General features: G+C 42.8%; 47 protein-coding genes and 2 pseudogenes (2 of these 49 running past the window's edge). 30 read left to right on the top strand and 19 right to left on the bottom strand.

The genetic code is table 11. From position 1 onward, the window contains the following. On the top strand, positions 1 to 13 hold the final stretch of the coding sequence (locus tag V7K46_RS00645) for a homocysteine biosynthesis protein (protein WP_335110094.1). The gene continues 1157 nt to the left of window position 1, outside the view; only the last 13 of its 1170 coding nucleotides appear in the window; the start codon falls outside the window, past its left edge; it ends in the stop codon at positions 11 to 13. 129 nt (positions 14 to 142) lie between these two features. On the opposite strand, the gene V7K46_RS00640 is transcribed toward V7K46_RS00645, so the two are convergent. Further along, positions 143 to 1165 (bottom strand): hypothetical protein, encoded by a 1023-nt coding sequence (locus tag V7K46_RS00640; protein WP_335110092.1) that lies wholly within the window; start codon positions 1163 to 1165, stop codon positions 143 to 145. Positions 1166 to 1543: 378 nt separating this feature from the next. On the opposite strand from V7K46_RS00640, the gene V7K46_RS00635 reads away from it, so the two are divergent. Continuing rightward, the gene (locus V7K46_RS00635; RefSeq protein WP_335110090.1) at positions 1544 to 2437 is read left to right on the top strand and encodes a tetratricopeptide repeat protein; all 894 of its coding nucleotides are present in this window, start codon (positions 1544 to 1546) and stop codon (positions 2435 to 2437) included. Between the two features lie 138 nt (positions 2438 to 2575). Here the strand turns inward: V7K46_RS00635 and V7K46_RS00630 are convergent, their stop codons facing one another. From V7K46_RS00630 to V7K46_RS00615, 4 genes are all read right to left on the bottom strand, one after another. Further along, on the bottom strand, positions 2576 to 3196 hold the full coding sequence (locus tag V7K46_RS00630; RefSeq protein WP_335110087.1) for a TMEM165/GDT1 family protein: 621 nt from the start codon (positions 3194 to 3196) through the stop codon (positions 2576 to 2578). A 473-nt stretch (positions 3197 to 3669) separates the two neighbouring features. Further along, complete coding sequence (locus tag V7K46_RS00625) at positions 3670 to 4632, bottom strand: protochlorophyllide reductase (RefSeq protein WP_335110085.1); 963 nt, start codon at positions 4630 to 4632, stop codon at positions 3670 to 3672. A gap of 447 nt (positions 4633 to 5079) precedes the next feature. Then, positions 5080 to 6354 (bottom strand): methionine adenosyltransferase, encoded by a 1275-nt coding sequence (gene metK / locus V7K46_RS00620; protein WP_335110083.1) that lies wholly within the window; start codon positions 6352 to 6354, stop codon positions 5080 to 5082. Positions 6355 to 6621: 267 nt separating this feature from the next. Next, positions 6622 to 7626, bottom strand: coding sequence for a phosphoribulokinase (locus V7K46_RS00615; RefSeq protein ID WP_298917610.1), 1005 nt, complete (start codon positions 7624 to 7626; stop codon positions 6622 to 6624). Between the two features lie 1132 nt (positions 7627 to 8758). Here V7K46_RS00615 and petH point away from each other — a divergent pair. From petH to V7K46_RS00590, 5 genes and pseudogenes are all read left to right on the top strand, one after another. Continuing rightward, entirely contained in the window at positions 8759 to 10105 is a 1347-nt protein-coding gene (petH, locus tag V7K46_RS00610; protein WP_335110293.1) for a ferredoxin--NADP reductase, read from the top strand. Between the two features lie 219 nt (positions 10106 to 10324). Further along, complete coding sequence (locus V7K46_RS00605) at positions 10325 to 11611, top strand: homoserine dehydrogenase (protein ID WP_335110291.1); 1287 nt, start codon at positions 10325 to 10327, stop codon at positions 11609 to 11611. Positions 11612 to 11741: 130 nt separating this feature from the next. Further along, positions 11742 to 12500: pseudogene (locus V7K46_RS00600) on the top strand (Uma2 family endonuclease). 871 nt (positions 12501 to 13371) lie between these two features. Further along, a complete protein-coding gene (locus V7K46_RS00595; protein ID WP_335110080.1) occupies positions 13372 to 14133 on the top strand; it encodes a DUF4365 domain-containing protein in 762 nt (253 codons plus the stop codon). A gap of 153 nt (positions 14134 to 14286) precedes the next feature. Continuing rightward, on the top strand, positions 14287 to 14988 hold the full coding sequence (locus V7K46_RS00590) for a Uma2 family endonuclease (RefSeq protein ID WP_335110078.1): 702 nt from the start codon (positions 14287 to 14289) through the stop codon (positions 14986 to 14988). A 17-nt stretch (positions 14989 to 15005) separates the two neighbouring features. Here the strand turns inward: V7K46_RS00590 and V7K46_RS00585 are convergent, their stop codons facing one another. From V7K46_RS00585 to V7K46_RS00575, 3 genes are all read right to left on the bottom strand, one after another. Then, entirely contained in the window at positions 15006 to 16136 is a 1131-nt protein-coding gene (locus V7K46_RS00585) for a CO2 hydration protein (RefSeq protein ID WP_335110076.1), read from the bottom strand. A 134-nt stretch (positions 16137 to 16270) separates the two neighbouring features. Beyond that, positions 16271 to 17776 carry an NADH-quinone oxidoreductase subunit M gene (locus V7K46_RS00580; protein ID WP_335110074.1) on the bottom strand — a complete coding sequence of 502 codons (1506 nt, stop codon included), beginning with the start codon at positions 17774 to 17776 and terminating at the stop codon, positions 16271 to 16273. A gap of 88 nt (positions 17777 to 17864) precedes the next feature. Next, entirely contained in the window at positions 17865 to 19721 is a 1857-nt protein-coding gene (locus V7K46_RS00575; RefSeq protein WP_335110072.1) for an NAD(P)H-quinone oxidoreductase subunit F, read from the bottom strand. 657 nt (positions 19722 to 20378) lie between these two features. On the opposite strand from V7K46_RS00575, the gene V7K46_RS00570 reads away from it, so the two are divergent. From V7K46_RS00570 to V7K46_RS00535, 8 genes are all read left to right on the top strand, one after another. Then, the gene (locus V7K46_RS00570) at positions 20379 to 20687 is read left to right on the top strand and encodes a carbon dioxide-concentrating mechanism protein CcmK (protein ID WP_190891121.1); all 309 of its coding nucleotides are present in this window, start codon (positions 20379 to 20381) and stop codon (positions 20685 to 20687) included. A 92-nt stretch (positions 20688 to 20779) separates the two neighbouring features. Further along, positions 20780 to 21124 carry a carbon dioxide-concentrating mechanism protein CcmK gene (locus V7K46_RS00565; protein ID WP_010995041.1) on the top strand — a complete coding sequence of 115 codons (345 nt, stop codon included), beginning with the start codon at positions 20780 to 20782 and terminating at the stop codon, positions 21122 to 21124. Positions 21125 to 21130: 6 nt separating this feature from the next. Next, complete coding sequence (locus tag V7K46_RS00560; RefSeq protein ID WP_335110070.1) at positions 21131 to 21433, top strand: EutN/CcmL family microcompartment protein; 303 nt, start codon at positions 21131 to 21133, stop codon at positions 21431 to 21433. A 94-nt stretch (positions 21434 to 21527) separates the two neighbouring features. After that, positions 21528 to 23522 (top strand): ribulose bisphosphate carboxylase small subunit, encoded by a 1995-nt coding sequence (locus V7K46_RS00555; protein WP_335110068.1) that lies wholly within the window; start codon positions 21528 to 21530, stop codon positions 23520 to 23522. Between the two features lie 156 nt (positions 23523 to 23678). Then, a complete protein-coding gene (locus V7K46_RS00550) occupies positions 23679 to 24449 on the top strand; it encodes a transferase (protein ID WP_335110066.1) in 771 nt (256 codons plus the stop codon). Positions 24450 to 24505: 56 nt separating this feature from the next. Then, the gene (locus V7K46_RS00545; protein WP_335110064.1) at positions 24506 to 25294 is read left to right on the top strand and encodes a BMC domain-containing protein; all 789 of its coding nucleotides are present in this window, start codon (positions 24506 to 24508) and stop codon (positions 25292 to 25294) included. A 253-nt stretch (positions 25295 to 25547) separates the two neighbouring features. Then, on the top strand, positions 25548 to 26489 hold the full coding sequence (locus V7K46_RS00540) for a LysR family transcriptional regulator (RefSeq protein WP_335110062.1): 942 nt from the start codon (positions 25548 to 25550) through the stop codon (positions 26487 to 26489). A 509-nt stretch (positions 26490 to 26998) separates the two neighbouring features. Then, on the top strand, positions 26999 to 28627 hold the full coding sequence (locus tag V7K46_RS00535; protein WP_335110060.1) for a mucoidy inhibitor MuiA family protein: 1629 nt from the start codon (positions 26999 to 27001) through the stop codon (positions 28625 to 28627). 472 nt (positions 28628 to 29099) lie between these two features. Here V7K46_RS00535 and V7K46_RS00530 read toward each other — a convergent pair whose 3' ends face one another. Then, positions 29100 to 29291 (bottom strand): hypothetical protein, encoded by a 192-nt coding sequence (locus tag V7K46_RS00530; protein WP_335110058.1) that lies wholly within the window; start codon positions 29289 to 29291, stop codon positions 29100 to 29102. A 538-nt stretch (positions 29292 to 29829) separates the two neighbouring features. Between V7K46_RS00530 and V7K46_RS00525 the strand changes: the two are divergent. Further along, positions 29830 to 29913 (top strand): annotated as a pseudogene (locus V7K46_RS00525) (Uma2 family endonuclease); the annotation flags it as partial. 38 nt (positions 29914 to 29951) lie between these two features. Here the strand turns inward: V7K46_RS00525 and V7K46_RS00520 are convergent. Next, positions 29952 to 30152, bottom strand: coding sequence for a hypothetical protein (locus V7K46_RS00520; RefSeq protein WP_298917741.1), 201 nt, complete (start codon positions 30150 to 30152; stop codon positions 29952 to 29954). Positions 30153 to 30439: 287 nt separating this feature from the next. Between V7K46_RS00520 and mnmE the strand changes: the two genes are divergently transcribed. The 3 genes from mnmE to V7K46_RS00505 all read left to right on the top strand — a co-directional run bounded on the left by mnmE (position 30440) and on the right by V7K46_RS00505 (position 33108). Then, entirely contained in the window at positions 30440 to 31834 is a 1395-nt protein-coding gene (mnmE, locus tag V7K46_RS00515; protein ID WP_335110055.1) for a tRNA uridine-5-carboxymethylaminomethyl(34) synthesis GTPase MnmE, read from the top strand. A gap of 102 nt (positions 31835 to 31936) precedes the next feature. After that, complete coding sequence (locus tag V7K46_RS00510) at positions 31937 to 32707, top strand: SDR family NAD(P)-dependent oxidoreductase (protein ID WP_335110053.1); 771 nt, start codon at positions 31937 to 31939, stop codon at positions 32705 to 32707. A gap of 50 nt (positions 32708 to 32757) precedes the next feature. Then, positions 32758 to 33108 (top strand): hypothetical protein, encoded by a 351-nt coding sequence (locus V7K46_RS00505; RefSeq protein WP_335110051.1) that lies wholly within the window; start codon positions 32758 to 32760, stop codon positions 33106 to 33108. Between the two features lie 247 nt (positions 33109 to 33355). On the opposite strand, the gene V7K46_RS00500 is transcribed toward V7K46_RS00505, so the two are convergent. Continuing rightward, positions 33356 to 35110: a hypothetical protein gene (locus V7K46_RS00500; RefSeq protein ID WP_335110049.1), complete on the bottom strand. Its 1755-nt coding sequence runs from the start codon at positions 35108 to 35110 to the stop codon at positions 33356 to 33358. 87 nt (positions 35111 to 35197) lie between these two features. Here V7K46_RS00500 and V7K46_RS00495 point away from each other — a divergent pair, with 87 nt between their 5' ends. Next, positions 35198 to 38494, top strand: a complete 3297-nt coding sequence (locus V7K46_RS00495; protein ID WP_335110047.1) for an alpha-mannosidase — start codon at positions 35198 to 35200, stop codon at positions 38492 to 38494. Positions 38495 to 38607: 113 nt separating this feature from the next. Here V7K46_RS00495 and psbN read toward each other — a convergent pair whose 3' ends face one another. Continuing rightward, on the bottom strand, positions 38608 to 38739 hold the full coding sequence (gene psbN / locus V7K46_RS00490) for a photosystem II reaction center protein PsbN (protein ID WP_335028454.1): 132 nt from the start codon (positions 38737 to 38739) through the stop codon (positions 38608 to 38610). 85 nt (positions 38740 to 38824) lie between these two features. On the opposite strand from psbN, the gene psbH reads away from it, so the two are divergent. The 4 genes from psbH to V7K46_RS00470 all read left to right on the top strand — a co-directional run bounded on the left by psbH (position 38825) and on the right by V7K46_RS00470 (position 41667). Then, positions 38825 to 39028 (top strand): photosystem II reaction center phosphoprotein PsbH, encoded by a 204-nt coding sequence (gene psbH / locus V7K46_RS00485; protein ID WP_335110045.1) that lies wholly within the window; start codon positions 38825 to 38827, stop codon positions 39026 to 39028. A 139-nt stretch (positions 39029 to 39167) separates the two neighbouring features. After that, positions 39168 to 39440 (top strand): TatA/E family twin arginine-targeting protein translocase, encoded by a 273-nt coding sequence (locus tag V7K46_RS00480; protein WP_334725456.1) that lies wholly within the window; start codon positions 39168 to 39170, stop codon positions 39438 to 39440. Positions 39441 to 39831: 391 nt separating this feature from the next. Next, complete coding sequence (gene pth / locus V7K46_RS00475) at positions 39832 to 40473, top strand: aminoacyl-tRNA hydrolase (RefSeq protein WP_335110042.1); 642 nt, start codon at positions 39832 to 39834, stop codon at positions 40471 to 40473. A 351-nt stretch (positions 40474 to 40824) separates the two neighbouring features. Next, a complete protein-coding gene (locus tag V7K46_RS00470) occupies positions 40825 to 41667 on the top strand; it encodes an SPFH domain-containing protein (RefSeq protein WP_335110040.1) in 843 nt (280 codons plus the stop codon). Here the strand turns inward: V7K46_RS00470 and folP are convergent. Together folP and tpiA are read right to left on the bottom strand one after the other, a co-directional pair. Continuing rightward, the gene (gene folP, locus V7K46_RS00465) at positions 41664 to 42524 is read right to left on the bottom strand and encodes a dihydropteroate synthase (protein ID WP_335110038.1); all 861 of its coding nucleotides are present in this window, start codon (positions 42522 to 42524) and stop codon (positions 41664 to 41666) included. The genes V7K46_RS00470 and folP overlap by 4 nt on opposite strands. A 49-nt stretch (positions 42525 to 42573) precedes the next feature. Then, on the bottom strand, positions 42574 to 43305 hold the full coding sequence (tpiA, locus tag V7K46_RS00460; protein ID WP_335110289.1) for a triose-phosphate isomerase: 732 nt from the start codon (positions 43303 to 43305) through the stop codon (positions 42574 to 42576). A gap of 550 nt (positions 43306 to 43855) precedes the next feature. Here tpiA and V7K46_RS00455 point away from each other — a divergent pair. Further along, positions 43856 to 45337, top strand: coding sequence for a GTP-binding protein (locus V7K46_RS00455; RefSeq protein WP_335110036.1), 1482 nt, complete (start codon positions 43856 to 43858; stop codon positions 45335 to 45337). 145 nt (positions 45338 to 45482) lie between these two features. Here the strand turns inward: V7K46_RS00455 and V7K46_RS00450 are convergent, their stop codons facing one another. Both V7K46_RS00450 and V7K46_RS00445 read right to left on the bottom strand, forming a co-directional pair. Next, positions 45483 to 46322 carry a DUF4351 domain-containing protein gene (locus V7K46_RS00450; RefSeq protein ID WP_335110034.1) on the bottom strand — a complete coding sequence of 280 codons (840 nt, stop codon included), beginning with the start codon at positions 46320 to 46322 and terminating at the stop codon, positions 45483 to 45485. A gap of 154 nt (positions 46323 to 46476) precedes the next feature. Then, positions 46477 to 47508 carry an HNH endonuclease gene (locus tag V7K46_RS00445; RefSeq protein ID WP_335110032.1) on the bottom strand — a complete coding sequence of 344 codons (1032 nt, stop codon included), beginning with the start codon at positions 47506 to 47508 and terminating at the stop codon, positions 46477 to 46479. 849 nt (positions 47509 to 48357) lie between these two features. Between V7K46_RS00445 and V7K46_RS00440 the strand changes: the two genes are divergently transcribed. Then, positions 48358 to 49329, top strand: coding sequence for a toll/interleukin-1 receptor domain-containing protein (locus V7K46_RS00440; protein ID WP_335110030.1), 972 nt, complete (start codon positions 48358 to 48360; stop codon positions 49327 to 49329). Between the two features lie 696 nt (positions 49330 to 50025). On the opposite strand, the gene V7K46_RS00435 is transcribed toward V7K46_RS00440, so the two are convergent. Further along, positions 50026 to 50301 (bottom strand): hypothetical protein, encoded by a 276-nt coding sequence (locus V7K46_RS00435; protein WP_335110028.1) that lies wholly within the window; start codon positions 50299 to 50301, stop codon positions 50026 to 50028. 125 nt (positions 50302 to 50426) lie between these two features. Next, positions 50427 to 52079: a mechanosensitive ion channel gene (locus V7K46_RS00430; protein ID WP_335110026.1), complete on the bottom strand. Its 1653-nt coding sequence runs from the start codon at positions 52077 to 52079 to the stop codon at positions 50427 to 50429. A 200-nt stretch (positions 52080 to 52279) separates the two neighbouring features. On the opposite strand from V7K46_RS00430, the gene V7K46_RS00425 reads away from it, so the two are divergent. Then, a complete protein-coding gene (locus V7K46_RS00425; protein WP_335110024.1) occupies positions 52280 to 52723 on the top strand; it encodes an SRPBCC family protein in 444 nt (147 codons plus the stop codon). 270 nt (positions 52724 to 52993) lie between these two features. On the opposite strand, the gene V7K46_RS00420 is transcribed toward V7K46_RS00425, so the two are convergent. After that, the gene (locus tag V7K46_RS00420; protein ID WP_335110022.1) at positions 52994 to 53818 is read right to left on the bottom strand and encodes a SirB1 family protein; all 825 of its coding nucleotides are present in this window, start codon (positions 53816 to 53818) and stop codon (positions 52994 to 52996) included. A gap of 846 nt (positions 53819 to 54664) precedes the next feature. On the opposite strand from V7K46_RS00420, the gene atpD reads away from it, so the two are divergent. The 3 genes from atpD to V7K46_RS00405 all read left to right on the top strand — a co-directional run. Then, the gene (gene atpD, locus V7K46_RS00415) at positions 54665 to 56113 is read left to right on the top strand and encodes a F0F1 ATP synthase subunit beta (RefSeq protein ID WP_335110020.1); all 1449 of its coding nucleotides are present in this window, start codon (positions 54665 to 54667) and stop codon (positions 56111 to 56113) included. 107 nt (positions 56114 to 56220) lie between these two features. Then, positions 56221 to 56634: an ATP synthase F1 subunit epsilon gene (atpC, locus tag V7K46_RS00410; RefSeq protein WP_298905807.1), complete on the top strand. Its 414-nt coding sequence runs from the start codon at positions 56221 to 56223 to the stop codon at positions 56632 to 56634. A gap of 153 nt (positions 56635 to 56787) precedes the next feature. Further along, positions 56788 to 57671: the beginning of an SPFH domain-containing protein gene (locus V7K46_RS00405; protein WP_335110018.1), read on the top strand. The gene runs 1246 nt beyond the window's last position; the window shows 884 of its 2130 coding nt (coding positions 1-884); the start codon lies at positions 56788 to 56790; its stop codon lies off the right edge, out of view.

Raw genomic sequence — 57671 nt, 5'->3', positions numbered from 1 at the left:
AACGGATTTTTGATATTGGGGACTGGGGAGTAAAAATTTTAGATTTTAGATTTTAGATTTTGGATTTTAGATTAAAGAATTGAAATTTAAGCTAAAATCATCAATCCAAAATCTAAAATTGAATTGCCCCATGCCCAAAGCCCTACTCTTGATTTGGTTTTGGTCGCTTGATGGGCTTAGGAGCGGGCGTTTTTGGTATAGGTTTTGACACTACAGAGGGGTCGCCGCCTGCGCCTGTTTTCTTGATGGGACGAGGGGTTTCGCCACTGCGTTTGGGGAGGAATGGTTTTCTACCACCAGCAGCACCACCACCAGCACGAGGACCACCTTTGAATGGTGGTTTGCGTTTTTTGGGCAAGTCAGCGATCGCCTCAGCTTTTTCTACGATCAAAACGTCAGCTTCCCGCTTGGCTTGGAAGTCCCAGAACTTTCCTACTGCTTTGGTGGTCAGCACACCCCTCAATTTCAACTTAAAATATTTGGGTTTGTCAGTTGGTTTGCGTGCAGCCTGCCTAATTTTGACTACTAAGCTCTTAGCGTCAAAAGACTGGTATACTACCTCACCACGAACAGAAAAACCACCATCTGCAACTTCTGATGAGGGTATTAGGGCAGTTGTACTTAATTCAGAGTTTTCGGATAAGCCATGATCAGGTGTCTGTAACTCTTGCAACTCTAGGTCTGACTCGTCCTCATCTGTTGAGTTTTTAGCCAGATTTTCTGGCTCCCAAACTCCAACGATTTGGATGTGCAAGGTATCATTTTCTTGCCTTGTACGTGGATATACTACCCACAAATGTTCTTTTTCTAAGTCTAGGTGATTTTTGACTAAGCTCATAATCCGGCCTAGGAGGACGGCATTGAGTTCTACACCATCTTTGGTCAGCAGCGTACCTTGTGTAAATTGTTCGCTGCTAGCATGATAGCGACCCCGGACTAACCCGATCGCTCGATACTGCATCGGTTCGCTGGGAGGCGGAATCGGTTGCTGTCGATTGGCAAACCCATCATTTGAGTCAGTATCGCCGGGTTTGACAGGCGAATTTTCCGATTTAGAGGAGTGGGCTGCTATGTGAACATTAGCGGCTGCCTCTACATTAGTTGGGCCCTGGTTAGAGGCAGAAGAATTGGAGGATTCAGGCAACGGCATCAGGTCGGAATTCATAAAAACTCCTTGCGGCACAGACACATCCCATTGTGGGATTTTACAAACGCAGATGGAAAGAGCATTTGTGCGACTAATGAAAATATATTTGCTTTTCACAAAGTCACACTAGGGTACTCTATACAATACTAAAGGCGCTAAATTTAGTGTATAAACACTAAATGTGTAATTTAGCGCCTTTACACTAGTTTCGGAAGCATATCATAGCTACAATTCTGACGGCTCCTCCTAAAGTCATCACTTACTTTAGCAGTGTAGATAGTTAATTGTTATAAAATTCACAGGCAATTGGCGGTATTCCGCAAAGTTTTGGAAATTTTTAACTTTACGATTTGTGTAAATGATAATGTCATTAAAATTTAGGAGAAAGACAAAATTGTGTCTCAACCGCGCAATCGTTGGATAGTTCAAGTCGTCTTGGCGCTGGCAATTCTTGCTTTTGTGGGTGTTTCGGTGATTCCCATAATTGGAGCATTTAATAATACGCCACCCTCAAACCAGAATGCAGCTAGCAGCAGAGGCACTTTGACCTCCGCTGACCAAAAATCAAAACTGGAAGACGAAGTACGGGGTTATGAACAAGTTTTGCAAAGGGAACCAGAAAATCAGACTGCGCTTAAGGGCTTATTGCAGGCGCGGCTACAACTACTGAGTCAAAAAGAAAAAAGTGAGGTTAAACCAGCTGATATTCAAGTCGTCATTGAACCCCTAGAAAAGCTAGCCAAGCTGAATCCCGAACAGTCAGAATATTCAGTGCTACTGGCTCAAGCCAAACAGCAAATTGGCGATCGCGAAGGAGCCGCTCAAGCTTATCGCTCGGTTTTGTCCACGAAACCAGGCGATTTGAAGGCTTTGCAAGGAATGGTGGCTCTGTTGATCAGTCAGCAACGCCCAGAAGCGGCCATTGGTTTGCTGCAAGAAACCCTCTCTAACGCAGCCCAAGCAAATACAATTCAGTCTGGAAGTGTAGATACAGTAGCCGTACAAGTACTGTTAGGTTCTGTTCACGCTTCCCAGAAACGCTACGCTCAAGCTAGCTCTGTATATGACCAAGCAATTAAGAAAGATCCCAAGGATTTTCGCCCTGTTGTGGCAAAAGCGATGCTCCTAAAACAACAGGGCAAAGACGCAGATGCAAAACTTTTGTTTAATAGTGCCGCAGCTTTAGCACCTGCTCAGTACAAAGATGAAATTAAAAACGCAGCAACGGCTTCCCCTATCCCAAATCCTGCTGCATCTCCCGCACCATCATTGGAGAGTACTCCCAAGTAATGGGCTTTGGGCAATTCAATTTTGGATTTTGGATAATGGAATTGATGATTTTAGATTAAATTTCAATTCTTTAATCTAAAATCTAAAATCTAAAATCTAAAATTCTTACTCCCCAGTCTCCTCGTCCCCCTCATCCCCTCACGCTCCTTCAATGGCAGCAACAATACCAAAGACCAAAAACAGGCATCCGCCAATCAGGGTAAGTTGACGCTCAGAAATGCGTCCGGCAATCATTTTTCCGCCGATAACTGCGATCGCAGCACAAATGGCATGTCCGAAAATTGCACCTATTGTCACTCCAATTGGATTATTTCCGGCTGCTAGGGCAATGGTGGCAATTTGGGTGCGATCGCCCCACTCTGCCATAAATGTCAATACAAAGGCTTCTATTACAATTCCCAAGGAAGTCTTTTGCTTTGGCAGCTGCAAATCTGCTTTTTTCACCGCAGCTTCAGCCTCTCCTACAACTTCTGTATCACAAGCCGCTGCGGACATCTTACTAGCGTCATATAACAGCTTGATACCAAAGGCAATAAACAAAGCTATTTCGGCGTAATGAATATAAACTTTTGGTAACAAAGATACCACTTGTCCAAATAGCACCGAAAGGATTGTCATTGCGGCTAAAGCGGCTGTCACACCTGTAAATACTAATCGCCGTGAGTGGTGCATTGCCAAAATCACAGCAATAAAAAATGTTTTATCGCCTAATTCTGAAACTGTAATTAGTAATAAAGCTGCGGTAAAAGCTGTTAACACTCTCTCAAGCTCCTGAAGAATCGTTTACCGATGTGAAGCTTGATGAGAACCAAAAGACCTCACCAAGTTTACACTTTTCGGTGTGAACTTAGTGAAGGTCTCGCTTTCAAATATTTATTACTTGCCACCTGAACCAGGCTCATCGCCAGTATGTTGATTCAGATGTACTGGCTTTTAAGTTTTTTTGCCAGCAGCTACTCCCCTTCTATGCGATCATAATTGTACATCTGTTACAGGTAGAAGTCAAGATTAGGGAATGGAGAGTGAAGCGGCACATACAGCCCGATTCAGTGCTTACTGAGGTAAAAACTCATCATCTATTTATTCCTGTTAGCACTAATACCAGCTTTTTTCAAAACTGTATTGACTGTATATCGTAATTTAAATAAAACTATCAATAAAGTCAGAGGTGACCTAGAATCACCTCAACCATTGGTTACCTACACGCATAGTAATGCCAAAATCCTATGCCATCATGCAAGTCCAACCAACTTGGCGCTTAGTTGCCACATGCGATCGCCTTTTTCATCATCACGCGCTTGAGAAGAAACCTTTTGAACAAAGGACTTGCCATCTTCCTTCTGGCGATTTCCCCAACTCCAATAAGCACCAGATTGATTGTACTCAGGATCAGCAACCACCGCCGCAACCCGTTCTCCCGCCAACTCCTGAGACACATATCCCCCAGTGATGTACTTCTGGAATAATGGGAAGATTTTCTGAAACAGGGGATAGTGGTTTCGGAATAGCGGCGTTTCTGCAACACATCCCGGATAGAGAGAATTGAAGACGATACCAGTTGACTCGTGATAGCGCTGATGTAGTTCCCGCATAGTCAGCACATTGCAAACCTTGCTGTCCTTGTAAGCTTTGACTGGTTCAAATTTCTTGCCGTCAATCATCGAGATTGGCTCTTTAAATCCTTCTGCAAAGCCTTGCAAATCGCCCAAGTCTGGACGCGGCGGAATTTTACCACCCAGTTCGTCAGGATTGTGGGTGACAGTTCCTAAAATTACCAGCCTTGGCTCTGAAGATGATGACTTCTTCAGATCCTCTAGCATTAGGTTGCACAAAAGGAAATGTCCGAGGTGATTTGTCGCAACGCTTAACTCGTATCCTTCTGGACTGCGTAACGGCTCCTTTATTAAAGGCATATAAATTGCAGCGTTGCATACCAAAGCATCTAGGGACTTTCCACTAGATCGGAAGTTCTTCACAAACTGTCGAACGCTTTCCAAGGAGCCAAGGTCGATATGTATGCTGGTATAACTGTTGTAAGGGATTTCCACAGCTTGGGCAGCTTTTTGTGCCTTCGCTAAATCCCGACAGGCCAGTACCACATACCATCCCCTTTCAGCAAGAGCTTTTGCAGCATACAAACCGACCCCCGAAGAGGCACCTGTGATTACAACCGTTGATTTCCTATCCTGTACCATTCTATTCAGACTCTGTTAATCACCTTTTACTATCTTCAGGATTTTACATCACTGAGTTAACACCTCTGATTGTTCGAGGTGTTATGCTTGGCGATCGCTTCTCACTAAATAACAGGTTATTTCAAAGCTGTATATATTTCCAAAATCAAGACCCTATTGTCGGTTTGATGTTCTGACTGACTATAGCGTTAAGGGTGTTCATACTTGTAGAGCGAAATTTCGCGTCTAAAATTTTCACTGATAATTCTTAACTGACGACAGTTGAAAGATGAATAGGACTTACGCAAAATATCTCTCAAACTCTCATTTCTCTGTGACCTCTGCGCCTCTGTGGTTCGATTTTCCGTTAGCTGTGCGTAAGTCTTGATGAATAAGGGTATAAGCAAGTTGTTAAGTTGCTTATACCCTCAAATAAACATGTTAGATGCTTTGTAGTAACCTATTAGTCTAAGTTAATACCGGAGCAACTACTGCCGAAAGTGACTCGTTTGCTGCCTGCTTCAACAATTCGGCTTTATCGGTCTGTTCCCAAGGCAAGTCTAAATCAGCCCGCCCAAAGTGACCGTAAGCCGCGACGTCCTGATAAAAACGTCCGCCTCGTTCACTTGGTAAGTTGCGTAAGTTGAAGGTATGGATAATTCCTGCTGGACGCAGTTCAAAGTGCTGGTTGATTAATTCCAGTAAGGTTTCTTCATCTACTTTGCCAGTATTAAAGGTATCCACCAGAATGCTTGTTGGTCGCGCTACGCCAATAGCATAGGATAGCTGGATTTCAACTTTTTCTGCTAACCCAGCGGCGACAATATTTTTCGCCACATAGCGAGCTGCATAAGCAGCAGAGCGGTCTACCTTGGTGGGGTCTTTGCCAGAAAAAGCGCCGCCACCATGCCGTGAATAACCACCGTAGGTGTCAACGATTATTTTCCGTCCTGTCAAACCAGAGTCTCCCTGAGGGCCACCAACGACAAATTTGCCAGTGGGGTTAACTAAAAAACGTGTTTCCTGATTAGGCTTAATGTCAATGTCGCCAAAAACAGGTTCGACCACTGCTGACCAGAGGTCTTGTTTAATCTTGGCTTGTACCGCCGCCTCATCTGTAATTTCCCCAATAGTCGCTGTATGCTGGGTGGAAATCAGGATAGTATCAATACCTATGGGGCGCCCGTCTTCGTAAGCCACAGTTACTTGGGTTTTGCCGTCAGGACGCAGGTATGGTAGTTCACCCGTTTTCCGAACTGCTGCTAATCGGCGAGCAATACGGTGGGCGAGACTGATCGGTAAGGGCATCAGTTCTGGTGTTTCGTTGCTGGCAAAACCAAACATTATACCTTGATCACCCGCGCCAATTTTGTCGAATAGTTGATCACTATCTTCCTGGCGGGTTTCTTGGGCGGTGTTAACGCCTTGGGCAATGTCAGGTGATTGTTCGTCTAAAGCTACCAAAACGCTAGTGCTGTTAGCAGAAAAGCCATTATCAGCATTGGTATAGCCAATTTCGGCAATTTTTTTGCGGGCAAGATTGACGAAATTCACATTGGCTTTGGTGGTTATTTCACCAGTGATTAGCACCAAACCAGTATTAACTACTACTTCAGCGGCGACACGGCTGCTGGGGTCTTGTGTCAGTAAGGCATCCAGAATGGTATCAGAAATCTGATCGCAGATTTTATCAGGATGACCTTCGGTGACTGACTCGGAGGTAAATAGATATCGACGAGACAAAGGAAATTCCTCCTTTCTTGAGTTTTTTTCGCTGACTAAATGTGAGTATTTAGTTCAACTATCTAATTTATGAAATCATAACAATATTTATACTTCAGTAGTTAGTATCTTCTTAATATTGATAAAAACCACTATCTATAAGGTGAGTATCTGTAAATAAGATAAATTTATGCTAATTATTTCGTGGACAAAATGTATTTAATAACACAAAAAAAAGGAGGACACTCAGAAGCGCCCCCACAAACTTTGACACAAATACTGCTGCTTTTAAACCTGAACCGCTAACTTTGCTTCCGTAGCTGTCAACCGCTCATAAGCAGCACGCATTTTCAAGCCTGTAAGTACTTGGAAGAAACCAGTACCATTGTTGGAACCTGGATATTCACGATGCTGGAGTAACAAATGAGTCAATTCACCCTGATATTTTGTGGATGTATTGCTGAGATGGGTTTCGATATAAATTACTTCTTCCAAGTTATCAAACTGACCATCAACCTCTAGTACTGAGACATAGCGGCCGTAGTAAACATCTGAACCGTAGTACAGTTGCATACCAGGGTAGGAACAGGTCAGCTTGCGTCCACAGGGAGTCCAATTAATTGTTGACCCTTCATCAAACAGGTAGGTTGGATCAAAGCCTTCCTTACCTTCGCGCTGGAGCATACGTACCCTTAAGACTCTGCGCTCGGTGTCGTTTTTGATCAAGTTCGTGGGTAATACCTGAAGAACTACATCGGCAAATTCTCTTTGGGGTTCGATAAACTTATCAAAGTCAGGTTTGCGAGAATTGATTTGCGCTAACACATCTTCGTAGCGATGACCACGTTCAGCCATATCTCGCTGAATTTTCCAGGCAATTTTGACTTCATCGCTAATGTCAAAATAAACACTGAAGTCGATTAGCGATCGCACCCGCTCATCATATAAAGGATGCAGTCCTTCAACAACTATAATGCGATTCGGCTCGATCCGCTCTGGCGGATCAAGCAAGCCGGTTTCATGGTTGTAAATCGGCTTATCAATCCCTTGACCATTTTTGAGCGCTTTAATTTGCTCATACATCAGGTCAAAATTGTTCGCCCTGGGGTCTAATGCAGTTATCCCAGTTTCTTTACGCTGTTTGCGATCCAGGGAGTGATAGTCATCCAGGCAGATAACTGTCATTAAATCTTCACCAAACAAATCTATCAAACGACGCAAAAACGTAGATTTACCGCATCCAGAGTCTCCGGCTACTCCAATCAGTACCACGCGTTCCGACTTACTTGTCATAAATCTCCTCTAAAATACTAAAATTGTGTCAATATTTTTTCACACAGCAGATTCTGAAGCCAGGAGTTTACCCCTTTGGTTTATCCTGCGTTCTTGCTACCTAGCACATCTATAAGACACCAAGCAAGTAGGCAACAAAGTAATTAAGTTGCTACTCGTCGGACTAGCCTGAATGTTGGTGCCGGTAAGTATTTAATCCTAGTGGTGTATTTGATTTTAACAGAAGGGGGTATTCCATACAAGATTGCTGTTTAGAAGAATTAGCGTGGTTCGTCAATCATTTTGTTGATTTAGCTGTTAATTTAAAAATGGGGATCAGCACCGCCCATCAGTGTTGTGGCTCTGTGCATCTGCTACTTGTGACTCTATATAATTAAGTCTATAAGGTATAATTTATTATTGCCACGAATTTTTTGACCTTCTTAAATTGTAATTCCGGCTCTACAATGCTTAAAATATTCAAAGCAAAAATCTATCTAACGAATGAGCAAACAAATTGCATTAGTCAAATTATTGGCTGTGAACTACCTACACTGACTAGACTTGGGGCAAAGTCCCTTGTTAAAGGTAGGCAAACTGACGCCACAGTGTACTAGTCATGTAATTATCTATAGACAGGTGATGAATATAGCTAACAACATTCCGGGAGAGTAGTAGATTTAAAGAAGTAAAACCAATCGGAAGAAAACCTTCCTCTCCTTGCCCTTCTCCGATTTAAATTCTTGGAGTAGGCAAGCACAACGGTAATTTTTGGAGGGAAACTGAGTAGTAACTTCCACCAATCAAAGCAGCCCTCCAACAATATCTGCCATTGGAAGTTGCTCGTTAGGTAGTAAGGTAAAAAGCTATCTCCCTAATAGGGGTGGTAGTTAACGAAAAAAAGATTAAATTGACTCATTATTAACATTCTCCACAAGACTTATCCTTTACCTTAGAAGGTGAACAGGTGTGTTTTTTGCTATGCCTGCATGTCTTTGGTGAGTATACTTAGCAAGGCATTAATTTAATGATGCCGTTTTTCCTTCTTTCTCCAGTTTTGTGAAACGAAAATCCGCTAAACTAAAGCTGGCAAGGTAGGGGAATAGTTTTTTTTTGAAAAACGGTTAAGTAAATTATCGGAGTGGTAGAACGAATGTACAATCAAGGTGCTGTTGAGGGTGCTGCCAACATAGAATTAGGTAGCCGCGTCTTCGTCTATGAAGTGGTGGGTTTGCGTCAGAGCGAAGAAACTGATCAAACTAACTACTCAATTCGTAAAAGTGGCAGTGTGTTCATCAGAGTGCCTTACAACCGCATGAATCAAGAAATGCGACGTATCACTCGTCTAGGCGGCACAATTGTTAGCATCCAGCCCATAACTGCTCTAGAGCAAGTTAATGGTAAAGCCTCACTTGGGAATGCTACAAGCGAAGTCAGCGAGTTAGCTACATCTGAGGAAACTGCTAACAGTGAAGGGAATGGTAAAGCCACACCTGTAAATGCTGATAGTGAAGCTAAAGACTTAGCTGAACCACCAGCACAAGAACAGCTCAAGAACAAGGACAAGAAAGGCAACACCATGACTCAAGCGAAAGCCAAAAAAGACCAAGGTGACATTCCTGTCAACACTTACCGTCCCAATGCTCCATTTATTGGCAAGGTAATATCTAATGAACCGCTAGTCAAAGAAGGTGGGATTGGTATTGTTCAACACCTCAAATTTGACATTTCTGCCGGGGATTTGAAGTATATAGAAGGTCAAAGTATTGGGATTATTCCACCAGGATTAGACAAGAACGGCAAGCCGGAAAAACTTAGACTATATTCCATCGCCTCAACTCGTCATGGCGATGATGTCGATGATCAGACAATCTCACTGTGCGTCCGTCAGTTAGAGTATAAGCACCCAGAAACTGGCGAAACAGTCTACGGTGTTTGCTCTACACACCTGTGTTTCTTGGAACCAGGGGCAGATATCAAAATTACAGGGCCGGTGGGTAAGGAAATGTTGTTACCCCAAGACCCCGATGCTAATGTCATCATGTTGGCAACTGGAACAGGTATTGCCCCCATGCGGGCTTATCTGTGGCGTCAGTTTAAAGATGCGGAAAGAGCAGCTAACCCAGAATACGAATTTAAAGGATTCTCTTGGCTAATATTTGGTGTGCCGACAACTCCAAACCTCTTATATAAGGAAGAACTGGAAGAAATTCAACAAAAATATCCTGATAACTTCCGCCTCACTGGTGCCATCAGCCGCGAACAGAAAAATCCCCAAGGCGGTAGAATGTACATCCAAGACCGCGTAGCGGAACATGCTGATGAATTGTGGCAGTTGATTAAAAATGAAAAAACCCACACCTACATCTGCGGTTTGCGAGGTATGGAAGAAGGTATTGATGCAGCCTTAACAACTGCTGCTGGTAAGGAAGGTGTAACCTGGAGTGATTACCAGAAGCAACTCAAAAAAGCTCATCGCTGGCACGTAGAAACCTACTAAGTGCTGAGTTCCGTTAGCGGATAGCTATAGTTTAGCCTGTTCTAAGTTATGAATGAGTAGGGTGGGCAATGCTCACCCTACAATTGTTTTGTTATGAATATTATAAATAGTTGAGGAAAGAGTTATCGGTTCTGAGTGGTAAAGTACTAAATACTTCTAACTACTTGGCACTTAGCACTCAGCACTCAGTACTTAAAAAATAAATTGGGTACAAAATTTGTGGGTGTGAAACTAGGAATACTGGGATTCGGCACCGTGGGAACGGGGACAGTGCAATTGTTGCAAGATGGGGCTGGGCGTCACCCGTTGTTGCAAGAAATAGAAATCTATCGGGTGGGAGTGCGATCACTAGATAAACCCCGGGCAGTAGAATTGTCTACGGAAGTTTTAACGACAGATATAGAAGCTATTGTCAATGATCCGGCGGTAGATATAGTTGTCGAGGTGATGGGTGGATTGGAGCCGGCGCGATCGCTAATCCTCAAAGCTTTAAGTAATGGTAAGCATGTAGTCACTGCCAACAAAGCAGCGATCGCCCGCTTTGGAGCGGAAATTTTCACAACTGCCAATCAAGCTGGCGTATACGTCATGCTAGAAGCTGCTGTAGGTGGTGGTATTCCAGTGATTCAACCCTTAAAGCAGTCTTTAAGTGTTAACCGTATTCACACTGTAACAGGCATCGTAAACGGTACAACTAACTACATCCTGACGCGGATGCAAACAGAAGGCAGCAACTTCAGCGATGTTTTGGCTGATGCCCAGCGCTTGGGTTATGCTGAAGCTGACCCCACAGCCGATGTCGATGGCTTAGACGCAGCAGATAAAATTGCCATTTTGGCATCATTAGGCTTTGGTGGACGCATCAACCTACAAGATGTTTATACTGAGGGGATTCGGCAAGTGAGCAAGACAGATATTGCCTACGCCGAAAAATTGGGATTTGTGATTAAATTGTTAGCGATCGCTAAACGTGATACTCCCTCATCTTCCCTTTCCGTCAGAGTTCATCCTACCTTAGTGCCTCAAGCCCACCCTTTGGCTAGCATCAACGGCGTTTACAATGCCATTCTTGTGGAAGGAGAACCCATTGGGCAGGTGATGTTTTTTGGCCCCGGTGCTGGTGCTGGTGCAACCGCCAGTGCTGTCACATCGGATATTTTGAATCTAGTTGCTATCCTCAAAACCAATACAGCAATACCAAATCCATTATTAGCTTGTGGACATCAAGAATACTGTCAAATTGCGCCGATGGCAGAACTGATAACTCGGTTTTACGCCCGTTTCCTTACAAATGACCAACCTGGAGTTATTGGTAAATTGGGGACTTGCTTTGGTAACTATGGCGTTAGCTTAGAGTCAATTGTCCAAACTGGCTTTCAAGGGGAACTAGCAGAGATTGTGGTTGTTACACATGATGTGCCAGAAGGCAACTTTCGGCAAGCTTTGGCAGAAATTCGGAATTTGTCAGCGATTGAAAGCATTCCTAGTTTACTGCGTGTACTTTGAGATTATCGTTTAGCGAGCGATCGGCGTTAGGCGTTCCCGTAGGCTAGAATACTTAGTTTTTTTCAGATTTTTCTTTGCGTCTGTGCTTGCTAAAATCAAGAACAAACCTTACTCCTGCAAAGGTAGTCTTATGACCTCTGCAACCGACCCATCCACAGCCCTCACTCCTTTCCCTGACCATACGCAGCTACCATCAGATGGTACTTTTGTGTTCGCGGAGCGTGCCGGAGGCAAAAATTGGCAAGAGCATCCCCAAAGCATTTTACTCACTGACTCAATTACACCCGTCCTTAAACAATTACATCCTGAAGGCCAATATTGTATAGGTCAGGACTTAGGTATTTACTGGCGCTTGACAGATCCGCCAGAACGAGGCGCAGAAGTACCAGATTGGTTTTATGTAGGAAATGTACCGCCCTTGCTTGATGGATAAACGCGGAGGTCTTATGTACTGTGGCGAGAATTTATTGCCCCTTTGATTGCCTTGGAATTTGTCTCTGGGGATGGTAGTGAAGAACGAGATAAAACCCCTTGGCAGGGCAAATTTTGGATTTATGAGCAAGTAATTCGTCCGGCTTATTATGGCATTTATGAAGTGAATAAAGCCAGTGTAGAAGTTTATGAATTAATTGGTGGGTAATATCAGTTATTAGCAGCAAATGAGCGCGGAAATTATCCGATTACGCCCTTGGGAGTTGAGTTAGGTTTATGGCAAGGAGAATATCAAAACGCCCAATTGCCCTGGTTGCGTTGGTGGGATTTGCAGGGTAATTTGTTGTTGACTGGTCAGGAAAGAGCCGAACAAGAATGCCAACGGGCTGAACAGGAAAGAGAAAGAGCCGATCGCTTAACTGCTCAATTGCGTAGACGCGGAGCGGCTTGTCGTTAGACATCGCTCAGTATTGAACCAGAAGCCTAATATTTTGGAATGGGGTTAAAGGTGCGATCGCTAATTCTCTCATCAACTCTGACTTTCCTTATTTAGCTTAAATATTATCTCTCTAGAGTAATAGAAGAGTGTTAAAGCAGTTGGTGTACTCCGGCTGCTTTAGTTTTTATGACTATAGGATGCTGGGAATGCCATCGCTGAATACATCATGGCAGCATCTGTGAGTGCAAAAAACATATCGGAAAAAATAGAGGCTTCAAAAAGCTTGCCATATAAGCTTTATAAGATTTATTCTCTCAGTGATTGTGCTTCTAACTAGTTTTCGCTAACCTCAGTACATAAGTTAAGAGGTAATCATATGACAGACTAGAAATTCAATTGCGTCTCGATTCAAAAAAAATGCATAGAACTTAATCCACTTTTGTACAGAGCAATTCAGATAATACAGGCTCCCTTCCTTCCAGTGAAAAGAAACCACCAATTCCTAACTCAAGGGCAAAATTTATTATTAGCAGGCCTTAACTACGATTGGCACATAATAGCTTGCTGGATAATATGCCTACAAACAGACCAGCTAAATCCAAAGAAATCACCTTACAACCTTCAAGATTTTCAAGATCGTAAAACATATGGGCAAGTTTTAAATGCTCAACTTAACTTGTGCGCTGGTGTGCAAAAATTCAAATCCATCAATAAAATCTATCCATCACATTATGAAAGGTGGATAGGTTGTATGCAGGAAATTAGGAGATGGCGAGTTAACTCAATTATTCAATGTCCAACTATATTAGGAGAACAGCCAATATTAAAAACTCAGCAAATTCAAGATATAAGGAAGTTTATAAAAGAGTAAAGAGAAAATAGCAAAATTATGCTTCCATATCGAGAAGATACACAACATAATTACAACCTATTAAATACAGCTATAAAACTTGCTAATTCAGAAAATAGTTCTGCCGAAAGGGAATGTTTTAGACAGAAATCTTGGAATACATTCCTTGATTGTTACAGTATTTATGCTACTGATATTTACAACAATTCACAATTAAAATCAGTATTTCCTTGGAAAGACAGTTTAGCACATCAAGGTATAGGAAGATTTGCACCAAGAATAATACGATATGAAGAAAAACTTGAACAAAAAATGAATCAGCAATTATCTAAAGGCGGAATTATTAAAATAGAAGATGTATTGCTTGATAATGAAAACAAAGAGGGTATTCAAAGAGGTCAAGTGATGATACTTGTCAATAAAGCAGGACAGATTTGTGAATTTTATGATAATAAAAGGTATGCTCTTGACGGAGAAATTGAGTTTAAAGATCATAATGGTAAGCCTTCTGGCAAACGCATTTATATACAGCTTAAATTAGGTGATTCCTACTTATCATTACGTCAAGACGGAAAACTTTCAGTTTTTATCAAAAAACGAGAACACCTTGAATATTGGAAACAACAACCTTATCCTGTATACCTGATAGTCCGTGATAGCAAGGGAAAAATGTATTGGAAAAATGTTACAGAATACCTGACAAAACACCTTAATAAAAAGACACGTACTATTGTCTTTTCTGATGAAGATGAAATGACGCTTGAAACAATACAAACTGTGAGATTGATTAGACTTGATTAATCTTATTTGCTTAGTAGTTTCTAGAATCAACTGACGACTGTTAAATGGAAGTCGAGGATAGGCTTTTACACCAGATACCTCCGCTCAGGCTTCTGTTTGCATCTACACTTGCTAAACTAAAAAAACAACCCTTACTCCTGCAAAGGTAGCCTTATGACCTCTGCAACCGATCCATCCACCGCCCTCACGCCGTTCCCAGACCATACGCAGCTACCAGAGTCTGATGGTACATTCGTGAAAAACTTTCAGGAACATCCCCAAAGCATTCTTCTAACCGACTCGATTAAACCGATATTGCAAAAACGTCATCCTGATGGGCAATACTGTATTGGTCAAGATAGCGGTATCTACTGGCGGATTACTGACCCTCCAGAAAAAGGTGCAGAAGCTCCCGACTGGTTCTATGTAGGGAATGTACCACCTACTCTGAATGGACAAACGCGCAGGTCTTATGTACTATGGCGAGAGTTTATTGCCCCATTGATTGCATTGGAATTTGTTTCTGGGGATGGTATTCAAGAGCGAGATAAAACACCTTGGAAGGGGAAATTTTGGATTTATGAGCAGGTGATTCGTCCTCCCTTCTACGGCATTTATGAAGTGAATAAAGCCAGTATGGAAGTTTATGAATTAATTGGTGGACAATATCAGTTATTAACAGCAAATGAACGTGGGCATTATCCTATACATCCTTTAGGGGTTGAGTTAGGTCTCTGGCAGGGACAATATCAAAATATGGAATTACCTTGGCTACGCTGGTGGGATTCGCAAGGTAATTTGTTGTTGACTGGTGAGGAAAGAGCCGAGCGCTTAACTGCTCAATTGCGCTCGCTCGGTATCGAACCAGAAGCATAATCTTGACCAAAAATCAACTATTTATTCACATCCAGCAACCGTGAAGTTTGTAACCGACTCATCCACTTCTCTAAATAAACTTGATTACCTTTTTCCTCATTTGGATCTTTAGTATCCAAAGGATAAGGCATCAGTCCCAAAATTGTTGCTGTCGTCACGCAAAACATCGATTTTTGGAAACTTATGCAAATTTGGACTCGCAAATCATCTTCACCCCGAAGACTGCGACGATAAATTTCGTGCAAATACTCTGGAAGGTAATGACGCATATCCTGCATCAACAGGGTGGGAGGAATACCTGCACCGCCTATGGGTAAAGGATCGGCATACAATGCGCCATATTGAAATCGACTTTGATCTGGGGGAATTTGAGCTCCTTGGGCGTTGTATGAAACTGTACCGTGGAAAGGAGTTCCTCGGAAGAATACTGCCTCTACATAAGGTATTGCTGTATCTGCTAAGAAGGTCAAACCAACGCTTTTGGGAATGATTTCATAAACTTTATCCCGAATTTTGACAGCGTAGGTAATTGGGTTTGATGCATTTGCAACTAACCCTGTTTTAATGTGGTCTACAACTTGGGAAATCGATTTAATTTCGCCTTGGTCATAGCGGTCTGATAAGTTGAGGAACATATCAGCCATGACTCGCCAGAATTGACCTAAACCAGTGTAGTAAGCAGAGACGCGGAATTGTTCTGTTAAAAAATCTGGAAACAGTTGGTTAATACCCAAAATTAAGGGATTATTTTTAAATTTTACGGCGATAACGGTTTGCGCTCTTTCTTTAAATTCTATTGTATCTAAATATGTATCTAGTCCGCCCCCACCGTGCCACATCATGCCTTTCATGCAATACTCAGCATATTCAAAATTAATGCGGTCATGCCACCAGTGACGGAATAATTTCTGAAAAGAAATCTCTCCATTAAAGTATTTAAAAAATGGGAAAAAGACTAAAAACTGATGCTCGGCAATATAGTTAAGATTTTTTGAATAGGCATCTAAAACTACACCATAGCTTTTAAGAATACCAACAACTTCCAGCACATTTTCTGGACTATCAGGGAGTAATGCTTCTCCTTTTTGCAGACGTTCAATATACTCAGCTAAGGGATTATGAGAAGCTTTCTTTTTAATAGTTACCATTGCCATCTCTCCAAAAAGTTTCGGGATTGGGGCATTAAGCATTAGGCATTGGGCATTGAAAAGAGGCAGAGGGGGGATGTAGAACGGAAAACTCTTCTCCCTTACTCCCTGCTCCTCTGCTTCTTCCCCAATCCCTAATCCTTAATCCCTATTTCTTTATCCAAGGACACTGCTACTACTACGTTTTGGCTGTTTACCATTCCTGTAATTGTTGGTTCACTCCAGCGCACTAACCAACCAGGTTGAATGCCGAAAATCACAATCAGCACAGCTAAAATTGCAGCTGGGGCGCGATCGCTCCAATACACCCGCGGCAAGTTGGTAACTTGTGCAGACAAACGTCCAAAAAAGGCGCGGTTGAGGAGTATTAGGAAGTAAACCGCAGTTAAGCCTGTACCAATCATGCATAGCAAGGTTTGCACTGGAAAAACTGGAAAACTCCCCCGATAAACTACGAATTCGGAAATAAACCCTAGCATTCCCGGTATACCAGCGCTGGCCATGACTCCCACAACAATCAAGCTACCAATTACGGGCATACCCCGTTCTGGGTTCAGCAGTCCTTGCAAGACTTCTAAATCCCGGCTTCCGGCTTTTTTATACACAACCCCTACCAGCAAAAATAGCATGGCAGAAATCAAGCCGTGGCTAATCATCTGCATAACAGCACCCAACACGCTTAATGGTGTAGCCGCCGCCGCCGCTAAAAGTATGTAGCCCATGTGTCCAATAGAACTGTATGCCACCATTTTTTTCATATCGGTTTGGGCGATCGCGCAGGATGAACCATACAGTACACTTACTACTGCCCAAATCGCTAACCAAGGAGCCACATAAGCCCAAGCTTCTGGTAACAAGTTCATGCCAAATCGCAGTAAGCCGTAAGTTCCCAACTTCAATAACACCCCAGCCAACAGCACCGAAATCGGTGTGGAAGCTTCAACGTGAGCATCTGGCAACCAAGTATGGAAGGGAACCAAAGGAATTTTAATCCCGAAACCTACCAAAATCCCCGCTAGCAGCAAAAGCTGTGTTGCCAGAGGTAAAGTAGTAGTGTTCAAGGTTGCTAGTGCAAAGTTAGAGGAACCACTCAGCCAAACCATGCCAAGGAAACTTGCCAAAATCAAGATTCCAGAAACGGCGGTATAAATGAGAAATTTTGTTGCCGCATAACCCCGCTTGGCTCCACCCCAAATAGCTATCAAGAGATACAGCGGAATTAATTCCAATTCGTAAAACAGGAAAAATAGCAGTAAATCCTGTGCCAGAAAGGCTCCAGTCACCCCAGCGCTTAATAATAGGATCAAAGAGTAATAAAATTTAGGACGCTGTAAAGATTCATCGCTGCTGTAGATGGCAATGCAAGTTAACAATCCATTTAAAACCAGCAACGGCAAAGATAAACCATCTATCCCAAGATTATAGTTCAAGCCTAAAACATCTACCCAAGGGAGAGACTCGGCAAACTGTTGAGTGATTTCCCCGGGATGGAACTGAATTACTAGTACGATTGTCCACAAGAAAGCAATACTGGTAAAGACCAAAGCCACCCCACGGGCAAATTTCCCACTAATACTAGAGGGCGAGAAACCAATTAAAGCTGCACCGATTAACGGCACTAGAATTAAAACACTAAGCATAGAATTCAGGTAAGGGGGATGAGGCAGAATAACAGCCGCGATAAATCGCGTCTCTACGTTTTGTACAGACGCGATTTATCGCGTCTCTCTAAAAAGGCAATTTATCTAATAAACCCGATGACCAGCTGATGAAAAAACCCAGGACGCTGACAACTGCTAGGATGGTCAACATATAGCCCTGAGATTGCCCAGAAATGCTGTATTTTAAAGTTTGTCCGCCGAGAATTGTCGCAAACCCAACCAAGTTTACTAGACCATCGACTAAATAGCGATCGCTCCAAGCAGAAATTTTAGATAGCAGTGCTACTGCACCTACCACCGTTACGCGATAAACTCGGTCAATATAAAAATCATAACCTAACAAGTCTTGCAGAAATCTCCACGCCAAGATTCTAGATCTTGACCAAGCTTTGTGCAGATAAACTGTACACCCTACACCTATTCCCACTACGGTAGAAGCAAACAATAATAATGCCACATACCAATTAATACTTTCCCAATCAGGTAGCAAATACCATTGCTGTAGCATCAGAGGCACAAGCAGAGTCAAGACTATGAGAATCACCATTGGCAAGGCCATCTGCCAACCAACTTCTGGGGTGCGACGGGTCTTTGGTTGCGGTTTCCCCCAGAAGACTAATCTAAATACTCTGGTCAAGTTCAATGCTGTCAAGCCATTGACCAATAATAAAACCCCAATCACCCAAGGGCTAATATTCACGAAACCGTCAGCCCATGCTAGCATTGCCCAGAAGCTTCCCAAAGGTAGCAGTGTTACCATCCCCGCTGAACCGACAATAAAGGCAGTGGTGGTGGCTGGCATCCGTGACCACAGACCGCCCATTTCTGTTAAGTCTTGGCTTTGGGTAGTCAAAATTACTGAACCAGAACTCATGAATAATAACGCTTTTGCGATCGCATGAGTTAACAGCAACATCAAGCCCACACCCCCTTGCTGCAATCCTACCGCCAAAAACACTAAGCCCATGTATGCACTGGTGGAATGAGACAGCGATCGCTTAATGTCAATTTGAGCTAGAGATACTAATGTTGCCCCAATAGCTGTCACCGTGCCCATGACTACCAATACATTCAAGGCAACTGGCGACAGTGCTAACAATGGTTGCAGTTTATACAGTAGATAAGCACCACCAGCTACTACCAGTGAGTTTCGCATTACCGAGGCGGGATTGGGCCCTTCCATAGCCTCGTCTAACCACAGGTGCAGTGGAAATTGGGCACATTTACCAGCAGGCCCAGCAATTAACGCCAACCCCAGCAATGCTGATGTCGTTGGGCTTAAATTAGCTGTTTGCGCCCACTCATATAAATCCGAAAAGTTCAAACTGCCGGCTGAGGTAGAAAGCGTTACTACAGCCATCAGCAGCAACAAGTCTCCCACCCGTTTGGTTAAAAATGCATCCCGCGCCGCTGTCACCACTAGCGGTTGAGCATACCAGAACCCTACCAACAAGTAAGTCGAAAGCGTCAGAACTTCCAATAGGGCATAGCTAACCAACAAAGAATCACTGATTGCTAGACCACACAGCGCTGCTTCAAAAAATCCCAGCAGCCCAAAAAAACGCGCCAACGACCAGTCTTTTTCCATGTAACCCAGAGCGTAAACTTGTGCCAGTAAGCTTAACCCTGTAATTAAAACTGTTGCCCCAATGCTGATTGGCGATAGTTCCAAGCTAAAAGATAAGTCTAAATCCGCAGCTTTTAACCAGGGCACCAGTAACTTTTCTGGTTCTCTATCCCAGATATTTTTAAATACAAACAGGCTATGGGCAAAAGCTAAAACTGTCGTTAACAAGTTTATGTATGCCGCAGGTCTTGGCCCTGTTCGCCGAATTATCCCTATTCCCCACGGCAATGTCAAAATTGCACCCAATAAGCTATATAAAGGCACAAACCAACTTGTTGAAAATAGAAATTGATTCATTTAAATTTCCCTTGACGACTCAGCCTTGATTTTAAAAAAGCTTTCACACAATTATTTATTCTAAAAAATTAATTTAAGAAAATATCAATGTTTTTTACTATTTTTTCAACTAAATTATCAGAAGTATTTTTACTTCACTTTACTCTACTAAACTTCGATAAAATATAACTTTACATATGCAAAAGCATTTACTTGCCTTAACCTCACCGACCTTTTTACATTTGTATTTCTACTTTGGACAAAGTACTTTATACGATATATTTGAAAAAATTATATATTTTTCACCTAGTCCTTGTACATCTAGCTAAAATTGGCAGAAGATAGTGGCAGCAGAAGATACAGCCCTTTATCGCCACTCGCCAGATAAAATTACCCTTGGTTATGAATGTCGTTTTGTAAATGTGATAAAGAAATTATAAAGCATAAGTGGCTGCTCTAGGAATCAGTAAACTTTAATTGCTCAGAAGCGCAGATAAATTTATGTTAAGTTTTTTAAAACTTTCTTATCATAAACTATTATAGTAATTTATATTGCCAGGAACGCCAAGCTTTCCTATGCTTAATTTGGAAGTGTTTTCTTAGCTCTAAGATAAAGCTCTCCCCGTCAAAAATTTTAAGCGACAGTACTGATTAGATTCATTTTGTAGGAGTTCTGCGATGCCAATTGCAGTTGGAATGATTGAAACGAAGGGCTTTCCAGCAGTCGTAGAAGCTGCTGATGCGATGGTGAAAGCCGCCCGTGTCACTTTAGTAGGGTATGAAAAAATTGGTAGCGCTCGCGTCACCGTAATAGTTAGGGGAGATGTATCTGAAGTGCAAGCTTCCGTAGCTGCCGGGGTTGAAGCGGCGAAAAGAGTAAATGGTGGTGAAGTCTTATCCACTCACATCATTGCTCGTCCTCATGAAAACCTGGAATACGTCTTGCCGATTCGTTACACAGAAGCTGTGGAACAGTTCCGTACCTAAGAGCTGTTTAAACAAAGTTAATTAACGCTCTTTACCTTTTTTGAGCATCGCTTTTGTCCAAGGCTAAAAACTTTAAATAGGGATTAAAACTAATGTCAATTGCAGTGGGAATGGTTGAAACGCTAGGCTTTCCAGCGGTAGTGGAAGCGGCTGATGCGATGGTGAAGGCTGCCCGTGTTACTCTAGTCGGCTATGAAAAAATTGGTAGTGGTAGAGTTACGGTGATTGTCCGGGGTGACGTGTCGGAAGTGCAAGCTTCTGTGGCCGCAGGTGTTGAATCAGTGAAGCGAGTCAACGGCGGACAAGTGTTATCTACTCACATTATTGCTCGTCCTCACGAGAACTTGGAATACGTCCTACCAATTCGGTATACAGAAGACGTAGAGCAGTTCCGGGAAAATGTGAATGCAATTCGTCCTTTCGGTAGAAGACCGTAATTTGTAATGCAAGTCGCTAAAGTTCGCGGCACAGTAGTTAGCACCCAAAAAGATCCAAGTCTTAGAGGTGTCAAACTACTGTTGTTACAATTAGTAGATGAAGAGGGAAACATCCTGCCACAATATGAGGTAGCAGCAGATAGTGTGGGAGCAGGAGTAGATGAGTGGGTACTTGTCAGTAATGGCAGTGCTGCTCGTAAAGTTGTTGGCAATGAACAGCGACCATTAGATGCAGTGGTAGTAGCGATCATAGATACCATTTACGTTGAAGATCGCATGATCTACAGCAAAAAAGATCAATATCGATAGTCAACAGTTAGAGAAGTGAGGAGTCGGGAGTGAAAAGTTAAAACTCATAACTCCTAACTCATAACTCCTAACTTAATACAGGAGGAGTCTCGAAATGGCAGTCCGCAACACGGCGGCACCCCCAACCCCGTGGTCAAGGAATTTAGCTGAACCCAAAATCCATGAAACTGCCTTTGTACATTCATTCTCCAATGTGATTGGAGATGTGCGGATCGGTGCAAATGTAATCGTTGCCCCGGGGACTACGATTAGAGCAGATGAAGGCACACCTTTTTATATTGGTGAAAACACTAATATTCAAGATGGGGTTGTGATTCATGGGTTGGAGCAAGGTCGAGTAATTGGCGATGACCAAAATAAATACTCAGTGTGGGTTGGCAAAAATGCTTGTATTACCCACATGGCTCTAATTCATGGACCAGCTTATGTCGGGGATAATTCCTTCATTGGCTTTCGCTCTACGGTGTTTAATGCCAGGGTGGGTGCAGGTTGCATCGTGATGCTGCACGCTTTGATTCAAGACGTAGAAATTCCCCCAGGTAAATATGTACCTTCGGGAGCGATAATTACTAGCCAACAGCAAGCTGACCGCTTGCCAGATGTGCAAGATCAGGATAAGGAATTTGCTCATCATGTGGTTGGGATTAATCAGGCATTACGATCTGGTTATCTTTGTGCTGCAGATAGCAAATGTATAGCACCCATTCGGGATGAGAACGCTAAATCTTATACAGGTAATGGTATTACCGTCTTAGAGTTGGAAAGGAGTAGTGAAGTGTCGAGCAATAGCCTGGGTGCAGAAACAATAGAGCAGTTGCGCTATCTATTAGAGCAAGGGTATAAGATTGGTACGGAACATGTAGACCAAAGACGGTTCCGCACTGGTTCTTGGACTAGTTGCCAACCAATTGAAACGAGATCCATCGGTGAAGCGATCGCAGCATTAGAAAGCTGTGTAAGAAACCATAGCGGCGAGTATGTCCGACTATTTGGCATTGACAAAGGTAGACGACGTGTGTTAGAAAACATCATCCAACGTCCAGATGATGATGTTAAACCAGCTACCAGCTTTAAAGCTCCTGCTAATCGTGGTAATAGCAGTTACAGCAGCAGTAATGGTAACAGTAACGGCTCTAGCAGTGGCAAAGTCAATGGCGAAACTGTAGAGCAAATCCGCCAACTTCTGGCAGGTGGTTACAAAATTGGCATGGAACACGTAGATGAGCGCCGCTTCCGAACTGGTTCCTGGACTAGTTGTAAGCCAATTGAAGCAACTTCCATAAATCAAGTAATCTCTGGCTTGGAAGAATGTATAGAAAGCCATCAAGGCGAGTATGTGCGTTTAATCGGCATTGATACCAAAGCCAAACGGCGGGTATTAGAGACCATTATCCAACGTCCAAATGGTCAAGTAGCCTCCTCTGGCAGTCAAAAATCATTTACTAGCGGTGCATCCTCTGCTAGGGCAACAGCTACCAGTACTCACTTAAGTACTGAAGTAGTAGACCAACTCCGGCAATTATTGGCTGGCGGCAATAAAATTAGCATTGAACACGTAGATGAGCGCCGCTTCCGGACTGGTTCCTGGACTAGTACTGGTCAAATTCAAGCCTCTTCAGAAAGAGAAGCGATCGCAGCCGTAGAAGGACACCTCGGCCAATACCAAGGGGAATATGTGCGCTTAATTGGTATTGACCCCAAAGCCAAACGGCGGGTATTAGAGACAATTATTCAACGTCCAAATGGTCAAGTAGCCTCCTCTGGCAGTGAGAAATCATTTACTAGCAGTACACCCTCTGCTACAGCAACAGCAACAGCTACCAGTACCCGCTTGAGTACTGAAGTAGTAGATCAACTCCGGCAATTATTGGCTAGCGGCTCTAAAATTAGCATAGAACACGTAGACCAACGGCGGTTCCGGACTGGTTCCTGGACTAGTACCGGTCAAATTCAAGCCTCCTCAGAAAGAGAAGCGATCGCAGCCGTAGAAAGACACCTCGGCGAATACCAAGGAGAATATGTGCGCTTGATTGGTATTGACCCCAAAGCCAAGCGTCGGGTATTAGAAACGATTATCCAACGACCTTAAGGAATTAGGAGTTAGGAATTAGGAGTTAGGAATAAGCTTTGAATCAAAACTCTAATCTTAAAAATTCCCACACTTCTAACTCATAACTTCTAACGCCCAACTTTTTATGAACTCCTAACTCTCTATTTTCTTCCGGCTTCTGAGGTTAAAATTTCCATGTCTGTGCTGTCACTGCGCCTCAGCAATAACTTTGATTCTTACATTAGTGGTGACGTGACCATTCATCCAAGCGCAGTACTTGCACCTGGGGTGATCCTCGAAGCGGCTGTAAACAGCAAGATCATCATCGGGCCAGGGGTCTGTATTGGTATGGGATCAGTTCTCCAAGTCCATGAAGGAACCCTAGAGGTAGAAGCAGGCGCAAACCTGGGAGCCGGTTTTTTGATGGTTGGCAAGGGCAAAATTGGAGCAAATGCTTGCATTGGTACAGCGACAACAGTTTTTAACTATTCGATTGAAGCTGGACAAGTAGTGCCACCTGGTTCAATTTTGGGAGACACTAGTCGGCAGATTGCCCAAACAAAGCAACCGGAACCATCTACAAATAACCCCACGGCTACAACTGCGCCACCGCAGAAGGAAGAGGAAAATGGCTCAGGTGGAGATAAGGAAAAGGTAATTTCTTCAACTAACTTCTCAGCTTCGGCTTTTTTGGATTTCAAACAACACAAGTCGATTTCTTACTTTAAATCTGCCACCACTCCAGAAAGCCAGGCTCCTCCCGTGGAGCAACCAGTCAATGATCCTGACTCCACGCAAGAAGCCGCCCAAGAGTCTACAAAACATGACTCAGACCCCAATCAGCTAACCACAGAATCATCTAACGGTTTCGGGACTCAAATTTATGGGCAAGGGAGCATAAACAGACTGTTGACCACATTGTTTCCTCATAGACAATCCTTGAGCGACTCAAACTCTGACGATTAGTCCGAGTAAGTGTTAATTGTAAGTTGTCGGCTTTTTCCCTATTTTGGAGAATTCACATGGAAACATATAATCAACGGTCTATTCGTACCATCCAGGGAGCAAGTAGTCAAGAAACCTATCAGGATACTGCTTTGGGTTTAGTTTCTACCCGCAGCTTTCCGGCGATAGTTGGTACAGCAGATATGATGCTGAAATCTGCGGGAGTTCATCTAATTGGGTATGAAAAAACTGGTAGTGGTCATTGTACTGCGATCGTGCGGGGTGGAATTGCTGACGTGCGTCTTGCCGTAGAATCCGGTGTCCAAACGGCTGAACAGTTTGGTCAGTTGATTTCTAGCTTAGTGATTCCTCGACCTTATCCCAATTTAGATATAGTACTTCCAATCACAACCCGTTTCACTAAATTGATGGAGGAGGGTAATTACAGCCGTCTGAGTAACCAAGCAATTGGTTTGGTAGAAACGCGAGGATTTCCAGCGATGGTAGGAGCGTGTGATGCGATGCTCAAAGCTGCTGATGTTCATTTAGCAGCCTATGAAAAAATTGGTGCGGGTTTGTGTACAGCCATTATTCGTGGTTCCGTAGCAAATGTGGCGGTAGCTGTGGAAGCCGGAATGTTTGAGGCAGAACGCATTGGGGAATTGAATGCAGTGATGGTAATTCCCCGACCCCTAGACGAAATGGAGCAAACCTTGCCATTAGCAAGCTGCTGGATAGAAGAACGCCAACCGTTAAACTTACCAGTGAATATTAAAGAACAAGTTGCTGAAATTGAGGTACTAAGATTACCGGACTTAACCAAGCTACCTACAAAAGTTACAGAAGAATTATGGAATGATGAATGATGATAGATGAATTTTGGAAAATCCTCATTTATCATTCAACATTCATCATTTACAGGGAAGGCATCTTACGCTTTTGCTGTTCTGATAATAGCTTCTTAAATCCATAAATAGAATACCTTTATTTTAATAGAAAGGATAGAGTTTTATCTATGAATAAAACTCGTAACTTTCTGTGAGCATCACTATATCATTTGCCAGCGTTCAGCAATACTAGTTTTATATCTATTAATCGCTATATATAGGAGAATCACCCTTGAAGCAAGCGACGCTGCACCAGCTAAAGGTATTCGAGGCGGCGGCACGGCACAGTAGCTTTACTCGCGCTGCGGAGGAATTGTTTCTCACCCAACCTACCGTTTCTATGCAGATCAAGCAACTCACAAAATCGGTAGGGTTGCCATTATTTGAGCAGGTAGGTAAGCGGTTGTATCTCACCGAGGCAGGACGGGAATTATTTGCCACTTGTCGGCAGATTTTTGAAAATATAGCCCAGTTTGAAATGAAGGTAGCAGATTTAAAAGGGCTAAAACAGGGACAATTACGCTTGGCAGTGATTACAACAGCAAAATATTTTATCCCACGTTTGTTAGGGCCGTTTTGCGAACTTTATCCAGGGATTGATATCTCGCTGCAAGTAACGAATCACGAGCAAATCTTGGAACGGATGAGTAATAATCTGGATGACTTATATATTATGAGCCAAGTTCCAGACAATATGGATGTGAATTGCGAAGCATTTTTAGAAAACCCTTTGATAGTCTTTGCACCAGTTAATCATCCGTTATCCAAGGAAAAAAATATTCCGATCCAACGCCTATCTAACGAACCTTTTATTATGCGCGAACCAGGTTCAGGAACTCGTCGCGCTGTCCAAAGCCTATTTGAAGAAGAAAGCGTTACAGTAAAAGTCAAGCTGGAATTGGGAAGTAACGAAGCAATTAAACAAGCGATCGCAGGTGGTTTAGGAATTTCGGTTTTATCCCGTCATACCTTACTATTAGACGCCTCAGAGTTTAGCATTTTAGATGTACAACACTTTCCCATTCAGCGAAATTGGTACATGGTTTACCCAGGTGGCAAGCAGCTATCTATCGTGGCTCGTGCCTATTATGAGTATCTACTGGCTGCGGCAAAGAATTTTGTAGAGCAAAACGCTGTGACTTCTTCTAGTGCACTTGAACCAATTCATCGGTAAACTAAGGGATTTCAACAAATAAATTATCCAATCTTGTCGGGTGGGCATTTTGTCGGCCTTTGGCTAAAGGTAAGTGAGATGCCATTGGTGTCAACTTCAGATCAAACACTCATTTCCCATCCTTTTAGATCCCTTAACCCCCTTAAAAAGCGAGCCAGCGCCTGCCGTAGGATGCCCGTACTACTTATCTACGGGACGCTTTGCGAACGTGGAAGCAAGCTACGCCTAGCGTCTCCCGTCTTGAGAAGGGCTGTAGGGAGAAGACTGCATTGGCTCCCCACGACTAGCGTAGGTTAGGGTAAATCGAAAATCTAGGTGGTAAATCGAAAAATTTTCACTCTTTTATCTGGCTGGGCTTTCACGTTAACTTGACACCAATAACGAGACGCCCACCCTACAAAAAGTAGTTAGATATTTTTTATTTGGATTCCCTAAAGGGGTTGACGGTTAGACCGGGAAACATTGACAATTAACCAGCAGAATCAATTAAAAATGGGGGAAAACTAACAGTGGTTAACCCGGAAATACCGTCTTGGTGCAAAACAGTACAAAGCGAGATTGTAGCTGTTACAGTGTATGCTGACAGAGCATTGGTTACACGGCGGGGTGTAGTATATTTAACAGGAATTGAACAGCAATTAGTAATTACCCCAGTGCCAGAGACTCTAGAAACTGAGTCTGTTAGGGTTAGCGGTACAGGCACAGTAAGGGTGCGAATGCTTGGAGTGAGTTGCGATCGCATTTACACCACTGAACCTGTAGCAGAACGAGTAGCACATTTGACAAGGCAAATTCAGCAGTTAGAAGCAGAAAAACGCCACCTGCAAGCCCAAGTCGATGCTTTAGCATTGCAGTCTAGTTTTATCGCTGGCTTACGTGAAAAAACAGAGGAACCCTTTGCACAGAGTTTATCCCGAAAAAATATTAGCCTTAGCGAAACTTTGGATTTTTTGAACTTCCTTGGAAGCCAGTATAGTGAATATGCGATCGCATCTGGGGAGTGCAAAACCCAACAGCAAGAATTAGACAAACAATTGCAAGCACTCCTCACCTCATTGCAAAAAATCCAAACACCCCATCCCAAAGAGAGTTTTAACTTAGTTGTGGCAATTGAAGTTGCGGGTGAAGGCGAATTTGAATTAGAGCTATCATACTTAGTGAATCGCGCTAGTTGGACTCCGCTTTATGACTTGCGCTTTAGTACTACCAGTGATATTGTGCATCTGAGCTACCTTGCAGAAATCACTCAAAGTAGTGGCGAAGATTGGATTGGTGCAAATCTCACCCTTTCTACTGCTAAACCGGGATTAGGTACACTCCCGCCCAAACTTGAACCTTGGTATATTGATACCCTACGTCTTCATAGAGTGCGACAACGATTTGCTGCCCAGCCACCACTGCTACCTAGCATAGCAGAGCCGCCTGCTGCTGCTGCCAGAGCAGATTGGCAAGAAGAAGACGAAGTTGCAGAGGATAGTCTTATCCCAGCAGAAACTGTTGCAGCACAAGTATCCAAAGAAGGGAGTGTAGTTACCTTTAAACTGAATGGTGGTGGTAACATTCCCAGTGATGGCGCACCCCATAAAACTACAATTTTCAATGATGATTATTCTTGTAGCTTCGATTATATAGCAATGCCGCGCTTGGTAAGTTTTGCTTATCTGCAAGCTAATGTGAAAAATAGTCCCAATGGTGCGACTTTGTTACCAGGTAAAGCGAATATTTTCCGCGACAATGTTTTTATTGGGACAACTCAGTTAGAGAATATTGCACCAGGGCAAGAGTTTAAACTGAACTTAGGGATTGATGAAGGTTTAAAAATTGAGCGCGACTTAGTTGAACGTCTGGTAGACAAAAGATTAATTAGCAACCAGCGCCGGATTACTTATAGTTATCGGTTGATAATTACTAACTTACTAGACAAAGAAGTAAATCTGAAAGTAACTGAACAGTTACCAGTTAGTCGCGACGAGCAAATTAAAGTACGCCTCAGCCGCAGCAACCCGCAAATTCAACTTGGTGAAATGGGAATTTTAGAATGGCGGTTAACTTTTCCACCACAGGAGCGACGAGAGATATATTACCAGTTTAATGTTGAACATCCACCTGAATTAACTGTGGTTGGGTTAGATATTTAAACAACATCACTAACAATGATTTTAATTTCACTAGGACTTACGCAAAAAACCTCTCAAACTCTCATTCCTCCGTGTACTCTGTGTCTCTGTGGTTCGTTCTTCCATGAACCTATCCCACTATTCTAAAAATCCCTACTTCTTTTCGTAAAATGTGCTTGAAAACTTTGATTTTTCATTTTCAGTTGTCAATAAGCTTAAGCTTTTTAGCACAAATATTATTAGTGGGATAGGTTCATGACCCAATCTAATTATAGAAATTCTGTATCGGCTCAATAAGTAGGGTAGCAGGGGAGCAACGCGATTTTGTGACATCGGGTTTGAATTCTCACAAACCCATAGCTAGATTCTCAATAAAAATAGCTATCTCACTAGGATCGCAGTATTAAATAGGTGATTTATACCCCTAATTTTTAACACCTCACTTTGGAGCGTCACTCCCTTGCTAAGTTGGCGCTAACTTGCCGATGATTTCTTATTCCACTGTGTCTGACGGTAAAGGGAGGATTTCGTCTGGGTTTTCCTCTACATAATCAGGTTCAAACTCAGCGACTACTTTGTTATCTATTTCCTCTAGCCTCTGTACAGTAAGAGGTATACCTTGAGCTAGCTTCTCATCGGTAAGTTCGGTTGAGCGCACTTTCATCAGCTCATCTGGGTTAGACATTAAATTCTCCTATTGTGGTAACTTATACTCTCTAATCATCAGATAAGTAAGTAGACACAATTAAATGTAAGATGTCATTGCCAGCGGCAGGAAGTGAGGCGTAGGAATCTCAGTCTTTGCGATTGCAACTCTACCAGACGCTACCGCCAACACTTCGTACCCTACGGGAAGGCTGCGCTAACGCAATGACGAACTATCTTATAATTGTAAGCGATCGCCTTTACAAAATTTTCTCATCGAGTGCGATGAAAATTAGGCAAACTTGAATAGAGACAAAGGTGAACTCTTAAACGACAGTACCTTAGTGGTAGACAATTTTCCAACTTAGTTTGCTTCTTCGCCAAATTGTCGAGCGACGAGTTATTCGCTCTTTGTGAATCAAGGTGTATGTCAGAAGATAGTTTTCAGGCGCAATCTCAAGGCAGCGAAAGTTTTTAGTTTCCCAAATCTCCTCAGTTGGATTTTCATACAGCTTTTCTAACGTATCTAGTATGTACATTAAGTAGGGCATTAAACTCGACGCCGGAAGAAGATTGCACAACAGGCTGAACAAGAAAAGCAACGCAGCGATCGCTTGGCGGCAAAACTGCGAGAATTAAATATAGATCCAGATACTATTTAACCTTTACGCTGTCTTGCTTGTGCCTGTTGGCGCGAATGCTATGGATCTTCAGGAAAAACCCATTTTGGCGGTTCTGTCATTTTTTTTCGCAGACGTTCTTGTGCCAACTCCAACATTTTGTCTAAGGGAGTCTCTTGAAGAAATTTTGCAGCGGCCTCTCTAAACTCGATATTGGGGCATTTATCCCCTAAAACACAGCCGTTAACACAAGCTTGGGCGCAGTTAATTTTTTGCTCCACAGTAAATTCCTCTCTCTAAAAGTTATGAGTTATAAGTTGTGAGTTATGATTTTCACCCCTAACTTCTCACTCTTTACTATCAGGCATTACCCTTCAGGTAAATTTTACCTTGACAGCTGCCATCTAATTAGTCTAAATACCTACCATTTAGAAAGTTATGAGTTATAAGTTATGAGTTATGATTTTTACTCCTAACTTCTGTACAGACAGACGCGATTAATCGCGTCTCTACTCCTAATAGACGCGATTAATCGCGTCTCTACTCCTAACTCTCATAAAGGGCGCTCATGTCAGAAGTTTTTGCCACTACTGGAACTATCGCTGCGATCGCTACAGCTGTTGTCCCCCAACAGGGTAGCGTTGGTATTGTGCGGGTATCCGGTTCCCAAGCAATGGCTCTAGCCCAAACTCTCTTTCATTCACCAGGACGGCAAGTTTGGGAAACTCACCGGATTCTCTACGGTTACATTCGCCATCCCCAGACGCAACAACTGGTGGATGAAGGCTTATTGCTGATTATGAAAGCACCCCGTTCTTACACCCGTGAAGATGTGGTGGAATTCCATTGCCACGGGGGAATAATGGCAGTGCAGCAGGTATTGCAACTGTGTTTGGAAAATGGCGCTAGACTAGCCCAACCGGGAGAATTTACTCTCCGCGCCTTTTTGAATGGACGATTGGATTTGACGCAAGCCGAAGGTATTGCTGACTTAGTGGGGGCGCGATCGCCTCAAGCTGCCCAAACTGCCTTAGCTGGTTTACAGGGAAAATTAGCTCATCCGATCCGGCAGTTACGCGCTAACTGTTTGGATATTTTGGCAGAAATCGAAGCTCGAATCGATTTTGAGGAAGACCTGACTCCGCTGGATGATAAAGTAATAATATCAGAAATCGAGAAAATTGCCGCAGAAATAACTAGATTATTGGAAACGAAAGACAAAGGTGAGTTGCTACGCACAGGTTTAAAAGTGGCAATTGTTGGGCGTCCGAATGTGGGTAAGTCCAGCTTATTGAATGCTTGGAGCCAGTGCGATCGCGCCATTGTAACTGATTTACCCGGTACAACCCGCGATGTGGTGGAATCTCAGTTAGTTGTCGGAGGAATTCCTATACAAGTGCTAGATACAGCGGGGATTCGAGAAACAACAGACCAAGTAGAAAAAATTGGTGTCGAGCGATCGCGTCGTGCCGCCAATGCAGCTGATTTAGTCTTGCTTACCATCGATGCTTCAGATGGGTGGACGGAAGGCGATCGAGAAATTTACGAACAGGTACAACACCGTCCGTTGATTTTAGTTATTAACAAAATCGATTTAGTAGAAGAAACTGAAAGGAAAACTCTTCAATCCCAAATCCAAAGTCCAAAATCTAAAATTGTTACAGCAGCAGCCAACAATCAAGGAATTGATACTTTAGAAACAGCAATTTTAGAGATAGTTAAAATAGGAAAAGTCCAAGCTGCTGATATGGATTTAGCCATTAATCAAAGGCAAGCAGCAGCCTTAATTAAAGCTAAAATTTCCTTGGAACAAGTACAAGCAACAATTACCCAGCAGTTACCTCTTGATTTCTGGACAATTGACTTACGGGGTGCGATTCAAGCACTAGGAGAAATTACCGGAGAAGAAGTTACAGAATCAGTTTTAGATAGAATCTTTAGCAAGTTTTGTATTGGTAAGTAAACCATAAATGCTCTAATTTAGCTAATCTGCGTAGGTTGGTTTAAGGGAAGCGCAACCCAACATTGCTCATAATTTTTCCTATTGTTAAATCATAAATTCAATATGTCTTTTATCGATGAAATTAATCCTGTCTATGCATTGATTGTGGGAGCCAACCGAGGTATTGGTTTGGGTTTTATAAAAAAATTGCTAGAAGATGATAGAATAGCCAAAGTTTATGCAACTTATCGTCAACCGGAATCAGCCGGCGATTTAATAGCTCTTGCAGGCGAACATTCTCAGCGATTAATTTGTCTAAAGATGGATATTACTGACGAGTTACAGATTGTTGAAGCTATTCAAAAAATACATACCCAAGTTGACAAACTGCATTTTGTAGTCAACTGTGTAGGATTGCTGCATGAAGATAATTTGCAACCTGAAAAAAGTTTAAGACAGATCAATTCAGAAAATTTGCTGCGCTACTTTCAGATAAATAGTATTGGTGCTGTCTTGCTGGCTAAACATCTATTGCCTCTGTTTCGTCACGGAGAACGCAGTGTGTTAGCCACTATTTCTGCTAAATTGGGCAGTATTGGCGATAACCAACTTGGTGGATGGTATGGCTATCGCGCTTCTAAAGCAGCACTCAATATGTTGATGCGAACTGCGGCAATTGAGTATAAAAGAAGTTGTCCTAAAGCATTAATAGTGACATTACATCCTGGTACAACTGATACGTGTCTTTCCCGTCCTTTCCAGAGAAATGTACCTGCGGAACAATTATTTTCAGTAGAACGTACTGTTACCCAATTATTGGCTGTGATCGAACAGCTTCAAGAAGGCGATAGTGGACAGTTTTTCTCATGGAATGGGAGCAGATTACCTTGGTAACTGCGTTACGCTGGTGCTAGTGAAACTCACGTTACTTGTAACCTCAGCCTATGAAGTTTTTTGTACCAGCAGCTAAGGATGATATTAAAGCAGAGCAGGTATATAGTGCGATCGCTCAGTCAGTCAAAGCACCAATAACCGAAAAACGCATCTGGAAGTTACAGTGGCGTGACAAGGAAATTGATATGGAATGCGAGGTAGGGAAACCTTTACCATCTTCTTACCAAACTGGGAAAGCGCTAGTTTTGGCAATCTTTGAGTGTGAAAACCTTTATAAGATTTGTACTCTTACCCGTGGAGGAGTAAAGGGAGAGCCTATTTTGGTTGAAAATAATTCTCAATCCTCAGCAACATATTTTTCAGATAACAATACCTTCGTCAATTTACAAGGATGGACATAGAGCAAACTTGGATGATGCACACCTTTTTTTGCCTGATCGCAAAAATTGCTCCTATTTCCAAAAATCTTTGCAACAAATGAATTGATTGTAGGGGTGCACCGCTGTCACTAGTGTAAACTTAAACTTTATACTCTGTATCTTCCAAGTCTGTTGATCCAATAACACTGTAATTGTTATTTTTCAATGTGCAACGTTGAGTTAAGTTTCTGGGAGAAAGCGCACAAGGAAAAAGATTATTAATATCTGCTTATTTCCTCTGCCATAGCTGCCGTAACGACTCAAAAATATTTACAAATCTTTCTTCTAGCCAGAGCATAACATAATCAACCCATTCTAGAAGTTGTTCTAAGGGGTGCTTCTCATAGCCTGTTGAAGTTGCTTTGGTTTCTATCCAGTCTGGCTGTGCCTCAACTTGACTGCTTTGGTGAAATTGCTGTTGCAAAATTTCCCCTTTACGATCGCTTTTAGTTTGGGAAATGCGGGTTTCTGTTTGTGTTGCAGAGGCGACTTTTCCAGATGTTTTTCGACTTGCAGCAAGAACATTAGTTGGTTGTTTCCTTCGCACCAAGCCAGATCCGACTTGAGGTTGCTTTACACTCAAATTATTTTGTGGAAAATGCTCTACTGATAAATTTGGGGCTAAAGCAGGATTTGTCTTTTGAGAAAGTGTAACTGGCTTATCAGCAACTGTTTCAGTATCACCAAATAAATCATTCCATGTTAACCAAGGATCATCTGTTAAATCCTGTTTTTCCAACTGACGGCTTTTAGATAAAGCCTTTTTAAAGCGTGATGGTAATATTTTACCGGGCAATCTCTCATGATTAGTTGTTGACTCAAGTGTTTTTCTAGTACCAACATCAAAAAAGTAATTAAGTGCCCCTTCAATCAAAGCATGAATATTCAGTGTAGAAGTCTCCAAAGCATCAGCATTAGGTGCAACTTCTCCCCTACCAGCTAATTGCTCTTTACCATAAAGAAATATGTTTAACTGAGTTTGGGCAACTTGGACAATTTCCTGGCTACGTTCTTGCACAGGTACTAAAGCATTTGACTCTAACTTAGCAACGGCTATATCTAGAAATGCTAATAATCTATCTGTATTGGGTAACTCTTTTGGTATCTCCTCAGCTAAAACTGGAATATTGCCTGTATTTCCATCAGTGAGTTTTGCTAATAAACGGTCAATTTGTGGTATTAACTCCGTTTCTTTTCTAGCGTCGCTCAACCGCCTTTCCTTCTCTACGAGAGGCTGCGCCAACGGAAGGCTACGCGAACGCGCTACGCGATGCCCTGAGCTTGCCGTTCGCGGAGCGTCTCGCAGAGAAAGTTTTCGTAGAGAAGACTGCCAGTAATTAGCAACTTCGTTAATAATTCTGTCTTCTAATTTTGCCTGCTGTTGAGGTGTTAAAATGTCTAAAATTTCATTATCGGCAGTAACAAGTACTAAATTCCGATTCATCAAATCTGTAGCAATTCCGCGCACTACTGGAAGATGCTGCTTGAGAGCATTCTCTCGTTGTGAAGGGTTCAGAATTTCAGCTTTATTCTCTGTAATATTTAATGATTGAATAAGATTTGCATTATTTGTCGAGTTATTATCAACGAATTTCAGCCGAAAAACTCCCAAGAAAGCTAAGGGATTAAAAGGTTCAACTGTTTTTGCCGGAGTAGAGGCGGGTTGATCATCTGATAGATAATGGACAGTTTCTAGTACATGTTGAATAGGGCTATCAACATTTGGCATTTCGGGCTGTAAATCGGTATCATTTGGTTGTAACTTTAGTCTAGTTTGGGGTTCTTTGGTATGTAGTGTTTTTCCAGATGATTCAGATGAATGAAACAGTAGATACACTGGGTAAAGTAGTACTTCCACACCCCACTTAGTGGCAACTTGCAAATGCCGGAAGGTGTGTTCCCACTGTTCTGTCACCCGCCGAGATTGCTTGTGGACAAAGTTAAATAGTTTGCTTTGATAACGCCCAGAGGAACCAGAAGACATAGTAGTAATTTTTTAGTTCAAGTCTTGTTAAGTTGTGAGACTCGCGCCAAACAATAAAAACGACCAACACCTCATCTTAGCGAAAATATGACCTCAAATGTCTCTCAATCTGATACCAAATTAATCTCACAAGCAATTGAGCAACTGCGCTCTTTTTGTCAAGTTAATCTTCAGTCTACTTGGCTATATCAGGAATCTAACCTGATTATTACTAATGTTGTAGCTGCTGATTTGTCTCATTGGCAACCTGTTCAGTTGAATGCTCAAGAACATATCGCTTGGACAGGCGGAAAAAAAGTGCTATGGCTAGTGCAAAGATTGGTAGTACCCCATGATTTACAGGGCTATCCCTTAGCTGGGTTATCTTTGCGACTGGCGCTGGTTTGGTGGGCAGATTCTGCTGAGATTTATGTGAATGGGGAGTTAGTGCTGGAGGGTGATTTATTTGATTGTTCGCCTAGAGTGCTTATTAGTCAAGGGGTGACGCCAGGGGAAGAGTTTATTGTCGCTTTGCGGTTAGTGAGTCCGGGACATAATGATGGTGCTTTAGTGCGATCGCTCCTAGTTTATGAGTCTATTGATGATAATAATCCTGATCCGGGTTTTGTGGCTGATGAGTTAGCTGTGGTGCAGCTTTATTTGGAAAAGTTTGCGCCGGAAAAGTTGGATGTTTTGGCGGCGATGGTGGGGGAGGTTACGAACCGCAGAGGCGCGGAGGACACGGAGGAAGAGAAGGGATTGGTAAAATCGTTTTTGTCCCTACGCCAAAATTTAATTCAATCCGACATTTTACCCCCACTTCAAAAGTGGGATTGGCGGGATCAAAAATCTAAAATTTTATTGTTGGGTCATGCTCATTTAGATTTAGCATGGCTATGGCCTGTGAGTGAAACTTGGAATGTGGCGCAAAACACCTTTGAGTCGGCTTTGAAGTTGCAAGAAGATTTTCCTGAATTAATTTTCTGTCATTCGACTCCCGCACTTTATGCTTGGATTGAGGAACATCGCCCAGATTTATTTGAGGCAATTCAAGCACAGGTAGCCGCTGGACATTGGGAAGTTGTTGGCGGAATGTGGGTGGAACCGGAACTCAACCTGATTGCTGGTGAATCAATAGTCCGTCAGCTATTGTATGGTCAGCGTTACATCCAAGAAAAATTCGGTAAGCTTTCAACTATAGTTTGGGTTCCAGATAGTTTTGGTTTCTGTGCAACTTTACCGCAGTTTTTCGCTAATGCCGGAATTGAGTATTTTGTCACGCAGAAGTTGCGGTGGAATGATACTACTAAGTTTGATTATGGGGCTTTTTGGTGGCGATCGCCTGACGGGAGCGAAGTCTTTAGTTTGATGTCTGCACTTATCGGTGAAAGCATTAACCCAGTTAAAATGGCATCCTATGCTCTTGAATGGCAAGCCCAAACTGGTTTACCAGAATCCCTCTGGCTTGTCGGTGTCGGCGACCACGGCGGCGGCCCCACCCGTGATATGTTAGAAACCGCCCAACGCTGGCAAAAGTCACCTTTGTTCCCAGACTTAGAATTTACGACGGCTGAAAAGTATTTACAGCAAATCAGTAAAGAAGGCAAAAAGCAGGAGTCAGTAGTCAGTAGTTATAATTCTCCCCCATCCCCCCCTGCTTCCCCTGCTTCCCCTTCCTTCCCCACTTGGAATGACGAACTATACCTCGAATTCCATCGCGGTTGCTACACTACCCACGCAGATCAAAAACGTTGGAATCGTCGTTGTGAAAATTTATTGTATCAAGCTGAACTATTTGCTACCTTGGCAACTGTATGCTGTGGTGTGACATATCCCAAAGCAGAAATCGAAGCAGCTTGGAAACTGGTGTTATTTCAGCAGTTTCACGATATTTTACCTGGTTCTTCAATTACCCAAGTTTATCTGGATGCGTTGCCCCAGTGGCAACAAGTGGAACAAGTGGGAACGAAGATATTAGATAAATCACTCTTAGCGATCGCATCTCACATTACCCTATCAGAACCACCAAAATCTGATAGTTTGCCTATTTTCGTTTTCAATTCTCTCAATTGGCAGCGTTCTGAGGTAGTCTCTGTACCCTTACCCACACCAGCAACAGCTACCCAAGAATGGCAGATTTACGATCCTTCTGGAAAGCAACTCGTCTCCCAATTATCTGAACCATCAACCCTACTATTTCTCGCCACCGAAATTCCACCTGTTAGCTACCGCATATTTTGGCTTTCCCCCTCATCCCCCACCCTGCGGGAAGCTAAAGCTACATCTCTCCCATCCCCCCCACTCCTCCCAGACTGGATTTTAGAAAATGAATTCCTGCGAGTTGTCATTGATCCTGATACCGGAGATTTATCAAGTGTTTTTGATAAAACTTATCAACGAGAAGTTTTGAGTGGGGCAGGGAATCAATTACAAGCTTTTAAAGATAGTGATCAATATTGGGATGCTTGGAATATAGACCCCAATTATGCCCAGCATCCCTTACCTTCAACAAATCTTCAATCTATTCAGTGCCTAGAACAAGGCCCAGTGCAAAGTCGTGTGCGCGTGGTGCGTCAGTTGGGTGAATCAGAATTTTGCCAAGATTATATTCTGCAAGCTGGTTCACCTCTGCTGAACATAACTACTACTGTCAATTGGCAAGAAAATCATGTATTGGTAAAAGCTGCTTTTCCTCTGAATGTTGAAGCAGACTTTGCTACCTATGAAATTCCCTGTGGCGCGATTCGCCGCCCAACTAAACCAAAAACCCCCGCAGAACAAGCAAAATGGGAAGTTCCCGCTTTGCGTTGGGCTGATTTAACAGCAGAAACACATGAGGGTATTTACGGAGTTAGTTTACTGAATGATTGTAAATACGGTTACGACAGCAAAACAAATCAACTCCGCTTGACACTTCTACGCAGTCCTAATTGGCCGGACTCAGAGGCTGATAGAGGTTGGCATGAATTTACCTATGCCTTGTATCCTCATGTTGGTAGCTGGGAATCAGCCCATACGGTACGGCATGGCTATGAATTGAATATACCGTTGCAAGTGCTACTGAATCCCGTTAATCAAAACCCACATAAAAATTCTCCCCTCTTTGCTAGCAAAGAGGGGTTGGGGATGAAGTTTCTAGATTTATCAGCTGAAAATTTAATCTTAATGGCCTTAAAGCCATCTGAGGATGATCCACAGCAGTTAATTCTGCGGTGTTATGAATGTCACGGAGAAACAGCCGAGTTATCTTTGCAAAGTGATTTAGGGTTAAATCTAGAAGATACAGTAGATTTGTTAGAGCGTTCCTCTACTACTGAATTCTCATCTCAGCAACAAATCTTGACGATACAGCCTTGGAAAATCGCCAGTTTCAAGGTGATACCAGCGATTAATCCCAGGCTTTGATGACTCACTAATAACATTGGGGCGTCAGTTTGCCTACCTTTAACAAGGGGATTTTGCCCCTTGTCTTAAGCTGAATTTTTGCCAAGCTTTACTAGCATTGACTCCTAACTCTTTTAATCTTCGTGATCATCAAACGGATCGTTCAATTGCTTGCTAGGAGGACCAAAGGAGGTATAAATCGACAGTCCGGTGATGACAATCACCACGGCAGCCACAGAAATACTAAGAACTATTGCGGGTTCCATAATTGAGGGATAGATTATGAGTGCTATTCTTATAGAATATTACAGAAGATTAAAAAAAGCTTTGGCAAGTAATCTTAGGTGAACTATGGCACAAAGGACTAGGTTGGGAGATATCCTGAAACCACTGAACTCTGAGTATGGGAAAGTGGCTCCAGGTTGGGGTACTACCCCTGTGATGGCTGTTTTTATGGCGCTATTTTTCGTGTTTCTGCTAATTATTCTGCAACTTTACAATAAATCACTGTTGGTTCAGGATGTACTTGTCGATTGGCGGACTTTAGGACGCTAACGAATATATAGCTATCAAGTTTGGATAACAAGTTAAGTTACACCCGGTTCCTCCGGGTTTTTTTGTCAACGCTCAGTTCACACTAACTATTGAGTAGACTACATAATATGTGAGTTTCTATAGTTTACAGGAGACAAAAATGAATATATTTGGTATCGGTCTGCCGGAAATGGCTGTAATTATGGTAGTGGCATTGTTAATCTTTGGCCCAAAGAAGCTGCCAGAAATTGGTCGGAGTGTGGGCAAAACAATTCGTAGTTTTCAAGAAGCTTCCAAGGATTTTCAAAACGAGTTTCAAAAAGAAGCAGAACAGTTAGAAGAAACTGTAAAGACTACTGCTGAATTGGAACCTAAGCAAATCCATCCTGCTAAATCTGAGCAGGATACTACTAGTTCTTCCCAACTTAGCTAGGAGATTGCACTATACCAATTTTGGATTTCGGATTTTGGATGTTAGATTGTTTTGCGGTTCACAGCAACGTCTCTGGTGGACAGAACAAATCAAAATCGTCAATCTCAAATCACAAGCCCTATACCCTTGTGGTTTGTTTCAATCCAAAAGACGCTCAGAGACTCGCTCTAAGCGAAGCCTCTCAAACGCGAGTGCATTTCCCCTTCTCCCTTTGGGAGAAGCTAGCGCCTGTCGTAGGATGCCCGTAGCACTTCTCTACGAGACGCTCCGCGAACGTGAAAGCAAGGTACGCGTAGCGTCTCCTGTCTTGAGAAGGGCTGTAGGGAGAAGAGAAGGCTTTACGCTACGCTAGCGCAAATCTAAAATCTAAAATTGATCGACTGTAGGCAAAATGACAGAAGCTGTTACGCAACCAGCTTTGGTGATTCCCCAGCTAATTGTCGGGTTGGGGAATCCAGAAGCTAAATACGACCAAACCCGCCATAATATCGGCTTTGCTGCTCTAGAAACTCTCTCCCGTTCTTGGCGCATTCCCTTAGCAGAAAACCGCAAGTTTCAGGGTGAGTATGGCGAAGGTATGGCCCCAAGTGGAGGTAAGATTCGCTTGCTAAAGCCGTTAACTTATATGAATCGCTCAGGACAAGCAATACAAGCGGTGACAAGTTGGTATAAATTGCCTCCTGAGTTAGTGCTAGTGATTTATGACGATATGGATTTGCCCTTGGGGAAAACTCGCCTGCGGTTGTCTGGTTCAGCTGGGGGACATAATGGCATGAAAAGTGCGATCGCGCATCTTAGTACCCAAAACTTTCCCCGTTTGCGAATCGGTATTGGTAAACCGAAAGGTGCAGCTAATAACGATGATTCTGATGCTATCTCCCATGTGTTGGGGCGATTTTCCGCAGCCGAAAATCAGCAAATGTCTCTTGTACTTCAGTTCGTGGTTGAGTGTATTGAACTAAGCCTCAAGCAGGGAGTAGAAAAGGCGATGAATCTTTGCAATAGCCGCACCATTAATAATTCTGAGTCTTAGGGGTGGATGAATACTACCTTTGGTAGGGGCACAGAAAAAGCTCATTGGTGTCAACTTAACTGTCTGAAGATATCAGTACAAATAATGTTGATTAGATAAAGTAGTCCTTGCCAGCGTGTGATCAAGGTGCTTTAATAGCGATGTCTGACGACAAGAAGCAGAGCTTCTACGCATTCTGCGAAACTCTCGTACTTACAGAATATGTACAAGCCGTGCAGCGACTCGACATCAGACATCGCTGCTAGTGTTGATAAAATTACAGACTCAAAACATTAAACTCAAAGATATGACAAGCTATTAGCATATCTTTGACACAAACTAAATTCTCCCAAAAGCTGAATAGGAGTATGTATGGAGCCAATCATTTTTATAGTTTTAGTGCTTATAGGTTATGCCTTAGGTTCTGCAAAACTGATTAATCAAGGTAATGAAGCCCTAGTCGAACGCCTGGGGCGGTATCATCGGAAACTTAAACCTGGGCTGAACTTTATTGTTCCTTTGGTAGATCAGGTTGTGATGGAAGATACTACACGAGAGCAGTTTTTAGACATCAAACCTCAGAATGTGATCACCCAAGATAATATTTACGTGGAAGTGGATGCTATTGTCTATTGGCGCATTAGAGATATTGAGAAAAGCTTTTATGCTATTGAGGATCTGCAAGGGGCACTGACACAGGTAACTACAACCACGCTTCGGGAAATCATTGCCCAAAACACCTTAGAACAGACCAATGTCTCCAGGGCGGAGATGGACACAGCCCTCTTAGACCAGTTGAATAATATAACGGTAGATTGGGGAATTGATATTCTCCGGTTAGACCTTCAGAGTATTACACTACCTGAGAGTGTACGAAAGTCGAGGGAAGAGGAGCAAGCCGCTGTAATCAAAAAACGGGCGCTGATTACTGAAGCAGAAGGGGAAAAGGAAGCTGCCATTAAAAAAGCAGAAGGAACTATGGCTTCAGTGCAAATCATTTCTCAAGCTCTACGTTCCAATCCAGATAGTAGGGATATTCTGCGGTATCTTGTGGCTCAAGATTACGTAGATGCTAGCCAAAAACTTGGTGAGAGCAATAATGCCAAAATTGTCTTTGTAGATCCAGCCAACTCAACTGAAATGTTTCATGAGTTGATCAACGAGTCGTTAACTCAAGAAGGTAACGGCAAAAAACACGAAAACGGTAATACCTAACAGTCACGCTGTACGGCTTGTCTCAATAGGGCATCGGCTACTAATGAAACCTCGCGCATTTCTTGAACATCGTGAACTCGCAGAATATCAGCGCCATTAAAAATAGCAGCACAACAAGCTGCTGCCGTTCCCCAAACTCGCGCTTTTGGATTTGGTTGATTTAAAATGCGACCAATGAAACTTTTGCGAGATGCTCCTACCAAGATAGGACAGTTGAGTGGTATGAGCGATCGCAAGCGGCGAAAAATTTCTAAATTTTGCTCATAGTTCTTAGCAAAGCCAATACCAGGATCAATAATAATTTTATCCCGCTCAATGCCCGCAGCAGTTGCTACCCCAATTTGCCGAGCCAAAAAACTATAAATCTCTGCCAGCAAATCTTGATAATCAGTCTGTTGTTGCATTGTCTGTGGCGTTCCCCGGATGTGCATTAAAATTATCGGCACACCTAACTCTGCCACTGTTGGCAACATTTCTGAGTCAAAAGTGCCGCCAGAAATATCATTAATAATATCCGCTCCAGCTTCTACAGATGCCCTAGCTACAGCAGCACGAGTTGTATCTACAGAAATCGGGACTGAAATTTCTGGTCTTAGCACCTGTAACACCGATACTACTCGGTCAAGTTCCTGTGCCAGAGATATTTGCTTTGCCCCTGGTCGAGTTGATTGACCGCCCACATCGATAATGTCAACACCAGCAGCTACCAGTGCTTGCGCCTGTACTAAAGCAGCAGAGGTAGTGTTAAACTCACCCCCATCGCTAAAGCTATCAGGCGTCACATTCAAAATGCCCATCAAATAAGTCCGCTGTCCCCACTCAAAACAGCGTTCTCGAATTATCAAGTTGCTTGGCATAAATCTACATTAGGCATTCCCATGCAGAGCATGGGAACGAGAAGGCACATTACACTGACTGAAAATTCACAATCCGAGCGAAACTCTCAGGTTCTAGACTTGCTCCTCCCACTAAAACACCATCAATTTCTGGTTGAGCCATGATTTCATCAATATTATTTGGCTTGACTGAACCGCCATATTGAATTGATACATTTGGATTACTCAACTTGCTCCGAATTAAGCTAATTATCCGATTCGCCTCCGTTGCTTCACAGGTATCACCAGTACCGATCGCCCAAATAGGTTCGTAGGCAATCACCAAATTATTCTGATCAATATCTAGCAAGCCTTTGTCGAGTTGGAGAGTAATCACTGATTCAGCTTCTCCCGCATCTCGTTGTTGTTTAGTTTCGCCAACACATAAAATTGGGGTCAAACCAAACCTTTGAGCAGCTCGGACGCGCAGATTAACGGTTGCATCCGTTTCGCCAAAGTATTGCCTTCGTTCACTATGACCGACAATCACAAAGCGCACACCAATTTCTGTGAGCATTGGGCCAGAAATCTCGCCTGTATAGGCTGCATATTCTTCCCAATGGACATTTTGTGCCCCCAGGTGGATGAGGCTACCGTGCAAACTCTGGGACAAAAGGCTTAAATCAGTGAAAGGAGGGCACAATATCACTTCTCGCCCTTCGGGGCTTTCGTCTAAGTAGGGCAGAAATCCTTGTAAAAACTCCTGGGTCTCTGCCTGGGTTTTGAACATTTTCCAGTTGCCGGCAATAACGATTTTCCGCACAGGTAATTTAGTCAAGATCCTAACGAGTTATTTAGATGCATTTTTCAGTTTATGACTTTTTGTTAGCCATTAGTCCACTAGTTGGGCATTGGGAATAGGGGATGAGTCTTTAATACTCGCTGACGAGTCTTTGAACTCTGTTAATGAGTCTTTAATACTCGCCGACGAGTCTTTGATACTCGTGAATGAGTCTTTGATACTCGCTGACGAGTCTTTGAACTCTGTTAATGAGTCTTGTAATACTCGCCGACGAGTCTTTGATACTCGTGAATGAGTCTTTGATACTCGCTGACGAGTCTTTGAACTCTGTTAATGAGTCTTTAATACTCGCCGACGAGTCTTTGATACTCGTGAATGAGTCTTTAATACTCGCTGACGAGTCTTTGAACTCCGTTAATGAGTCTTTGATACTCGCCGACGAGTCTTTGACTTCCACTCTTGTGTCCTACTGCTCCCCCTGCTCCCTTATCTCCACAAACCCCTGTTAAAAATAACTACGATAAGAGACAGGGCTAATTTAAAAATCCCAAAATTCAAATCTCAAATTGATATGACTTCGATATTGCCCCTGCCAGAACCTGATCAAAGCGATTCTGCCAACACTGACGCAAATTCTCTCAGCTGGGAGGAAGAACTGAATAGTGCTATTTTCAGTTTTGAAGATATTCAGACGGAACTGAACTATAAACAAGCACAAACGGCGCTGCGAAACTTGGTAGCCAATCTCGACCTCACCCCCCAAGAGAAAACCGGATTGGAGACGGAAATTGCTGATTTGGAAACCATGCTAGGGAAGTTAGACCGCATGGTTGTACAGATTGCGGCTTTTGGGATGGTGGGACGTGGTAAGTCTTCCCTACTCAATGCTTTAGTTGGGCAAACAGTATTTGAAACTGGGCCGCTGCACGGTGTCACCCGTGCTGCACAAAGAGTTAATTGGAGTATCAGTGAAGAAGCGATTGGGGAAACTGAACGTGCTTTGCGAGTTACTCTCCCTGGTGTAGGTCAATCCCAGGTGGAATTAATTGATACTCCTGGGTTAGACGAGGTAGATGGTGCAACCCGGGCCGCCTTAGCTGAACAGATTGCAAAACAAGCGGATCTGATTCTGTTTGTGATATCTGGCGACATGACAAAGCTAGAATACGTTGCCCTTTCTCAGTTGCGGGAAGCAGGTAAACCGATCATTCTGGTATTCAACAAAGTAGACCAGTATCCAGAAGCAGACCGGATGGCAATTTATTACAAAATCCGGGATGAAAGGGTGCGGGAATTACTTACACCTCTAGAAATTGTCATGGCTGCGGCATCGCCATTGGTGAAGACGGCGATTCGCCGTTCTGATGGTACTAGAGGTATACAGTTGCGTACAGGTAATGCCAAAGTCGAGGAACTCAAGCTGAAAATTTTGGAGATTTTGCATCGTGAGGGCAAAGCTTTGGTTGCTCTTAATACCATGCTTTATGCCGATATTGTAAATGAGCAGTTGGTAGAGCGAAAACTGATGATTCGGGAACAGAATGCCAATGAGTTGATTTGGAAGGCTGTGATGACTAAGGCATTAGCGATCGCACTCAATCCTTTAACTGTGGTAGATATTCTCAGTAGTGTGGTCATTGATATTGCTCTGATTTTGGGTTTATCTAAACTCTATGGCTTCTCGATGACCGAAGCAGGGGCTGTACAACTGCTACAAAAAATCGCCCTGAGTATGGGCGGCATCGGTGCTAGTGAATTGTTGGCAAATTTAGGCTTGAGTGGATTAAAAACTTTACTTGGTATCTCTGCAACAGCTACGGGTGGCATTGCGCTAGGCCCTTATATATCGGTAGCACTCACGCAAGGGGGAGTAGCTGGTGTTTCTTCTTACGGTATTGGACAAGTTACCAAAGTTTATTTAGCCAATGGTGCAACTTGGGGACCTGATGGGCCGAAAGCAGTGATTAATCGGATTTTGGCAAACCTGGATGAGACTTCAATTCTCAACCGTATTAAAGATGAATTGCTCTACAAAGTAAAACTCAAAAAGTGATGCCTAAACGTGGAGTTAATAAAGGTTTAGTTAGCCATGTTCATCCCTAGAATATCCTCCAGTCCATGCCACTTGCTTTTCCTGTTCAGAGATGCTGCGCGTCAGCTTGCTTTAACTAATTCGTAATTACGAATTACAAATTATTTTAGCTACTTGTATTCTGCTCAAGCCAACCAACTAAATCAGATACATTTGAAAAGTCTAAAAATTCTTCTCCTAATTGTTCCAATTGTTCAGTAGATAAGACTCGAATTCTGTCGAATATTGAGGAATCGATTTCTCCAAATCGCCGATTTAACTGGCGATTTAAGAAGCGAAAAGCTTCTTTTTGTTCTCCCCTTTGTTCTCCCTTCTGCAAAATATCCTGATAAATCACTGATTCTTGCATAATATCTTCCCGCAATAATTGACGAATAAAATCTTTCTCAAACTTCAACCCTGCTAAAATCTCCGTGTAAGCAGCAGTATTTTGTCTGGTCTCGATATCTGGAATTTTAGCAATTTCCTCGGCAACCTGTGATAATAACGCTTGGGCTGAATCTGTTCGCGTTAACGTTGCTAAAGGTAATAACGCCAGATTGCTAAGAAATAGTGCTGAATCTTGTTCCCACATTCGGATAACTCGATAACGGTGGGTTGTAACTTCGCTGACATATTCTTCAGTAAAAGCGATTTCGTTACTTGTCTCTTGCAAGAAAATCACTACTTGTGTAACAGGAACTTGATATGTCCGTGTCAATCGGACATAGTAATCTAGCATCCGCAGAGCAATTGGTTTTTGGGATTTGATTGTAGTTTGAAATTCCAGGTGCAAAATCCGATTTTCTGTTTGCAGAAATGTGACAGAATCAGCACGTATCGGTTCGATGCTCAATTCAGTTTTTAAGATTTCAATTGTTCGTGGTTCTTGATTTAATAACCAACGGGTAAAATCACGGGGATATTTTTCTGCGAGGATTTTACAAAGGTTGTCATATTCTGCCATCTATAAAGGTTGCACCTGATTTTATGGATTATTTAGGGATTTACAACAAATAAATTATCCAATCTTGTCAGATGGATTGAAAAGCCCGCTTTTGGCTACGGGTGGGCGAGACACCCACCCTAATTATGCAATTTATAATGTGGAACAGCTTATTTTAGAGCGTAGAACTATCAAACGCACTCTTGTAAGCATCAGCAGTTTCTATCCCAAAACCTCCAGCTTCCAGATGACGAACTAGCGATTGAATAATTGGTGTAGCAATACTAATACCAAATAAAGCATTGAAGCCTGCGACAACCACTGGTGCTGATAAAATGACTGTAAATTCTGGAAATAAAGCTAACACAGCCACTAAGACTAAAAAAACAATTGGTGTCGCAATACCTGCTGCCTTTGCTGCTTCAAAAATTAGATTTTTATACTCTTCAACAGTAATATCGCCCCGATAAAGATCCAAAGAGTAGGAAATTGCCGTTACTACAACCTGGGTGAGAATAGCTGTTCCCGTTGCATTAATGCCAAGTCTGGCGATTGTTCCAGAATTGCTGACAATAGAATCTACCGCATTATAAACCCGAATATAGAATTGCTCACCAAGGGTCATTACTTTGGCACCTCGACGGAGATTGTCAACACCTACTTCCCAAAGGATATTATCAGCAGCATTCGATCCACCTTGGGAACGTGGATTGATGTGGCTACCGTGCTTATCTCTAAGAAATTGCCGAATTGTGTATTCTTTGGCTCCAAGCTTTGATGTGCCAGGAATTTTCTCAAAAAGCTTCATGACATCTGCATCCGAGCGAGGTAAGTCTCTCACCCGAACACCAGCGCGATATCTCAGCCTATTTGCAATCTTGGGCATCTCTTGGGCTAATTCGGCAGCTGTCTTTGGTAAATTTTGCAAAGCATCAGCCATAACCATACTAGATGTGGCAACTCCAACAGCAGTTTGTTCAAATGTTTTACTAACATTTTGAACAGTTTGAAAACCTGACTGTGCTGCTATGGTTGAGAAACTTTGTAAATCATTAACTGCATGGACACTAGAAGTAGTCATCTCGGTAGTAGCGTTTTTTATTCCATCAACTACCTCATCCATACCATTTACTACATTGTTGGCTACTTCTTGAGCTTTATCTCTAACCGTATCTGCTAACTTCTGTGCTTGGTTGATAAAATCCATGTTTTAGTAACCTTTCATTTCTGCTGTGGAGTGTTTGCTCCAGTTTCTCTTTCTAAAACTGAGAACCACCTCAGCATTAATGACGAATTTACTTCCAAAATTGTTAAAGAGATCGTAATCAATTTATATCGGTTGTGTATATAGCAGTCCTAAATCATTTGTAAAAATAAATTAACCGCAGAGGCGCAGAGAACGCAGAGAGAGGAATCGGAGATTTTCACGACTCATTTAGGATTGCTATATTACTTTAAAAAACTAAACTATCCAACTAGTACCGCAAGGCGGAAGTCAAAAGTCAAAAGTATTACGGAATTGGCTTTTTGGGGTTTTTAAATGGTTGCTCTATTTCCGCCGTGTTGTACTAGTTTTACTCCTTCAGTAGGATCGCTCTCTCTCAGCGATGTCTACGGGTGGCTATGCCTACGCACTTTGTATAGGATCGTAGAGATTGTCACCATGCGATCACCAAAAAAGGTTATTTTTCGAGATATCTTTTCACCAGTGTAATACGGTCTTAATCCCTACAGTGCGGGTGTTTAACCCCGATGTCGTCAAAATCATATTTCCCGATATTTTCCCTAACGCGTAATAGCATCGAAAACGTCGCCGCCGCTCCCAACTTTAAAAGTATTAGTTTTCTAAACCCTATATCAGGCAGCTATTTCAGCTTTTCTTAGTGCCATTCATTTATATCCTAAAGGATAAGATAGCCGCTTGTTATAGTATTGGCTCCTATAATAAACGAAAGTAATATAAATGAGGAGAGAGGGCAATGAGGCTTATTATATATATATCCTAGCCCTTTTTGTCCCCCCGTAAGGTAAAAGAGTCATCTGAGGAATCTGACGGATGGTAGTGTCTTCTAAGTTTGATGTTTTTTTAGTTCACAATAGTAATGATAAGCCTCAAGTGAGAGCTATTGCTGAAAGTCTGAAGCAGCGAGGTTTGAGTCCTTGGCTTGATGAAGAACAAATACCCCCGGGACGACTATTTCAAGATGAAATTCAACAGGCAATTCCACTAGTTAAATCTGCGGCTATTTTTTTTGGTCAACAAGGATTAGGAAATTGGCAAGCTATGGAGTTGCGATCGCTCATCACTCAATGTATTGATAGACGAATTCCTGTAATTCCTGTGTTACTTCCAGGTGTAAATAATCTCCCAGATAATCTGTTGTTTTTACAACAATTTAGTTGGGTGGTTTTTTCAAACAATCTGGATGACGAGCAACCATTGAGCTTGTTGGAATGGGGCATAACTAACACGCGACCAACACAGCTTCCAAACAACTCAACGGAAAAGCCAGGACGCTTACCTACATTTGATGACCTAAAGCAACTTAATAATCAATCTCCTGAAAAAAATAACTCTTACTCAAGAAATACTGTTGTTGGCAGATTAGTTGTCTTATTTATTTTATCTATATTTCTAAGTATATTTATAGGTGTATTTATAAATCAGAATTGGATGTCACATAATTCTAATGAGGATCGAGTAATTATTACAGAAAATGATGCGAATAACATATGTGACCAAAAAGCTATGGAGACACTTAAATCACTATATCTAAATCCGTCAGAATATGAGATAAAAAAATTAGAACATGATAGTAATATCGTAAATAGTCGTAATGCGTGGAAGTTTGTTTGTGTTTATAAAAGAAAAAAACCTTTATCTGTTGATAGACTTGTAAAAATAGAGGTAGCGTTAGATTTGGATGGGTATTGTATGGAAAAGTCCAAACCAGATCAAAAACTGACATCTAGAGCTTTCGACGAAAATAGTGATAAGTTTTTATTTGAATGTGTGGAAAAATCGTAACTAACAGGTATTCTCCAAATACAATAAAACTTTATTAGACTTTTTCGTGAGTTTTTTTATAAAAATAGGAATTGTTAAATGTCGGGATCTAGTAGTATCCCGATAAATCACGCCTAATGTCGCCAAGCTTTTGTTACTATTGTATGTTAGCGATATTCGTCATTTGGCGACATTGAGCAAGTTTTTAAATATCATCACACGGGGCAATTCAGTTTTGAGACTAAGGACGTTTACCATTCTGGTGCTTTTCATGGTTCGGCTAATTACATTTTTGAAAAGTTGGAAAAAACTTATGTAAAAGCCCGTGGTTATGAAACGGCTAAACAACATTGGGGTATTGAAAATGATAGCGATGGTTTAATAAATTCTGATAGATATCAAAACGATACGCTCTCTCCTATCGGTTGGATTTAGGAACAAAACCCAACATTAATAACCAATATGAAATCAAAAGGCTATACCAATAATTCAAGGCTTTGATGCTGGACAAATTGAGTTGATATATCAGTTAAAAGAAAGCTATTTAAGTGATATCTATTGTTCTTTAAAGCGATTGCTGCTTCTTAGCATTAAAAATTTGTGCAGGTTGCTCCCTCTATGAGCCTACTCTGCTGCGAGATAGAACTTTCCTTAATGCGATCGCAGTTAACGGCATTAAAAATACCCTTTGAAAATTTATTAATTTAATTTTTCAAGTTACAAAAATATTGTGAGTACTGGATTGCGCGACCCTGAACCCGGAAGTTCGACCTCTGAACTCGGAACTTCCACCTTTGAACTCGGAACTTCCACCTTTGAACTCGGAACTTTCACCTCTGAACTCGGAACTTTCACCTTTGAACTCGGAACTTCCACATTTGAACTCGGAATTTCGACCTCTGAACTCGGAACTTCCACATTTGAACTCGGAATTTCGACCTCTGAACTCGGAACTTGAGCTTCACAACTCGAAATGTCAAGTTCTATACTCAAACTCCGAGTTTCTTAACTTTAACTTTCAACCTTTTAGGCGCAATTGCCGATAGATTTTCTCCACTATTGATGCTTAAGGCTACACTTTCCTTTCTTTACAGATGAAATTGCGGCTTGATCAACTTTTAGTTTCTACCTTTGAAAGAGTTTAGCCATTCTTGAACTTGTTCGCGGGCAATATCGCGCCCCCCAAGACCAAAAGCTAGGGCAATAGCAACTGCGATCGCACCTAGTAAAAGTCCAAAGGCTAAATTCACAATATCACTGGCAACTCCAATCTGTTGCAGTGCCATTGCAGAGACTAAGGCAATGATGGCAATCCGCGCCACTTGTCCCAAAATCTGGGCTTGGCGTTCGCCGGAACTGGTAATGATGTTAAAAGCCAGATTTGCCAGGAATAAGCCAATGGCAAATATTATTAATCCTGCCAAAATCCGCCCGAATATGATCACAATACCAGACACTAATGCTGTCAGGGCTGCAATATTCAGGATATTCACCGCCGCCACCGTTGCAAATAGCATGATTCCTACTAAGGCAACAATGCCTGCAATTTCCGATGGAGTGCGGCTTGGAATCGGAGGGATTGTTGATTCTGTTGAAATTACGACTCGTCTACTGGGTGTTGTCAAACCCAAAATGCTGAAAATGTTATTAAAGCCTAAATTGGTGAGGATACTTGTAACCAGATCCGCTACAAACCGCCCCACGAAATAGGCAACAATCAAAATTGCCACGGCTGTAAAGATGGCAGGGAGGGCGTTGAGAACCTGTTGCAGCATTGCGATCGCAGGCACAGATATCGCATCAATTCGCAAGGCATTCAGCGCTGCGATCGCCACAGGAATCAAAATCAAAACATAGACAATTGTGCCGATAATACTTGATAGAGGTTGCACCCCGGCAGCCGAAGATAATCCCAAGCGACTACCTAAATAGTCGATACCAGTTGTTATCAATAAGTTCGTCACAATCCGCCGCACCACATTAGCGATGAACCACCCAACTACAGCAATTAATATTGCCGCTAAAATGTTCGGCAGAATTAGCAGAACTTCTGTAATTAAAGCTTGTACTGGTTGTAGAGCCTGCTGTAGTCCGAGAGTATCCAAAACTGGGGCGAGAAACAGTAAAAATATAAACCAATACAGAGCATTGCCAATCGTCTGACTTAGAGACACCTGATTGAGGTTGGGTGCCCTGTTTTCTGGTTCTGGATTCAAACGCTCATCCAGGTTAAATGCCTGTAATGAGCGCACAGTGATAATCTTCACAATGGTCGCCAAAAACCAGGCGGTTACCAAAAGGATTCCCGCACCAACCAACTTTGGCAAAAAGCCAATAAGTTGATTGAGAAAATTATTCAGGGGTCGAGACGCTATCTCCAGATCCAATGTCTGTAAAACAGCTACTGCCGTCAACAGGATAATGCTCCAAAAAACTAAGCTGGAGATTAATTTCTCCACTTGGGGAACATCTTGACGACCTGTTATCCCTGCGGCAATGCGGTTATCTATGTTTGTGCGATTGAGGATTCCTCGTGTCACTGCCGCTGCGATCGCTGCAATTAGCCAACCTACTAACAAAATTGCCACTGCCCCCAGCAGACGGGGTATAAACAGAATCAACTGTTGAACAATACCTTGCACATCAGAGATTCCTTGATTCACTGCTGGTTGCGCCAGTTGCAGGTTGGGCGATTGTGCCAAAAATTGCTGCACCCCCGTGGACAAAGCAACTCCTATCACCTGGGTTATTCCTTGCCAAGTTGTATTCATGGTTTTCGGGAATTAAGCTTAAGTGTTCGCCGCAAACACTAAGTCAGTGTTTTGCCTATCAATTTACCAGTAAAAACGTACATCTATGGCATTGCTATCAAGAGTAATTTTTGACTTTGTTACCAAATGTTTGATTTAATCTACTGGCAATGGCAAATTTTGCGTTACTCTAATTGCAGCAACAGCATCAAAGATGTGGAATGTCCCAAGTTTTGGAACAATCGATTCAAATTAATGCTACAGCTACGGTGGTGGAGCGCTGTATTAGCGATTTAGCTCTCATGCACCGCTGGCTTAACCCTGTCCTCCGTTGCGAACCTGTGGGCGAAGCTTGGAGTACCGATGTCGGCAGTGAAAGTCGTTTTATCATTCAAATTCCTCTACTGAAACCTACGTTGAATAGCGTAGTTGTGGAACGACAACCGGGTTTGGTAGTCTGGGAATTTCAGGGATTTTTTCACGGGCGTGATCGTTGGGAATGTCAACCCACAGAAAAAGGAACGCTTCTACTCAACCGCTTTGAGTACGATATCCCTAACCCCTTAATTAGTTGGGGTTTCAACACCTTTGCTGCGTCTTGGACAAAAGAAGATATGCAATCCCAGCTGCGCCGCCTCAAACGAGTCGCAGAAGAACAAAAATAATTCGATCATTAGGCATTTGGTATTGAGTTTTCCCAGTATTCGTGTTAAAAGCTGTCGGTGGCTAACTAGTTCAAAAAGGCAGAAGGTAGGGGGAGCAGGGGAAGAATAATAACTCTTGACCGTGCCAATTTTAGATTTTAGATTTTAGATTTTAGATTTAGGACTTACGCAAAAAACCTCTCAAACTCTTATTCCTCCGTGTCCTCTGCGTCCTCTGTGGTTCGATTTTCCGTTGGTTGTGCGTAAGTCCTACAGTCCTTTTTACTTGATTCAACCATCCTTACCCAATTCGGTAAGTAGCCGCCGAATCATAGATGCATCCTCGGCATCAGGAACTTTCACTAAATAATTTTGTAAATCGTCTATGGCTTGGGGATAGTAACCGAGTTGATAATAGATCAGACCGCGATCGCGCAATTCTAAAGTTAAATTAGGAAACAGCAATAAAATTCGTTCAACTGCTGCTAGCGTTTTTTCTAACTCTTGCTGTTTCAGGTAAATAAATTTTAAATTTGTCAGCATCCGGGCCAAAAATTGCCGATGACTGATTACAGTTAAAAATTCTGGTTGCAGCGTCACGGGTTGCTGATAAAGTTGAGACAGCCGTTCCTCGCAATCTTGAGCAAACATTATTTCACCGCTATTAAAAGCATCCACAAAAATCTCTATATCTGGAACATCTGGGCGGATCAGGAAATGTCCTGGCATCCCCACACCCACCATCGGGAAATCAATCCTTCGCGCAACTTCCAGGTAAACCAATGCTAAGGTAATGGGAATCCCCAATCGTCGGTCGATTACATCATTGAAAAAGCTGTTGCGCGGGTCGTAATAGTCAATTTTATTACCAGAAAACTTTAAATCATCGTAGAGATACTGATTAATACTTTGAACTATTCGCAAAGGATATCGTGAATCAGGCAGGCGTTCTTGAAGCTCCGATGCCATTGTATCAAGGGCGTTGAGATATTCCTCTGTGTCTAGCTTGGGATATTCTTCTTGTGCAATATACAAAGCTGCCTTTGCTAGGTCAATCTGCTCGTCAGACTGCTGAATCTCCTGATAAAAAAATTGTCGTGCTGACGAGAAATTCATAAGCTGTTGCTCGGTGCAAGTGTGAGGATGAAGCGGAAGTGGGTCTACCTTTATTTTAAGGAAATTCACGCCTAAATTATTCACCAAGATTGAAGTTTATAACTGCCGTGTTCGCTGTAAGACACGGCAATTTTTTATTTTGATCAGCATTTGGGGACACCATACCGCAATTTTGTAGGATCAGGAACGCCGCCTCAAGTCTGATTGTAGTATTCACTATTACGCTATTCCTACATCTACTTCTGTTCCCGAACCCTCCAATCTCCCTGCACTACAGATATTGGGCAGTATTGTTGCTGTAAAAGCCCTGCGTAAGAAGAAAGTACTATCACTTGCAACGCTATAGCATTTCTTAAGCAACAGAGGTACATCTAAATCTTTTCTAGCGAAATAAGCAGTTTTCAAAACGTACCTTACCAGGTCGGGAACCGCTATAATTGCGAAAGGCTTTAGGCGCTGCTCTCTGCTTGGATACATGCATCAATCACTATTAAGTAGTGCAAAATCCAAACTTATGTTTAAAATGACTATTTAATAAGTGTTGACACGGTGTAAAACAAAGCGATGCCTGCGGCGAGCTTCTCTACGAGACGCTTTGCGAACGCTAACGCAGCTTAAAAATGATCTTGGTGAAAAACTAGAGTGTTAACTGGATAAATAAAAAGCATCCACTCGTCCAGATAAGCTTGTCAGAACGAGAGTTACAGCTAAAGCAGTCAAGCTTATTTTTAAGGAATTACTAAGGGAGTTGTGTCCCCTTGCGGTGCTACAGTGAAAGGTGACATTGCTTAATTATATGTCTTCTCCGACCTTATCTGAAATCTAGCTTCAATCATTAGGCGCAGCATGGTCACAACCGCAGAAAAAACAAACATTGGTTACATTACCCAAATCATTGGTCCAGTTGTAGACGTTAAATTTCCCGGCGGGAAATTGCCACAAATCTTCAACGCTTTGAAAATCGTTGGCACCAACGAAGCTGGACAGGAAATCAACCTCACCGTTGAAGTACAGCAACTGCTGGGCGACAACCAGGTGCGGACTGTTGCGATGAGTTCTACCGAAGGCTTAGTGCGCGGTTTGGAAGTCACCGATACAGGCGCTCCCATCAACGTACCAGTTGGTAAAGCCACCTTGGGTCGGATTTTCAACGTCCTTGGCGAACCTGTGGACAACAGGGGCCCTGTAAATGCTGAGGCAAGTTTACCCATTCACCGCTCTGCTCCCAAATTCACTGACCTGGAAACCAAACCTTCGGTGTTTGAGACTGGGATTAAAGTTGTTGACCTTCTGACTCCCTATCGACGCGGCGGTAAGATTGGTCTGTTCGGCGGTGCAGGTGTTGGTAAGACCGTAATCATGATGGAGTTGATCAACAACATTGCTACCCAGCACGGTGGAGTATCCGTATTTGCTGGCGTGGGTGAGCGCACCCGTGAAGGCAATGACCTCTACAACGAAATGATTGAGTCTGGGGTGATCAATAACGAGAACCTCAACGAATCAAAAATTGCTCTAGTCTACGGTCAAATGAACGAACCACCCGGAGCGAGAATGCGGGTTGGTCTTTCGGGATTGACAGTAGCAGAGTACTTCCGAGATGTGAACAAGCAGGATGTGCTGCTATTTATTGATAATATCTTCCGGTTTGTGCAAGCAGGTTCGGAAGTGTCGGCACTACTAGGTCGGATGCCTTCAGCGGTAGGATATCAGCCCACATTAGGAACTGACGTGGGTGAACTGCAAGAGCGGATTACCTCAACTACAGAGGGTTCGATTACCTCCATTCAGGCAGTGTACGTACCAGCGGATGACCTCACAGACCCCGCACCTGCTACCACCTTCGCCCACTTGGACGGTACAACAGTGCTGTCTCGCGGTTTGGCAGCTAAAGGAATTTATCCCGCAGTTGACCCCCTTGGTTCAACTTCTACCATGCTCCAGCCCAACATTGTCGGTGACGAACACTACAATACTGCCCGTGCGGTGCAATCAACTCTGCAACGTTATAAAGAACTCCAAGACATTATCGCCATTCTCGGTCTAGATGAATTGTCTGAAGAAGACCGTCTGATCGTGGCGCGGGCGCGGAAGGTTGAGCGCTTCTTGTCCCAGCCGTTCTTTGTGGCAGAAGTGTTCACAGGTTCTCCTGGTAAGTACGTGAAGTTGGAAGATACCATTAAAGGGTTCCAGAAGATTCTGTCTGGTGAGTTGGATGCTCTGCCAGAACAGGCTTTCTATTTGGTGGGCGATATTAACGAAGCGATCGCCAAAGCTGAAAAAATCAAAGGTTAGTCATTAGTCACAGACGCGATTAATCGCGTCTGTACATTAGTCATTAGTGCGATCGCTAATGACTAGTGGTAAAAGACAGAGGACAGAAGACAAAGGACAAAAGACAAATGACATTAACCGTTCGTGTAATTTCCCCAGATAAAACAGTATGGGATGCCCCAGCTGAAGAAGTCGTTTTACCTAGCACTACTGGTCAACTAGGTATCCTAACTGGACATGCACCACTTTTGACCGCCCTGGATACTGGTGTAATGCGAGTCCGTGCTGCTAAAAATGAGAATTGGCAAGCGATCGCTCTTTTGGGTGGGTTTGCCGAAGTCGAAGAAAATGAAGTGACAATTCTGGTTAACGGCGCTGAACGTGGCGACAAAATTAACCTTGAGGAAGCCCGTGCTGCTTACAACCAAGCAGAAGCGCGTCTAAGTCAAGTGTCAGCAGACGATCGCCAAGCCCAAATCCAGGCAACCCAAGGCTTTAAACGGGCCCGCGCTCGGTTTCAAGCGGCTGGTGGTTTGGTCTAATTTAACTTTCTATTTCAAGTTTGTAGGTTGGGCAATGTTCAACCTACAAGATATTTATTAAATTTTAAAAAAATTACGCCAAGTTTAAGAAATCGAGGCAAGCCTTGGTGAAGTGTTAAATTAACTAATTAGTTGCCCAAATGGGCACAAATTATGAAAAGCTTTTCATCTTTGGTTGATACTCGTAAACAAAATAAAGTAGCTCGTTTTGCAGCATCTATCGTAGCAACATTGGCGATCGCTGCGCCAACGTCTTTGACGAACGCTGGTAGTGTTCATTCTGCCAATGCTACTCCTATAAAAACAACTACTGCAAAAGAAATCACTTCGGTATCAGTCCAGCTAAATCAGACTACACCAAATATTGCCCAGTTACCAATTAGTAGAACTAAATATCAAGCTGCTGGAATTAATCCTGTTGTACTGGTTCCCATCCTACTTGTTGGCGGTTTAGTCATATTCGTCCCCCTGTTCTTTGGTGGACTTGTAGTAATTGGTGAACGTGAAGTTGGCATTGTGGTGAGGAAATTTACCCTTTCCGGGCGCGGACTCCCTGCCGGCAGTTTGATTGCCCTCAACGGGGAAGCTGGCTTGCAGGCAGATACTTTAGCTCCTGGTTGGCACTGGGGCTATTGGCCTTGGCAGTATTCTGTAAAGAAAGAGCCGGTAGTTGTCGTTCCCCAAGGGGAAATCGCTTTGATTGTGGCGGCAGATGGTGCATCCAACCCACCAGAGCGGATTTTAGGTAAAATTGTCAGTTGTGACAACTTCCAAGATGCTCGAAAATTCCTCACTGAAGGTGGAGAAAAAGGGCGGCAGATGGGTTTTCTCACCGCAGGTACGTACCGGATTAATACTGCCCTGTTTAAAGTCATCATGGCAGCAAATGCCAGCAGTCATGGCATGACTCCAGAACAATTGCAGGTTTACAGTCTGGCATCTGACAAAGTTGGCATTGTCACTACCTTAGATGGTATACCAATTTCTGCCGGTGAACTCGCAGGGCCGATAATTGACGGACACGACAACTTCCAAAA

This window comes from Nostoc sp. (assembly GCF_036917395.1).
Lineage (GTDB): Bacteria > Cyanobacteriota > Cyanobacteriia > Cyanobacteriales > Nostocaceae > Nostoc.
This window is presented reverse-complemented; position numbering and strand designations above follow the sequence as displayed.

Coding starts and splice junctions, on each gene's coding strand:
- V7K46_RS00510 (WP_335110053.1), top strand. CDS start 31,937: ATGTCTTTTATCGATGAAATTAATCCTGTCTATGCATTGATTGTGGGA.
- V7K46_RS00470 (WP_335110040.1), top strand. CDS start 40,825: ATGGAGCCAATCATTTTTATAGTTTTAGTGCTTATAGGTTATGCCTTA.
- atpD (WP_335110020.1), top strand. CDS start 54,665: ATGGTCACAACCGCAGAAAAAACAAACATTGGTTACATTACCCAAATC.
- V7K46_RS00590 (WP_335110078.1), top strand. CDS start 14,287: ATGACCTCTGCAACCGATCCATCCACCGCCCTCACGCCGTTCCCAGAC.
- V7K46_RS00550 (WP_335110066.1), top strand. CDS start 23,679: ATGTCTGTGCTGTCACTGCGCCTCAGCAATAACTTTGATTCTTACATT.
- V7K46_RS00585 (WP_335110076.1), bottom strand. CDS start 16,136: ATGGTAACTATTAAAAAGAAAGCTTCTCATAATCCCTTAGCTGAGTAT.
- V7K46_RS00575 (WP_335110072.1), bottom strand. CDS start 19,721: ATGAATCAATTTCTATTTTCAACAAGTTGGTTTGTGCCTTTATATAGC.
- V7K46_RS00625 (WP_335110085.1), bottom strand. CDS start 4,632: ATGGTACAGGATAGGAAATCAACGGTTGTAATCACAGGTGCCTCTTCG.
- V7K46_RS00445 (WP_335110032.1), bottom strand. CDS start 47,508: ATGGATTTTATCAACCAAGCACAGAAGTTAGCAGATACGGTTAGAGAT.
- V7K46_RS00565 (WP_010995041.1), top strand. CDS start 20,780: ATGTCAATTGCAGTGGGAATGGTTGAAACGCTAGGCTTTCCAGCGGTA.
- V7K46_RS00455 (WP_335110036.1), top strand. CDS start 43,856: ATGACTTCGATATTGCCCCTGCCAGAACCTGATCAAAGCGATTCTGCC.
- V7K46_RS00495 (WP_335110047.1), top strand. CDS start 35,198: ATGACCTCAAATGTCTCTCAATCTGATACCAAATTAATCTCACAAGCA.
- atpC (WP_298905807.1), top strand. CDS start 56,221: ATGACATTAACCGTTCGTGTAATTTCCCCAGATAAAACAGTATGGGAT.
- psbN (WP_335028454.1), bottom strand. CDS start 38,739: ATGGAACCCGCAATAGTTCTTAGTATTTCTGTGGCTGCCGTGGTGATT.
- V7K46_RS00530 (WP_335110058.1), bottom strand. CDS start 29,291: ATGTCTAACCCAGATGAGCTGATGAAAGTGCGCTCAACCGAACTTACC.
- mnmE (WP_335110055.1), top strand. CDS start 30,440: ATGTCAGAAGTTTTTGCCACTACTGGAACTATCGCTGCGATCGCTACA.
- V7K46_RS00570 (WP_190891121.1), top strand. CDS start 20,379: ATGCCAATTGCAGTTGGAATGATTGAAACGAAGGGCTTTCCAGCAGTC.
- psbH (WP_335110045.1), top strand. CDS start 38,825: ATGGCACAAAGGACTAGGTTGGGAGATATCCTGAAACCACTGAACTCT.
- V7K46_RS00505 (WP_335110051.1), top strand. CDS start 32,758: ATGAAGTTTTTTGTACCAGCAGCTAAGGATGATATTAAAGCAGAGCAG.
- V7K46_RS00500 (WP_335110049.1), bottom strand. CDS start 35,110: ATGTCTTCTGGTTCCTCTGGGCGTTATCAAAGCAAACTATTTAACTTT.
- V7K46_RS00560 (WP_335110070.1), top strand. CDS start 21,131: ATGCAAGTCGCTAAAGTTCGCGGCACAGTAGTTAGCACCCAAAAAGAT.
- V7K46_RS00555 (WP_335110068.1), top strand. CDS start 21,528: ATGGCAGTCCGCAACACGGCGGCACCCCCAACCCCGTGGTCAAGGAAT.
- V7K46_RS00430 (WP_335110026.1), bottom strand. CDS start 52,079: ATGAATACAACTTGGCAAGGAATAACCCAGGTGATAGGAGTTGCTTTG.
- V7K46_RS00595 (WP_335110080.1), top strand. CDS start 13,372: ATGCTTCCATATCGAGAAGATACACAACATAATTACAACCTATTAAAT.
- V7K46_RS00450 (WP_335110034.1), bottom strand. CDS start 46,322: ATGGCAGAATATGACAACCTTTGTAAAATCCTCGCAGAAAAATATCCC.
- V7K46_RS00425 (WP_335110024.1), top strand. CDS start 52,280: ATGTCCCAAGTTTTGGAACAATCGATTCAAATTAATGCTACAGCTACG.
- V7K46_RS00420 (WP_335110022.1), bottom strand. CDS start 53,818: ATGAATTTCTCGTCAGCACGACAATTTTTTTATCAGGAGATTCAGCAG.
- V7K46_RS00440 (WP_335110030.1), top strand. CDS start 48,358: ATGGTAGTGTCTTCTAAGTTTGATGTTTTTTTAGTTCACAATAGTAAT.
- V7K46_RS00640 (WP_335110092.1), bottom strand. CDS start 1,165: ATGAATTCCGACCTGATGCCGTTGCCTGAATCCTCCAATTCTTCTGCC.
- V7K46_RS00480 (WP_334725456.1), top strand. CDS start 39,168: ATGAATATATTTGGTATCGGTCTGCCGGAAATGGCTGTAATTATGGTA.
- V7K46_RS00615 (WP_298917610.1), bottom strand. CDS start 7,626: ATGACAAGTAAGTCGGAACGCGTGGTACTGATTGGAGTAGCCGGAGAC.
- pth (WP_335110042.1), top strand. CDS start 39,832: ATGACAGAAGCTGTTACGCAACCAGCTTTGGTGATTCCCCAGCTAATT.
- petH (WP_335110293.1), top strand. CDS start 8,759: ATGTACAATCAAGGTGCTGTTGAGGGTGCTGCCAACATAGAATTAGGT.
- folP (WP_335110038.1), bottom strand. CDS start 42,524: ATGCCAAGCAACTTGATAATTCGAGAACGCTGTTTTGAGTGGGGACAG.
- V7K46_RS00580 (WP_335110074.1), bottom strand. CDS start 17,776: ATGCTTAGTGTTTTAATTCTAGTGCCGTTAATCGGTGCAGCTTTAATT.
- V7K46_RS00545 (WP_335110064.1), top strand. CDS start 24,506: ATGGAAACATATAATCAACGGTCTATTCGTACCATCCAGGGAGCAAGT.